The 57,671-nt window shown below is 52.5% G+C and carries 47 protein-coding genes and 10 pseudogenes (1 of these 57 running past the window's edge); 33 read left to right on the plus strand and 24 right to left on the minus strand.

Features of this window, described 5'->3' with window-relative positions; all coding sequences use genetic code 11:
• Positions 1-102: 102 nt before the first annotated feature.
• The 3 genes from ACSYTG_RS12985 to ACSYTG_RS12995 all read right to left on the minus strand — a co-directional run bounded on the left by ACSYTG_RS12985 (position 103) and on the right by ACSYTG_RS12995 (position 2,095).
• Entirely contained in the window at positions 103-567 is a 465-nt protein-coding gene (locus ACSYTG_RS12985) for a DUF3085 domain-containing protein (protein ID WP_165926338.1), read from the minus strand.
• A gap of 87 nt (positions 568-654) precedes the next feature.
• Complete coding sequence (locus ACSYTG_RS12990; RefSeq protein WP_165926337.1) at positions 655-951, minus strand: DUF5983 family protein; 297 nt, start codon at positions 949-951, stop codon at positions 655-657.
• A gap of 86 nt (positions 952-1,037) precedes the next feature.
• Positions 1,038-2,095, minus strand: a protein-coding gene (locus tag ACSYTG_RS12995) for an IS630 family transposase (RefSeq protein WP_148299137.1) whose coding sequence is annotated in 2 segments (ribosomal slippage) — positions 1,038-1,603 and positions 1,603-2,095 — 1,059 coding nt in all. Because the reading frame shifts where the segments join, the coding sequence is not laid out codon by codon here.
• A gap of 112 nt (positions 2,096-2,207) precedes the next feature.
• Between ACSYTG_RS12995 and ACSYTG_RS13000 the strand changes: the two are divergent.
• Positions 2,208-2,534 (plus strand): annotated as a pseudogene (locus tag ACSYTG_RS13000) (nuclear transport factor 2 family protein); the annotation flags it as partial.
• 38 nt (positions 2,535-2,572) lie between these two features.
• Here ACSYTG_RS13000 and ACSYTG_RS13005 read toward each other — a convergent pair.
• Positions 2,573-3,691 carry an MFS transporter gene (locus tag ACSYTG_RS13005; protein WP_198912021.1) on the minus strand — a complete coding sequence of 373 codons (1,119 nt, stop codon included), beginning with the start codon at positions 3,689-3,691 and terminating at the stop codon, positions 2,573-2,575.
• A gap of 72 nt (positions 3,692-3,763) precedes the next feature.
• On the opposite strand from ACSYTG_RS13005, the gene ACSYTG_RS13010 reads away from it, so the two are divergent.
• Positions 3,764-4,375 (plus strand): TetR/AcrR family transcriptional regulator, encoded by a 612-nt coding sequence (locus ACSYTG_RS13010; RefSeq protein WP_077804094.1) that lies wholly within the window; start codon positions 3,764-3,766, stop codon positions 4,373-4,375.
• A 222-nt stretch (positions 4,376-4,597) separates the two neighbouring features.
• Here ACSYTG_RS13010 and ACSYTG_RS13015 read toward each other — a convergent pair.
• Positions 4,598-4,867, minus strand: a pseudogene (locus tag ACSYTG_RS13015) (integrase core domain-containing protein); the annotation flags it as partial.
• A gap of 351 nt (positions 4,868-5,218) precedes the next feature.
• Here ACSYTG_RS13015 and ACSYTG_RS13020 point away from each other — a divergent pair.
• From ACSYTG_RS13020 to fghA, 6 genes and pseudogenes are all read left to right on the plus strand, one after another.
• Positions 5,219-5,707: pseudogene (locus ACSYTG_RS13020) on the plus strand (ParB/RepB/Spo0J family partition protein); the annotation flags it as partial.
• Positions 5,708-5,755: 48 nt separating this feature from the next.
• Positions 5,756-7,135 carry a transposase gene (locus tag ACSYTG_RS13025; RefSeq protein ID WP_489784063.1) on the plus strand — a complete coding sequence of 460 codons (1,380 nt, stop codon included), beginning with the start codon at positions 5,756-5,758 and terminating at the stop codon, positions 7,133-7,135.
• Positions 7,136-7,482: 347 nt separating this feature from the next.
• Positions 7,483-7,758 (plus strand): formaldehyde-responsive transcriptional repressor FrmR, encoded by a 276-nt coding sequence (gene frmR / locus ACSYTG_RS13030; protein ID WP_025829448.1) that lies wholly within the window; start codon positions 7,483-7,485, stop codon positions 7,756-7,758.
• Between the two features lie 41 nt (positions 7,759-7,799).
• A complete protein-coding gene (locus tag ACSYTG_RS13035; protein WP_003618980.1) occupies positions 7,800-8,909 on the plus strand; it encodes an S-(hydroxymethyl)glutathione dehydrogenase/class III alcohol dehydrogenase in 1,110 nt (369 codons plus the stop codon).
• A gap of 59 nt (positions 8,910-8,968) precedes the next feature.
• Positions 8,969-9,370 carry a VOC family protein gene (locus tag ACSYTG_RS13040; protein ID WP_003618982.1) on the plus strand — a complete coding sequence of 134 codons (402 nt, stop codon included), beginning with the start codon at positions 8,969-8,971 and terminating at the stop codon, positions 9,368-9,370.
• 24 nt (positions 9,371-9,394) lie between these two features.
• Positions 9,395-10,222, plus strand: a complete 828-nt coding sequence (fghA, locus tag ACSYTG_RS13045; protein ID WP_003618986.1) for an S-formylglutathione hydrolase — start codon at positions 9,395-9,397, stop codon at positions 10,220-10,222.
• A 149-nt stretch (positions 10,223-10,371) separates the two neighbouring features.
• Here fghA and ACSYTG_RS13050 read toward each other — a convergent pair whose 3' ends face one another.
• Both ACSYTG_RS13050 and ACSYTG_RS13055 read right to left on the minus strand, forming a co-directional pair.
• Complete coding sequence (locus ACSYTG_RS13050; protein WP_194301394.1) at positions 10,372-11,346, minus strand: phosphoadenosine phosphosulfate reductase domain-containing protein; 975 nt, start codon at positions 11,344-11,346, stop codon at positions 10,372-10,374.
• An 83-nt stretch (positions 11,347-11,429) separates the two neighbouring features.
• Positions 11,430-16,559 carry a helicase-like domain-containing protein gene (locus tag ACSYTG_RS13055; protein WP_489784047.1) on the minus strand — a complete coding sequence of 1,710 codons (5,130 nt, stop codon included), beginning with the start codon at positions 16,557-16,559 and terminating at the stop codon, positions 11,430-11,432.
• Here ACSYTG_RS13055 and ACSYTG_RS13060 point away from each other — a divergent pair.
• The 3 genes from ACSYTG_RS13060 (at position 16,558) to ACSYTG_RS13070 (ending at position 18,294) form a co-directional block, all read left to right on the plus strand.
• A complete protein-coding gene (locus ACSYTG_RS13060; RefSeq protein WP_489784048.1) occupies positions 16,558-16,851 on the plus strand; it encodes a hypothetical protein in 294 nt (97 codons plus the stop codon). The genes ACSYTG_RS13055 and ACSYTG_RS13060 overlap by 2 nt on opposite strands.
• A 95-nt stretch (positions 16,852-16,946) precedes the next feature.
• Positions 16,947-17,594 carry a ParA family protein gene (locus ACSYTG_RS13065; RefSeq protein WP_025827921.1) on the plus strand — a complete coding sequence of 216 codons (648 nt, stop codon included), beginning with the start codon at positions 16,947-16,949 and terminating at the stop codon, positions 17,592-17,594.
• A complete protein-coding gene (locus ACSYTG_RS13070; protein ID WP_165926579.1) occupies positions 17,587-18,294 on the plus strand; it encodes a hypothetical protein in 708 nt (235 codons plus the stop codon). Before ACSYTG_RS13065 ends, ACSYTG_RS13070 begins: the two co-directional genes overlap by 8 nt.
• A 47-nt stretch (positions 18,295-18,341) precedes the next feature.
• Here the strand turns inward: ACSYTG_RS13070 and ACSYTG_RS13075 are convergent, their stop codons facing one another.
• On the minus strand, positions 18,342-19,265 hold the full coding sequence (locus ACSYTG_RS13075) for a replication protein RepA (protein ID WP_025827923.1): 924 nt from the start codon (positions 19,263-19,265) through the stop codon (positions 18,342-18,344).
• 464 nt (positions 19,266-19,729) lie between these two features.
• On the minus strand, positions 19,730-21,163 hold the full coding sequence (locus tag ACSYTG_RS13080) for a tyrosine-type recombinase/integrase (protein WP_491706467.1): 1,434 nt from the start codon (positions 21,161-21,163) through the stop codon (positions 19,730-19,732).
• 219 nt (positions 21,164-21,382) lie between these two features.
• On the opposite strand from ACSYTG_RS13080, the gene ACSYTG_RS13085 reads away from it, so the two are divergent.
• Positions 21,383-22,669, plus strand: a complete 1,287-nt coding sequence (locus ACSYTG_RS13085) for a HEPN domain-containing protein (RefSeq protein ID WP_165926581.1) — start codon at positions 21,383-21,385, stop codon at positions 22,667-22,669.
• 225 nt (positions 22,670-22,894) lie between these two features.
• On the opposite strand, the pseudogene ACSYTG_RS13090 reads toward ACSYTG_RS13085, so the two are convergent.
• From ACSYTG_RS13090 to ACSYTG_RS13100, 3 genes and pseudogenes are all read right to left on the minus strand, one after another.
• Positions 22,895-23,392 (minus strand): annotated as a pseudogene (locus ACSYTG_RS13090) (DDE-type integrase/transposase/recombinase); the annotation flags it as partial.
• A 3-nt stretch (positions 23,393-23,395) separates the two neighbouring features.
• Positions 23,396-23,877: pseudogene (locus ACSYTG_RS13095) on the minus strand (IS5 family transposase); the annotation flags it as partial.
• A 412-nt stretch (positions 23,878-24,289) separates the two neighbouring features.
• Positions 24,290-24,652, minus strand: coding sequence for a winged helix-turn-helix transcriptional regulator (locus tag ACSYTG_RS13100; protein ID WP_007284623.1), 363 nt, complete (start codon positions 24,650-24,652; stop codon positions 24,290-24,292).
• 115 nt (positions 24,653-24,767) lie between these two features.
• Here ACSYTG_RS13100 and ACSYTG_RS13105 point away from each other — a divergent pair, with 115 nt between their 5' ends.
• Positions 24,768-25,634, plus strand: a complete 867-nt coding sequence (locus ACSYTG_RS13105) for an NAD(P)H-binding protein (RefSeq protein ID WP_354858974.1) — start codon at positions 24,768-24,770, stop codon at positions 25,632-25,634.
• Positions 25,635-25,923: 289 nt separating this feature from the next.
• Here the strand turns inward: ACSYTG_RS13105 and ACSYTG_RS13110 are convergent, their stop codons facing one another.
• A complete protein-coding gene (locus ACSYTG_RS13110) occupies positions 25,924-26,403 on the minus strand; it encodes a winged helix-turn-helix transcriptional regulator (RefSeq protein WP_489784049.1) in 480 nt (159 codons plus the stop codon).
• Between the two features lie 39 nt (positions 26,404-26,442).
• Between ACSYTG_RS13110 and ACSYTG_RS13115 the strand changes: the two genes are divergently transcribed.
• Positions 26,443-27,369 (plus strand): aromatic alcohol reductase, encoded by a 927-nt coding sequence (locus ACSYTG_RS13115; RefSeq protein ID WP_489784050.1) that lies wholly within the window; start codon positions 26,443-26,445, stop codon positions 27,367-27,369.
• Positions 27,370-27,443: 74 nt separating this feature from the next.
• Here the strand turns inward: ACSYTG_RS13115 and ACSYTG_RS13120 are convergent, their stop codons facing one another.
• Positions 27,444-27,896, minus strand: a complete 453-nt coding sequence (locus ACSYTG_RS13120; RefSeq protein ID WP_003618945.1) for an Rrf2 family transcriptional regulator — start codon at positions 27,894-27,896, stop codon at positions 27,444-27,446.
• Between the two features lie 103 nt (positions 27,897-27,999).
• On the opposite strand from ACSYTG_RS13120, the gene ACSYTG_RS13125 reads away from it, so the two are divergent.
• Positions 28,000-28,482 (plus strand): DUF2938 family protein, encoded by a 483-nt coding sequence (locus ACSYTG_RS13125; RefSeq protein ID WP_489784051.1) that lies wholly within the window; start codon positions 28,000-28,002, stop codon positions 28,480-28,482.
• A gap of 19 nt (positions 28,483-28,501) precedes the next feature.
• Here the strand turns inward: ACSYTG_RS13125 and ACSYTG_RS13130 are convergent, their stop codons facing one another.
• Positions 28,502-29,416, minus strand: coding sequence for a helix-turn-helix domain-containing protein (locus ACSYTG_RS13130; RefSeq protein WP_489784052.1), 915 nt, complete (start codon positions 29,414-29,416; stop codon positions 28,502-28,504).
• Positions 29,417-29,565: 149 nt separating this feature from the next.
• Here ACSYTG_RS13130 and ACSYTG_RS13135 point away from each other — a divergent pair, with 149 nt between their 5' ends.
• Positions 29,566-30,312: an SDR family oxidoreductase gene (locus ACSYTG_RS13135; RefSeq protein WP_489784053.1), complete on the plus strand. Its 747-nt coding sequence runs from the start codon at positions 29,566-29,568 to the stop codon at positions 30,310-30,312.
• Between the two features lie 58 nt (positions 30,313-30,370).
• On the opposite strand, the gene ACSYTG_RS13140 is transcribed toward ACSYTG_RS13135, so the two are convergent.
• Positions 30,371-31,264 carry a LysR substrate-binding domain-containing protein gene (locus ACSYTG_RS13140; protein ID WP_489784054.1) on the minus strand — a complete coding sequence of 298 codons (894 nt, stop codon included), beginning with the start codon at positions 31,262-31,264 and terminating at the stop codon, positions 30,371-30,373.
• 115 nt (positions 31,265-31,379) lie between these two features.
• Here ACSYTG_RS13140 and ACSYTG_RS13145 point away from each other — a divergent pair, with 115 nt between their 5' ends.
• The 10 genes and pseudogenes from ACSYTG_RS13145 to ACSYTG_RS13190 all read left to right on the plus strand — a co-directional run bounded on the left by ACSYTG_RS13145 (position 31,380) and on the right by ACSYTG_RS13190 (position 40,590).
• On the plus strand, positions 31,380-31,709 hold the full coding sequence (locus ACSYTG_RS13145; RefSeq protein WP_489784055.1) for a YciI family protein: 330 nt from the start codon (positions 31,380-31,382) through the stop codon (positions 31,707-31,709).
• Positions 31,710-31,763: 54 nt separating this feature from the next.
• Positions 31,764-32,651, plus strand: a complete 888-nt coding sequence (locus ACSYTG_RS13150; protein ID WP_489784064.1) for an MBL fold metallo-hydrolase — start codon at positions 31,764-31,766, stop codon at positions 32,649-32,651.
• Between the two features lie 193 nt (positions 32,652-32,844).
• Positions 32,845-34,221, plus strand: coding sequence for an IS5/IS1182 family transposase (locus ACSYTG_RS13155; RefSeq protein ID WP_075624071.1), 1,377 nt, complete (start codon positions 32,845-32,847; stop codon positions 34,219-34,221).
• A 222-nt stretch (positions 34,222-34,443) separates the two neighbouring features.
• Positions 34,444-34,686 (plus strand): type II toxin-antitoxin system RelB/DinJ family antitoxin, encoded by a 243-nt coding sequence (locus ACSYTG_RS13160; protein ID WP_253531351.1) that lies wholly within the window; start codon positions 34,444-34,446, stop codon positions 34,684-34,686.
• On the plus strand, positions 34,683-34,973 hold the full coding sequence (locus tag ACSYTG_RS13165; RefSeq protein WP_253531354.1) for a type II toxin-antitoxin system RelE family toxin: 291 nt from the start codon (positions 34,683-34,685) through the stop codon (positions 34,971-34,973). The genes ACSYTG_RS13160 and ACSYTG_RS13165 overlap by 4 nt, the downstream gene beginning before the upstream one ends.
• Before the next feature lie 2 nt (positions 34,974-34,975).
• Entirely contained in the window at positions 34,976-36,058 is a 1,083-nt protein-coding gene (locus ACSYTG_RS13170; RefSeq protein ID WP_489784056.1) for a hypothetical protein, read from the plus strand.
• 103 nt (positions 36,059-36,161) lie between these two features.
• Positions 36,162-36,783: pseudogene (locus ACSYTG_RS13175) on the plus strand (IS5 family transposase).
• Positions 36,784-37,100: 317 nt separating this feature from the next.
• Positions 37,101-38,474, plus strand: coding sequence for a hypothetical protein (locus tag ACSYTG_RS13180; protein ID WP_253531362.1), 1,374 nt, complete (start codon positions 37,101-37,103; stop codon positions 38,472-38,474).
• A 1-nt stretch (position 38,475) separates the two neighbouring features.
• Positions 38,476-39,243, plus strand: a complete 768-nt coding sequence (locus tag ACSYTG_RS13185; protein WP_253531365.1) for a peptidoglycan-binding domain-containing protein — start codon at positions 38,476-38,478, stop codon at positions 39,241-39,243.
• Positions 39,244-39,576: 333 nt separating this feature from the next.
• Positions 39,577-40,590, plus strand: coding sequence for a glycosyltransferase family 87 protein (locus tag ACSYTG_RS13190; protein ID WP_489784065.1), 1,014 nt, complete (start codon positions 39,577-39,579; stop codon positions 40,588-40,590).
• A 39-nt stretch (positions 40,591-40,629) separates the two neighbouring features.
• Here the strand turns inward: ACSYTG_RS13190 and ACSYTG_RS13195 are convergent.
• Both ACSYTG_RS13195 and ACSYTG_RS13200 read right to left on the minus strand, forming a co-directional pair.
• A pseudogene (locus ACSYTG_RS13195) lies at positions 40,630-41,097 on the minus strand (integrase core domain-containing protein); the annotation flags it as partial.
• A 145-nt stretch (positions 41,098-41,242) separates the two neighbouring features.
• Positions 41,243-42,282: pseudogene (locus ACSYTG_RS13200) on the minus strand (transposase).
• A gap of 287 nt (positions 42,283-42,569) precedes the next feature.
• On the opposite strand from ACSYTG_RS13200, the gene ACSYTG_RS13205 reads away from it, so the two are divergent.
• Positions 42,570-43,532, plus strand: a complete 963-nt coding sequence (locus tag ACSYTG_RS13205; RefSeq protein ID WP_489784058.1) for a GNAT family N-acetyltransferase — start codon at positions 42,570-42,572, stop codon at positions 43,530-43,532.
• A 186-nt stretch (positions 43,533-43,718) separates the two neighbouring features.
• A pseudogene (locus tag ACSYTG_RS13210) lies at positions 43,719-44,450 on the plus strand (transposase); the annotation flags it as partial.
• A 135-nt stretch (positions 44,451-44,585) separates the two neighbouring features.
• Here the strand turns inward: ACSYTG_RS13210 and ACSYTG_RS13215 are convergent.
• Genes ACSYTG_RS13215 through ACSYTG_RS13235 form a run of 5 tightly spaced genes read right to left on the minus strand, consistent with a single transcriptional unit; the run spans position 44,586 to position 49,109 of the window.
• Positions 44,586-45,203 carry an HAD-IB family hydrolase gene (locus ACSYTG_RS13215; protein ID WP_489784059.1) on the minus strand — a complete coding sequence of 206 codons (618 nt, stop codon included), beginning with the start codon at positions 45,201-45,203 and terminating at the stop codon, positions 44,586-44,588.
• Positions 45,200-45,946 carry an SDR family oxidoreductase gene (locus ACSYTG_RS13220; protein ID WP_086647307.1) on the minus strand — a complete coding sequence of 249 codons (747 nt, stop codon included), beginning with the start codon at positions 45,944-45,946 and terminating at the stop codon, positions 45,200-45,202. Before ACSYTG_RS13220 ends, ACSYTG_RS13215 begins: the two co-directional genes overlap by 4 nt.
• Before the next feature lie 6 nt (positions 45,947-45,952).
• A complete protein-coding gene (locus tag ACSYTG_RS13225) occupies positions 45,953-47,260 on the minus strand; it encodes an FAD-binding oxidoreductase (RefSeq protein WP_253531394.1) in 1,308 nt (435 codons plus the stop codon).
• The gene (locus tag ACSYTG_RS13230; RefSeq protein WP_253531392.1) at positions 47,257-48,234 is read right to left on the minus strand and encodes a lysylphosphatidylglycerol synthase transmembrane domain-containing protein; all 978 of its coding nucleotides are present in this window, start codon (positions 48,232-48,234) and stop codon (positions 47,257-47,259) included. The genes ACSYTG_RS13225 and ACSYTG_RS13230 overlap by 4 nt, the downstream gene beginning before the upstream one ends.
• On the minus strand, positions 48,222-49,109 hold the full coding sequence (locus tag ACSYTG_RS13235; protein WP_165926527.1) for a decaprenyl-phosphate phosphoribosyltransferase: 888 nt from the start codon (positions 49,107-49,109) through the stop codon (positions 48,222-48,224). Before ACSYTG_RS13235 ends, ACSYTG_RS13230 begins: the two co-directional genes overlap by 13 nt.
• Before the next feature lie 868 nt (positions 49,110-49,977).
• Here ACSYTG_RS13235 and ACSYTG_RS13240 point away from each other — a divergent pair.
• The 4 genes from ACSYTG_RS13240 to ACSYTG_RS13255 all read left to right on the plus strand — a co-directional run bounded on the left by ACSYTG_RS13240 (position 49,978) and on the right by ACSYTG_RS13255 (position 54,440).
• Positions 49,978-50,445, plus strand: a complete 468-nt coding sequence (locus ACSYTG_RS13240) for a MarR family winged helix-turn-helix transcriptional regulator (protein ID WP_415666147.1) — start codon at positions 49,978-49,980, stop codon at positions 50,443-50,445.
• A gap of 197 nt (positions 50,446-50,642) precedes the next feature.
• Positions 50,643-52,169 carry a methyl-accepting chemotaxis protein gene (locus ACSYTG_RS13245; RefSeq protein ID WP_415666146.1) on the plus strand — a complete coding sequence of 509 codons (1,527 nt, stop codon included), beginning with the start codon at positions 50,643-50,645 and terminating at the stop codon, positions 52,167-52,169.
• 8 nt (positions 52,170-52,177) lie between these two features.
• Complete coding sequence (locus ACSYTG_RS13250) at positions 52,178-53,938, plus strand: putative bifunctional diguanylate cyclase/phosphodiesterase (RefSeq protein ID WP_415666145.1); 1,761 nt, start codon at positions 52,178-52,180, stop codon at positions 53,936-53,938.
• Between the two features lie 205 nt (positions 53,939-54,143).
• A complete protein-coding gene (locus ACSYTG_RS13255) occupies positions 54,144-54,440 on the plus strand; it encodes a hypothetical protein (protein ID WP_415666144.1) in 297 nt (98 codons plus the stop codon).
• Positions 54,441-54,547: 107 nt separating this feature from the next.
• On the opposite strand, the pseudogene ACSYTG_RS13260 reads toward ACSYTG_RS13255, so the two are convergent.
• A pseudogene (locus ACSYTG_RS13260) lies at positions 54,548-57,190 on the minus strand (Tn3 family transposase); the annotation flags it as partial.
• 366 nt (positions 57,191-57,556) lie between these two features.
• On the opposite strand from ACSYTG_RS13260, the gene ACSYTG_RS13265 reads away from it, so the two are divergent.
• A protein-coding gene (locus tag ACSYTG_RS13265; protein ID WP_489784060.1) for a hypothetical protein crosses the window boundary here: on the plus strand, positions 57,557-57,671 show its 5' portion. It continues 32 nt past the right edge of the window; 115 of the gene's 147 nt are visible here — the first part of the coding sequence; the start codon lies at positions 57,557-57,559; its stop codon lies off the right edge, out of view.

A 57,671-nucleotide genomic window follows, 5' to 3' on the forward strand; every position in this document is an offset into this window, starting at 1 on the left:
GAGCCTGCGACGAACCCTTAGCCTGCGTGACGGACTATGAGAGGCGATTTTTATTTTGTGTTTTTGTTTTTCTGTTTTTATTTCTTTGTTTTTTTCTGCCTCTTATTTGGCGACTGACAGACAGGGTGCCCTGATGTCGGTTGGACTTACATCAATCCACACAGGCCCATCACCAGTAGCTTCCAGTGCCTGACGGATCGTATCGGCGCTCAGAAACTCCGCACCATCGTCCCCGCCAAACGACGCCAGTTTAACGTCGTACCAGTCATCGGAAGGCCCTCGGGGGTCGGCCTCCTGCGCGTAAACGACAAGATTGGGCGAACCTGCAGGGTCAGGAAGGCAGGGCTTGCCGTTGGACATCAGGTACACGCCCTGATCACCAACCAGCATCAGGCCTGCCGGAATACGTGTGTCATCAATGTCGTCTGCTGTTGGCATCCGCCCAATGACACGCTCTTTCTGGTAAGCGGGCGAGAAAAGCTGATCGAGTGTCGGACTATGAGTCTGAGCGGCTTCAGCATGGGCAAGCAGGCGCTCGACTAGAGCGCGGTCGAAGTGAAGTTTCATTGGGTTTTTCTTTTCTGCTGCGTGAACGGCATAAAAAAAGGCGGGACACCGGAGTGTCCCGCCTTTTGGAATTGAATAAGCACAGGCTTAGAAATCGTAGGTCTGAACGCCATCAATGGGCAGGCCGTCGCGGTCGAACAGGACGTAGGCACAGCCCTGTGCGCGCGCCGCCGCGAGAATGGCCGCAAGGCCAGGCGAGGCGTGCACCGCCGCCCGGAGTTCGGACGAGGCGTAAACAAGCCACCCATAAGGACCAACGAGACAGGACAGACCATTCGCCCCCTCTGTCTCGATATAGAGATCGAGAAGTGCTCGGTCCTCGGGCGAGAGATGGGCGGCACTCACATCGGCAAGGCGCTCAACTGGCAGGTCGGGTATCGGCATGACTGGTAGTCCTCAAAGCAAAAGGACAAAGCCCCGCGTCAGCGGGGCAGGCTGCAGGGCCACCCGCTTATACCAATTTGTTTTTGCTATGACCCATGAGCCCAGTCGCGCAATCCGAGGGACATAATGCGCCATGGCTGCTCGGTGAGCTGGTTCCACGCATGGCAGGCGATATCGACGATATCGTCATAGGTTCTGAAGATTCTGTTTGAGAGCCATGTATTGCGCATAAACTGCCAGACGTTTTCCACAGGATTGAGTTCGGGAGAGCGTGGCGGGAGCGGCATGATGGTGATGTTGGGGGGAACCGTCAGTTTCAGACTGGTATGCCATGCTGCCTGATCCAGGATGAGGACGGCGTGACTTTGCGGTGCAACGACCTGGGCGATTTCCTTGAGATGGAAATTCATCGCATGAATGTTGCACACGGGGAGAACAAGAGCAGCCCCTTTTCCCTGAGCGGGGCAGATTGCCCCGAAAATCCAGGCGGATCGGGTCCTTAGGTCGGCTGTCGCCCGGGGGCGGGTTCCCCGCTTCGCCCAGCGCCGTGTCAGCTTCGTTTTCTGGCCGATCCTTGCTTCATCCGCCCACCACAGTTCGATATTTTCTCCGGGGTGACAGGCGCTGATTGCGGCAAGGGCATCAGGAAAATCTTTTTAAAAATGTCCTGGGCATCCGGGTTCTGGGCATAATGCCGGGGGCGTGGCGTCAGCAGACGAAAATTCTCACTGCGGACAATCCTGCTCAACCAGGAAACAGACAGGCTGACCCCGTGCTCTTCATGAAGCCAGGCGCACAGATCACGCAATCGCCAGCGCACCACGCCATGAGCCGAAGGAATGGGACCGTCTTCAATCCGCTGCGCCAGAGCCTCCATGACGGAAGGTGTGATGCGGCGGGCAGCACCCCCACCATGACGATCAATCAGCCCCGCAGGCCCTTGCGCGTTAAAGCGCAAAACCCAGTCCCGAACGATCTGTCGATCCGTTCCCGCAAGACGGGCCGCCTCGCCACGCGTTGCCCCGTCATAAATCGCGGCAAGCGCCAGAAGGCGCCGCGACTGGGCCGCATGTCTGCTTCGTCGCGCCAGACCTCGCATGCTCGCTGCATCATAATCTTCTCGGAGTGCGACCGCCTTGCTCATCAGGGATACCTTCCTTCAATGACGGTATCCTGTGAATCACAATTCAACGCCTATGTGTACCCCCCCCCCCTGAGTCACAGCCAAAACAAATTGGTATAAACACCTAGGCGGCCTTGCTCATTTTACTGGTCTGCCGCTTATCGATCTGCGGGGTGACGTCGCGATTGTCACATCCTACCTCATGATTATTCATCTTGACCATGAAGGTCATCGACGCGAACTGCCAAATCATGGGGCCTCGACGGGATACCGCATTCACCGCGTGGTCGTGAACCGTTGGGAGCTTGAACGGCACAAAGGTCGCTGGATGATTGCCAGGCGCACCCTTCTGCCCGTCGACGGGTCGGCTGAGCAGCAGGAGCTGCTGCGCAGGGGTTTGAATGGGGTGTATCGCAGATCATTGGGATCTGAAGAGAACGAAGACCCGATCGACGGATAGTTGATGGTGTCGCAAAACGCCGCAGGTTGGTCAGTTTCTTACAACGATGGCCGACCAGAGACAGCAACGCCGCCCAAAGCCAGAATAATGGCGGCTATGAAGGCAGAACTTATATTGCCAGGGAGATATTCCAAAAACGATGACAGGAATTGCCCCATAAAAATGGCAACAGACAGGTAGGCAAGTGCTGAGCCGCGTTCGACAGAGTGGGTGCGTTCGATCGTCAGGTGATTGACGAGGGGAACTGTCAGTCCGAAACCGGTCCCGAGCATGATTGCAGCGCCAATCATCGGGACTGCCGTCATCATGGAAGCAAAAAGTGCATGGGCGGCTGCATAGGCCAGAAAGCCCGCCCGCAAAGTGTTTTGCTCCCCGATACGCCGACAGATTTTTGGGAGAAACCACGCTGCTCCTACAGCGACAAGAGAGACGAATGACAGAAAATACCCTGTTTGCGCCTCGGAGAAGTGCATGCCTTCCAGCCGTCTGGGCAAGGAGATGATCGCTGTGAAGAACACGGTCATGGAGAGGAGAGCGGCTATATATATTCGCGCCAGTTTTCCCAGAACAGAACCTCGATCTGCTTCTGTTTGGGGTGACGCAACGGGTTTGACTGGCGGATACGGTACGAACAGTTCGACGAGGACGAGAAAGACCCAACTCATCAGATAGAGCGAAAACGGCCATTGCCATCCCATACTGGCGAGGAGTCCTCCCAGAGACAGGAAGATGACGCCTCCCAGTTCAATGGCCATGCCCTGGAGTGCGATCATCTTGAGCCGCGCGTGTCCCTCAAAAAAATCGGATAAAAGCCCTGTGCCCGAAGCCATCACGATCGCTGTTGCTCCCCCGAGCAAAAGCCGGTCAGAAAAGATCAATACTGCGTTGCTCAGCCATATACATGCCAGCCCGAGCGCTCCGTACAGAGCGAGGCCAATACGCAAGGCCTGGCGAGAGCCAAGGCGTGTAATCAGGTGGCCGGCAAAGGGGCCAAAGATCACTACGCCGAGTGAGGGCAAGGTGACCAGCCAGCTTGCTTCCTGGGAGAGACCGAGAGCCGTCGCGATGCCGGGCAGGCCAGGTACGATAACGCAGCCGACCATGATCGTCAGACATGCGACACAGAGCAGAGCAAAGACGCCCCTTCGCTTTAACATGGACATTTCCTGTTTGGGCAATCTAAATACGAGACTAAGGTATCATAATATATACGAGACCGGCGTACCGCAATGACGAAAATGACAACCTCTACTCGCTCTCCGGGGCGCCCGCGCGATAATAAAGTTGGGCCAAGCCTGTTGGCGGCAGCCCGGCAGCTCGTCCTGCAACACGGATATTGCGGTGTCAGCATCCAGATGATTGCGACAGAGGCTGGTGTTGGCAGGCAGACGCTCTATCGCCGATGGCCGAGTAAGGCTGAACTCGTTCTGGCCGCGTTCCTGGAAAGCGCTGGTGATGCGGACGTTCTATCGGACGGCCGCGCCGAGAAGCGGTTGCTGCATTTTCTGGTCAACGTGTTCAGGAACTTGCAGCAGGATGGACCTGCGATCAGGAACCTGATTGCGTCCGCGCAGGACGATCCCGAATTTCTAAAGAGTTTCCGGGCCGGTTTTGTTGAGCCAAGAGCGGAAATCGTCGCCACCATTTTTCGTGACGGCATTGCAAACGGAGAAATCCTGGAAGATGCCGATGTGGAAATGGCGGTCGCCGCGTTTCATGGTGCATTTTGGTATCACCTTCTTCTGGGAGGCAAACTTGATGCTGAATTCGCGCAGCGCCTTACGAGGCTCATTATGAAAAGTATTTCAAAAGAGCCTCGTGAAGAGGAACTATTGAAATAGTTCATTCACCATGTGGACAGCGTCCAGATAAAATTATTTGAATTTATTCATCTATGTTTGACCGTATCGCCTGAATGGGAGCCATCGTGCCGAAGACTCTATCCCGGCGGATGAGCGCGTGGAACAAAGCGGCTGCAATATGAGCGAGGATATCTGCTGAAGTTCTGCGGAAGTCGATCAGACCGTTTGCTGATTCAGTCTCTAGGTGTTTAGTCCCGGGATTTAATGGGTTGGATTGATGATGAATCTTTCTGGCTCTGAAGTCCATATTTTGCAGACGTATTCGTAAGGTGTGAGGCCGTTCAGGGTCTTGAGCCTTCGCCCGAAATTATAGGCTGCCATGAAATCGTTGAGGTGTGTCCTTAACTGCTCGTGGCTGTCGTAATGGAAGCGCTTGACGGTTGCTTCCTTGATCGTCCGGTTCATCCGTTCAACCTGACCGTTCGTCCAGGGATGGTTGGGTTTTGTCAGACGGTGTTCAATCCCGTGGGCTTCGCAGATCATGTCAAAGCGCATGGGACACGACCAGGCCGTATTGCGGTTACCCATCATCTGCCGACACTCCTTGACTGATGACGACTGAATCAGGAAGCCATGATTATTTCAAGAGCGACTTTTTCAACAGAATTAGGCGTAAGCAGACATAACCGAAAGATAAAAAGACAGGAACGGCTGCCACAGCTTGGGCGGGCGCGCAAGCGCCAGGCGTTGCGCGCCTGACGGCGCGGCCTTGCCCGCCCGCCCAAGCTGCGACCGCGCGGAAAATATCAGGAGATTGAAAAAAGAGCAGATCAGCTCAGACGCAATCGCCTGCCAGTTTTCCCCATGATCAGGAGCCTCTCCATGGAACTGCGCGTCGTCGATCCGAAAACCCTTCTCGACAATCCCCAAAACCCCCGCACCTCAGCCCCCAATGTCGAGGCCGACCGACGCCTTGCCCATAATATCAAGGTGGTGGGGCTTCTGCATGCCCCGTTGGTGCGCGAACTGCCCGACGGCCAGTTGATGATCGTGGCAGGCCATCGCCGCCGTCGCGCTTGTGTCCTCGCGAAAATGCGTGAAATGCACGTTATTGTTACGTCTGCCGACGAAAAACTGGATGGTCTGGCGGCTGGTTCCGAAAACATCATCCGCGAGGCGATGACGCAGAGTGAACAATGGCGTTTTGTCGATAAGGCCCGCCGCGATAAATCGCATACAGACGCACAGATTGCCCGCGCGCTGATGGTTACACCTGCCTATCTGAAACGGCTGTCGCTTCTGGCGGGTCTGCACGAACCGGTCCTGCACGCGATCGACATGGGCCGTGGCCCAGACTTCAATGATTTGAAGGTGATCGCTGCCGCTCCGCTGGACGAACAGCGCGCAGCATGGGCCGAAATGTTTGAGGATAAGCGAACCGGGGTTCAGGAAACCCTGTTTTATGGGTTCAGCCTGGAGCAGCATGTACCAGACAATCACCTGCTTCGATCTATTGACCGGCTGATTGATCTCTCCGGAATTCGAGAACATCTTCGTCCATTTTACAGCACAATGGGACGCCCCTCGATTGATCCGGAACTCCTCATTCGGATGCTGTTGATTGGCTACTGCATGGGCATCCGTTCCGAACGGCGCCTGTGCGAAGAAGTACATCTGAACCTCGCCTATCGATGGTTCTGCCAGTTGGGTCTGGATGGGACTGTTCCTGATCACTCCACATTTTCAAAGAACCGACATGGTCGTTTCCGTGAGAGCAACCTTCTGCGTGAAGTGTTCGAGTTGACCGTCCGGCGCTGTATCGAGACGGGTCTGGTCGGTGGGGAAGGTTTTGCCGTCGATGCCAGCCTGATCCAGGCCGATGCCAATCGACGACTGGCTGTTCCGGGAGATGAAGGCCTTCCTCCTGATGCGGCAGGGCGTGCCGTAAAAGAATATCTTGCCGTTCTTGACGATGCTGCATTCGGTGCATCGACACCTGTTGTCCCTAAAAGATTATCTCCTACAGATCCTGCAGCACGGTATTCTGCAGCCACGCCCAATCAGGCGTTCTTTTCATACAGCACCAATTATCTGATCGATCTCAGGCATGCTGTTATTGTCGATGTGGAGGCCACGACATCGGTGCGTCAGGCGGAAGTCACAGCACAGCGTCGCATGATTGAACGGGTCCAGCAGACCTTTGGCTTATGGCCTGAACGTCTGGCTGCAGATGGTGCTTATGGAGATGCCGCCAACCTCGCATGGCTGGTAGAGGAGAAAGGGGTCGAACCGCATATTCCTGTGTTTGATAAATCAGCCCGCAACGATGGGACGTTTGCACGGTCTGATTTCACATTCGATCATGAGAATGACTTTTATACCTGCCCGGGCGGTCATCAACTCCGGGCATCCAATCGGAATTTCACAACACCCCGTTCCCGTGTCGATAAGGATGGCTTCATTCGTTATCGAGCCCGTGTGAAGGATTGCAGTGGATGTGAATTCCGGCAGCGCTGCACACCCAATACACCCGCTCGCAAGATCATGCGGTCCGTGCATGAAGGCGCTCGCGATATGGCGCGGGACATCGCCCAGACCGATGCTTACGTGACATCACGAAGACAGAGGAAAAAGGTTGAGATGCTGTTCGCGCATCTCAAACGCATACTCAAACTGGATCGACTGCGATTACGAGGCCCAAATGGCGCCAGAGATGAGTTCCTTCTCGCAGCAACCGCCCAGAACCTGCGTAAAATGGCAAAGCTGATGCCAGTCATCTCCCTCCAGAGGGCCACCTGAAGGAGACAGCCGCATCAAACTTCTCACAAGCCCAGATCCGCCCGACACAGCAAGCGACTTTTTCAACAGAATTGCCTCATGTCGGTCGTTTGGACCACAAGGTTGTTTGCCAAATAGCGGACATCAGCGCTTTAAAGCCTCGTTGCAGAGATTGTCTGGATCTCACTAATTGTACCTCTTGAATGATCCCAAGACACAGACGGGCAACCCATGGACGTTGCGATGAAAATTTCAGCGATACGGAATTGTGATCGGATCATATGACAAGCACGCCCTTATATCCTTGTCATACTGCCCTATAGTATGACAAGGATACTCAAGGGTAGTATATTCGGGAGTAAGCGTTCGTGCCGCACACACCAGCTGAGAAAAAGCGCGTTCTGACCCGCGTGCGCCGTATTCGCGGGCAACTTGATGCGCTGGAACAGGCTTTGGAGAAGGGAACTGATTGCGGTCCGGTGCTGCAACAGGTGGCGGCTATCCGGGGAGCGATCAACGGATTAATGGCCGGTGTCCTCGAAAGCCATCTGCGGGAAGAATTTGTTGAGTGTGCCGGTGATCGTGATGCTGCCAGTGGTTCGATCGAGAATGTGGTGTCACTCGTTCGATCCTATCTCCGGTAATGCCCTCGATGCTGGCTGATAGGTTATTTGGAGAAAAAATCATGAAATCACGGGCCGCAGTTGCTTTCGAGGCGGGTAAGCCCCTTGAGATTGTCGAGATCGATGTAGCGCCTCCTCGTGCTGGTGAGGTGCTCGTGCAGATCACGCATACGGGTGTGTGCCACACTGATGCGTTTACCCTGTCAGGGGATGATCCCGAGGGACTGTTCCCAGCCGTTTTGGGTCACGAAGGCGCGGGAATTGTCATCGAGGTCGGAGAAGGCGTAACCAGCGTTGCCCCCGGCGACCATGTCATTCCGCTTTACACGGCGGAATGCGGTGAATGTCTGTTCTGTAAGTCGGGAAAAACCAATCTCTGCATTTCAGTGCGCGCCACACAGGGTAAAGGTGTGATGCCGGATGGCACGACACGCTTCTCCTACAAAGGTCAGCCGATCCATCATTACATGGGGTGTTCGACGTTCAGCGAATACACGGTTGTCGCCGAGGTTTCTCTGGCAAAAATCAATCCCGCATCCAATCCAGGGCATGTCTGTCTGTTGGGATGTGGCGTCACCACAGGGATTGGTGCGGTACACAACACGGCCAAGGTGCAGCCGGGAGATACGGTTGCCGTCTTCGGTCTGGGCGGGATCGGTCTGGCGGTCATTCAGGGAGCGCGACAGGCAAAGGCTGGCCGGATTTTCGCTATTGATACCAACCCGGAAAAGTTTGAACTTGCCAAAGCATTCGGCGCCACGGAATTCCTCAACCCCAAGGATTATGACAAACCGATTCAGCAGGTTCTTGTGGAAATGACCGGCTGGGGTATTGATCATACATTTGAATGTATCGGAAACGTCAACGTCATGCGCGCGGCGTTAGAAGCCGCGCATCGTGGGTGGGGGCAGTCGATCGTCATCGGGGTGGCAGGGGCCGGTCAGGAAATTTCGACCCGTCCCTTCCAGCTTGTGACGGGGCGTTCGTGGCGCGGCTCGGCTTTCGGTGGGGTCAAGGGACGCAGCCAGCTTCCCGGCATGGTCGAAGATGCCATGCGTGGCGATATCGAACTTGCGCCTTTCGTAACCCACACCATGCCGCTCGAAGACATCAATACGGCCTTCGATCTGATGCATGAAGGAAAATCCATCCGTTCCGTCATTCATTTCTAAGGTCTGCGTCTCACCGCGCAACATCATTTCCAATGGTTGGAAATTACAGGAGAACGATCATGGCAGTTATTTCCGGTGACGGTGTTTTCTCTCACGTTTTTCTTGGGGCAGTGGATACTGCGGTATCCGCGAAATTCTATGACGCCGCGCTTGCGGCTCTGGGCATAAAAAACCTGGGGCCGTTCGGGCATGGGTGGATTCTGTATGGCCGCGAAAAGCCAGCCTTCATCATTGCACGTCCAGGCAACGGTGAAGCGCCCTCAAGCAACGGTGTCACCATCGGTTTTGCAGCAGCGACACCCGCCGAAGTGGAGGCTTTTCATGCCGCAGGTCTTGCCAATGGGGGAACCGATGAAGGCGCACCCGGCCCGCGAAGCCACTTACCGGGCGCTTACGCTGCCTATCTCCGGGATCCGGCAGGGAACAAGATCTGCAGTTATACCTTCACGGACGGTAACTGACATGCGCAAAAGGCAGTGAGAGCCATGGAACGCAAGGAAACACACGCCTCTTTTGGGGGTGTGCAGGAAGTCTGGCGACACAAGTCCGTGTCGTTGGGTGTGGAAGCAAACTTCGCGATCTACCTGCCGCCGCAGGCAAAAACTGAAAAGGTTCCCGTTCTTTACTGGCTCTCCGGTCTGACATGTACGGAGCAGAATTTCATTGGCAAGGCTGGCGCGCAACGCGTGGCCGCAGAACTGGGCATCGCCATTGTCGCGTCGGATACCAGTCCACGGGGCGTGGGTGTGGCTGATGACGATGCGTACGATCTTGGACAGGGTGCCGGATTTTACCTCAATGCGACGCAGGAGCCGTGGGCTGCGCATTATCGGATGTATGATTACGTCGTCACGGAACTTCCTGCGCTGATTGAGGCGAGCTTTCCGGTTACGCAGCAGCGAGGCATTGCGGGACATTCGATGGGTGGATTTGGCGCCATCATGATCGCGCTGCGTAATCCTGGCCGCTATCGTTCTGTGTCAGCCTTTTCACCCATTGTGGCGCCAACGCAGGTACCATGGGGTGAAAAAGCATTCAGTGCTTATCTGGGTCCGGATCGTGCCAGTTGGGCAGCCTATGACCCGCTTGAACTTGTGCGGACAGCGAAGGAAAGACTGCCTGTTCTGATAGATCAGGGTCTGGCGGACCAGTTTCTGAAAGAACAGCTCAGACCAGAACTGTTCCAGGAAGCCGCACAGAATGCAGGGCAGGAACTCATCCTGAATCTTCGTCCTGATTACGATCACAGCTATTATTTTGTAGCCAGTTTTATTGCAGATCATCTTAGATATTTCGTGAGTAAACTACGATGAACAGATTGTCAGATTTTTTGGATCCGCGCTTTTCTGGCTTCGGGTGGAGACGAAATCTGTTAGGGGCGTCTTTGAAACTGTGGAATTAACTGGCGGCTTTCTGCATCTTTTGTCCGGAAGCAGACATTCCGTTTGCCCCCCAAAGCCGCTTATCCCGGCCCCACGCTTTCCCCAAACGCTCCAGCGGGCAACGCCCAGCGTGACGTAACAACCGGCCCGTGCCACTGATTTTCCAGTGCACAGGCGACCAGATCCGGCCTCGCCAGTGTCGCCGCGTAAACCCGTCCCCTGTCTGCAAACTGATGAAGCCCACACTCGCGTTTCATTGTGCATCCAAACGTCTGCTCCAGCACAGCCAGTGCGTCAAAACGCTTGGGCATGATGTGCCGCAAGGTTGCAGCCTGATCCACACTCATAAACACGCAGAGCGCACAGGAGAGCCTCCCAAAACCAAGCTGGTAAGGAAGGGCCGGGATCACGCCATACCTTTGCAGGATGGCCCAGATTTGTGCCTCTCTCCATGCATGTACGGGCCTGTAATGATCGACATGCCTGCACCTGCGCCGACTGTCGCGCGTGTCCGTGCGATGCGCGCCAAACACTGCGTAACGGGCACGGTTCGGACTTTCCTCGGCCCGCTCCCCTGTCACGAACAGCGTGCGGTTCCCGAGAAACCGATCCTGCGCACGCAAGGCCATGTCGGCCACATCGATCTTGGCGGTCGCACTGCAATAGCGCGTGCTGAGGCTGGCACTCACCTGCGGGAACCGCAGGCGGGTACCAACAGGACCTGCACCGCCCCGGCGCACCAGCCCTGCGGGGGTTTCACACTGCACTGCAGCGGTGGGCACACCATTGCGCAGGATCTCGCCTTTCAGGCCACCTTCGCGCCATGACAGGTAACAGGGAATTTCAAAGTGGTTCGCCAAGGCGTGGACATAGGACGTGGTGGACGGCCAGTCCATGAAGGATGGTCCCTGCCCGTCCACATCGTGGTGCCATAGCTCCATACGGTTTACCGGCGCACCGCACTCCAGAAGATGCAGCAAGGCAGCGATACTATCCTTACCACCGCTACAGGCAATAATAATCCGGTCATAGCTGGTGAAGTCGATCCGCTCCATTCTCCGGCTCCTTTGAGGGCTTATGATCCACATCTGTTTCCAGTGTGCCGCCCGACGTTGTGACGCCGGACGGCCCGCGTGGCTCAGGCTGCGTCCCTGAGCGCGTTGGCGGCATCGTCCTCTTCTGTTGTGGGCGGGATGTCATCGTTGGCCGGGGCCTCTTCCTCCCCTTCCCTGCTGGTTGCAGCAAGATCGGCTTCCAGCTCGGCCAGCGCGTTGCGTTTCTCATCGAGCAGCGCCTGATCGCGGAAGGGTGCTCCCAGCCGGGCCTGATAGGCGGGCAGCCGTCGTGTGGCCTCATCACGGGTTTTCTGGGTATCGGCCAGTTCCCCATCAAGACGCAGCACGAGGTTTTCGATCCGCGCGATAAGTCCCAGAGGTTTCGTGTCCTGATCCACGGGAATGTCCACCGTTCCATGCGCGAACGCCACGGACAGCCCCGCCTCGGTCACCACCCTGTCCTCTATGAAGCGCTGTCGGTTGATGGCATCCAGCGTCACGGCAAACCCGCCAATCCGCCCCAGCGTCCACCGACCTTCCTGCGCGTTCCTGACCGCCAGACGGAGCTGGGCCAGCAGGAACGCCCCCGCCTTCTCGCGCTCGGTGATCACACCGCGTTCGGTCTCGAAGCTGAAGGCCTCACCGCGCGTGGCCACACGGGCCGCCAGATCAGCCTCGATCAGCGGGATCCGTGCCTGCGCCCATGCAATCTCGCGCTCGGCCTGCTGGACGGCACGACGCACGGCGAACTGATCATCGTAATGGGCCGCATAGAGGCGTTCGAGCCGCGCGAGTTCCGCCTCCAGACCGGCTTTCTGCATGAGCCGCATATCACCAGAGGCCAGCGCCTTGGCCATGGCGAACTGGTTGCCATCGCTATCCAGATCTTCCACACGCCGGATGGACCGATCACCAGACATGGCCATGGCGATGAAGCGCAGCTTGCGTTCAAGCAGCTGCCAGTTGGTAGCATCCACAGACCCTTCCTGCGCGTAGGCGTAAATCCGTATTTCGGGGTTCTGGTTGCCCTGGCGCTCGATGCGTCCTTCGCGCTGGATGATGTCGGAGACCAGCCACGGCACATCCAGATGGTGCAGGGCCAGAAGCCGCTGCTGGGCATTGACCCCCGTGCCCATGGTCTGGGTGCTGCCAATCAGGATACGCTTGCGGCCGGCATTGAGGTCGCCGAACAGACGCTGCTTGGCTTCCGCCTTCTTGTAGTCCTGCATGAAGGCGATCTGCTCGCGCGGCACCCCCATGCGCACCAGCTCGTCACGCATCCACAGATAGGCGGAGAAGCCCCGCTTGCCATGTGCTCCCACGGTGCCCAGATCCGAGAAAATCATCTGCACCGCACCGGGCAGGGCATAGGGTTGGCCAGTCTCTGGGTTGGTGTACCGGTTCTGCGCACTCTCCTCCCAGATGGCGAAGACGTTGCGGATCATCAGATCGAGCTTGCTGTCCTCCCCCTCCCCTGCCCGGCCCCAGCCGACAAAGCGCAGATCAAGAGCCGCATGACGGGCGTCCCCCATGACGGAGAGCAGGATGTCATCGCCTTTCTGGGGTTTGCCCTTGCGACGTTCGATCGCGGTAATCCGCTCGGCCAGCGTCTTCTGATAGGCGCGGAAGCGGGCATGAACTGGTGCCACCACAATCTGGCGGTGCCCACCGCGCACGGCTGGCAAATTGACATAGCGGCGCAGATCGTCCTGCTGGACCACATCGGCGAAGTCACGATAGAGCGCCATGAGGTCGGCGACATTGACGAACTCGGTAAAGCGCGTGACGGGCTTGTAGAGGCCACTGGGTTGCAATTCGAGTTCGGTCCGGGTCTCTCCGAAATTGGCGGCCCATGCGTCAAACTCATGCAGCCCACGACTACGCAGGGCATCAAGAGCCATGTAGCGCTGGACCGAATACAGCTCGCCCAGTGTGTTGGTGATCGGGCTGCCTGATGCCAGCACCAGCGCGCGACCGGGATTGATCTGCTCCAGATACCGGGCCTTGACGAACAGATCCCACGCGCGTTGCGAGCCTTCTGGGGCCACCCCCTTGAGATCGCCCTGATTGGTGGCAAAGCTCAGTTTGCGGAACTGCTGTGCCTCGTCCACGAGGATCTGATCAATCCCCAGTTCCCCCAGATGCAGCATGTCATCCTTGTGGGTCGCCAGCCCTTCGAGCTTCGCCTCCATGGTTTCCTTCATGTGCTCGATGCGCTTGCGCGACAGCCGGTCGTCTTTATCCATTTCGCAGAGCAGCGTGTCATAGGCCTCGATCTGCTCGTCGATCATCCCGCGCTCAAAGGCGGCCTCCACCGCGATGAATTTGAAGGCGTCATGGGTGATGATGATCGCATCCCAGTTCCCGGTGGCTGCGCGGGCCAGAAACCGCTGACGTTTGGCTTTTGCAAAATTCGTCTCATCCGCGACAAGGATTTTGGCTGTCGGGTAGAGCATCAGGAATTCACGGGCCATCTGGGCCAGACAATGCCCAGGTACCACGATCATCGCCTTGCTGATCAGCCCCAGCCGCTTCTGCTCCATGACGGCGGCGCACATGGAGAAGGTTTTACCCGCCCCCACGGCATGGGCGATGTAGGTGCTGCCCGCGGCAATGATCCGCCAGATCACCCGCTTCTGGTGTTCGCGCAGGGTGATGACCGTGCTTGCACCGGGCAGCCGGAGATGATCACCGTTGAATGTGCGCGGCACGAGATTGTTGTAGGTGTCGTTATACAGCCGCACCAGCCGGTCAGCGCGCTCGGCATCCTGCCAGACCCAGTTCTGGAACGCCTGTCGAATGGCTGCGAGCTTCTCCTTCGCCGCTTCGGTTTCCTGGGTATTCAGCACCCGGCTGTCGTTGCCGTTTGAATCCCTGATCGTGTCCCAGATTTTTGGAGAGGCCTGTGTGAGCGCGTCCTCCAGCAACTCCCCGGCATGACGACGCTCGGTGCCCCAGACTGACGTCGCTTCGGCCCGCCCCAGAAAAGCACGTTTCTCGACGCTCCAGCAGGCCACTTCGGCGGTATGGTGGATGACAGCCTCAACGCCCAACACCTCGCGGGTGAAGGCCATGATGTCGCTCACTGGCAGCCAGGGCGCACCCAGACGGGCCGTAATGTCGGATGGCCTCAGATCCTCGGGCTGGGCCCGTTCCAGAGCTGCCGCCGTGCGGGCAAAACGCGGGTCGCTCTGCGCTGCCTCACGGGCCGCCGCAAGTTTGGTGCGCACGGCCCCTGAGAGCAGCTCGTCCGTCGCCACCCACACATCGCGCCCCGGGCACGAAGCCTCGGGATCGAGATAGACGGCCTCGCCCAGTTCGTTCAGGGCTGCCTCTACGGTGCACCCCGTCAGCTCGGCGATCAGGGGCAGATCAACACGACCCACGTCATGCAGGCAGACCGCCAGCGCGTCATGAGCGGAGTGGATTTCGGGCTCGACCGGTGCATGGATGACGCGCTCGGTAAACAGCGGCCCCGGCCGGGCGGTCTGGGTGGCCTCGTCATACTCTTCAATGGAAGAGACCAGCCAGACATCGGGATCATCATAGAACGGCTGGAGGTTGGGCCTGCGGCGGGTTTCGGTTTCCTCACCGGTGGTGGCGTTAACCCGGACCGTGGTGTTGGTGAGATTGATCGGCCCGAACTGGCGGGTAAAACTCTGCCACGCCTGCCGCAGCCGATGCTGGTGCCGCCCAAAGGGCTGATTGTCCATCTGCGCGCGCAGCACAGCCTTTGCCGCGTCCCGCACCGGGATCAGCGCTTCAATAATGCGCGCATGTTTCTGGAACAGACCTTCTTTTTGGTCACCCTTGCGGATGGGCACTTCCTGGCCTGCGCCACCAATGATCTGATGCAGGATGCGGTTGTGCAGATAGTAGCTGCCTTCCTTCAGGTCAGCGCCTGATGCCGCGGTGCCCACGCGCAGGCCATCCAGTTCTGGACGCGTAATGCGCTGCTCAACAGGTGGAAGAAACCGGCTCTCGGGGGCAATACGGGCCAAAGCTTCCGGCAGAGCAGCGTGAAGGTCCACGCCCGATACCGGCAGGCAGCAGTAATCCAGTCCGAACTGGCTGCTAGCCCAGCCATGCCGCCCCAGAACCTGAGCGGGATTGTCGAGGAAATAGCGGTTAATGCTCAGCGGACCACGACCTTCATCGCTGTCTGGCACGGTCCCGGTTTCCAGCCAGCCCTGATCACCGGGCAGATCGCCGATCATGCGTTTGCGGAACACCAGCAGATCAAGCACAACCTCGGTACCGGCATCCGCACTCATTGCCCCTGCGGGCAGACGCACGGCCCCCAGAAGGTCAGCGTCTTCGGCGATATGCTGACGGGCCTTCTGGTCAGCCTTGTCCAGTGTATGGCGGGACGTGACAAATGCAGCGAAGCCGCCCGGGCGCAGGGCAGCGATTGAGCGGGCGATAAACCAGTCGTGGAGACTGAACCCCCGCAGCTCACGGTGATCCGCTGCATTGACCTGGCGGTTGGAGAAGGGGGGATTGCCGATCGCCAGATCATAGGTGGTCGCCAGAACTGCCTTTGTGAAGTCTTCGTGCCTGATCCACTGTTTAGGGAAGAGCTTGCGGGCAATCCGTGCGGCAATGCTGTCCATCTCAATGCCCGTGAAGGCGATCTGACCTTCGAGACGCTCGGGCCTGAGGGCAATGAACTGGCCAACACCACAGCCGGGTTCCAGGACTGACCCACCCTGAAAGCCACGCTTCATGAGCATGTCCCAGAGGGCGGTGACGATATATTCCGGCGTGTAATGGGCATACTGGGTGGAGCGGGCAAGGGCGGCATGATCCGTCTCGCTGCAGGCAGCCTCCAGAGCCTTGCCGAGACTTTCCCATCCTGCGCGGTAAGGTTCTCCCGCACGGGGGAAAAGGGCGTTGGCCAGTTCACCCGCCCCAAAGCCAATGAAACGGCTCAGCACAGCCTGCTCGTCGGGGGTTGCATTACGGTCTTCGGTTTCAAGCGTTCCCAGCAGCTTGATTGCCGCAATATTGTCCCGCGCACGGTCCTTCCAGCTGGTGGCAAGGCCACGGGTGCCCATCAGGCGGAAATCGGTCTGGGGGATGACCAGTGGGGTTTCTGCGACGGGGGAGGGGAGGGGGCTGTCTTCGCCTTCAAGCTCACCCCAGAACAGGTCTGCGGCACCGCTGAGGGAGGAGGAAGAAAACAGGCTGAGCTGATCATCGAACAGGGACATGGAAGGCTCCGGGCAAACGCCGAACGCCGCCTGCGTCTGGGACGAGGCGGCGTTCGGTAAGGATGGACAACAGCAGGGAAGGGGACTGATCGCTGTGTTGCGTCAGATTTTCTTCTGCATGCTGTCTCCGGAACCGGGCCTGGGTGGCGCGGGCAAAGGCGGCGTCTGCGCCGGGATCGGGCTGGCGTCAGACAGACCGACCCACCCTTTGCGCGCGACGCTCAGGGCTGGTCGGAGTTTTGTTTTTATTTTACGCGTAGCTGAGCATTTTCTGGAAATTAGACATGTCTAATAAAAATTAACAGGTTGATCGGGCAGTCTGGAGGATGTAATCATTGCGCGGTAAACGTAATTAGACATGTCTAATTTATATAAGGCGGTAGCTACATGACAAAAATCGTTTTAGTGTCGTCGCCCAAAGGTGGAAGCGGGAAGTCAGTGGTCACGAGGCACCTTCTTGTCGCAGCGGCACAAGAAGGCCAGAAGGTCATTGGAATAGACTTTGATCGTCAGGGTACCATCGACAAGTGGGGAAAGCGACGGCAGGCGCTCCGGTCTAAAATGCCTGAGTTTATCGACGTTCCGATTGTTGGCGCGCAACTTCAGGATTGGCGAGGCGGTCTCAGTCAAGCAAAAGGTTATGACTTAGCCGTTATTGATACGCCTCCCAGTGTTGAAGATCACATGTCAGCAATCACTGGCTTGGCGCAAGCTGCTGACATCGTAGTTGTTCCTTGCGCCTGCACTCAGGACGATGTCGATAGCATCGCCCCTTGGATCGATGTTTTAAACCAGGTTACCAACAATACCGTTGTCGTGTTGAATAGAGCTAATCGCCGCACCAATTCATTTGCTAGAGTTCGCGGGCGGCTCATCAAAGTGGCCGATGTTATTCCAGTAGAGCTTCCTCAATTAGAGGATGTGCATGTGCCCAGTGGCAAAGGACTGACCCTTCTCGATTTCACAAAAAGTCGAGGTCAGGAGCCATTTGAAGAACTTTGGGCATTCATAAACAGGAAAATCACCAATGTCTAAAACACACCGGGTATCACGCACCTCAATCATGTCCGTAATGGAAGAAGATGATAGCCTGAGTGTTAGTGATAACCGTGCCGAAATGTTAATAGAACGAGTTGTCATTGATGATAACGTCATGACGACAATAGAAGACGTGTTTGCAGGTACTTCTGTAATTTCCGATACTGAAAAAGTCTCACGTATTTTGGCAGTTCGTGCCGAGGTCAATCAGAACTGGAGTCAAGCCCGTGATTCATTCCTCGCCATTGGGCGGGCTCTTCTGGATTTGGAAAATGTCCTGTCAAAAGCAGAATATATTAAATTAAGACAGGGCTCTGATCGTCTGTTCCCCTTTTCTGACGCCACGGCAACTCAATTAAGGAGGATCGCGAAAGCCGTTTCGGATGGGGTAATCCCTTTGGATGCATGTCCTGGGAGTTACGGAACCGCGTATCAAATTACTCTATTGAATGAACATCAGCTTCGGGTAGCCAAAGAGCGCGGCTTAATTCGTCCAGATGTAACTCGGCGGGAGATTGCCAGCCTTCGTAAAGAGACGGTTATTAAACCAGAAATTTCAGGCCGAGTGGACGTCAATGTATTGAAGGAGGAGTATAGAAAACTCCTACGTCATCGAGAAAAGCTGGAATCTGAAATGGCTGCCGTTGATTCCAAAATACAGGATATCAGGGGACTCTTGGGGGATTTAGTAGAGTAACTGGTTGACAACAAAGATACCCCGCTAGAGTTCGCACCATGGGGACTCTAGCGGGGTATTCCATGAATCTTAGGGGCAATAGGCGCCCTAGATGGATGTAAGATAACACCAGTTTTTGTAACTTCAGTTTTAGCCGCAGGATATACAGCTAGCGCTATTTTCAAGTTGTCTATGAACTTCGGTCTGAAATGGTCTAACCGCACGACACCTGCTCCAAACTGGGCTTTCAAAGCAGACCATGTGATTGCTGTTGGTCCTTTCAATGCGTGAAGCCGATAAGCAAGCCAACAATAGATGTCGAGCGCTTGGCTATGTCCGTTTAATGCGCGGATTGCAGCTTCTTCGATCGGAATCGGATGTTTTTGCAGTTGATCGTAAAATAGTTCGGAAAGCTTAGCTCTCTCTAGGAACTGTTGTTTGCCGTTATCTTTATGATCATCCGTAAATATGGCGGCATCCACAATATTTTGATTTATCAACCCGCTAGAGTTCCCGGATTGGAAATGAAATGAGATTCGGCATCTGAAAATGCGCTCGGCTTGCTCTTTAACGTCTTTAATAGATTTTCCACCTTGCGGAATGCCCATTCTCTTGAGCCAATCTCTCAGAGATTTTCCTAGTTCAATTTCTCTATTCTGGGTTTTTATGGCTTCTGTTTGTAGGTAAAGCATGATTAATCGCGCTTTACTTCCGTAGGGTACTCCTACAGATACTGGATTTGCACCACGCACTGCCCGACGACCGGGTTCAACAATCATCACTGCTCTGTCTGTCTCAATTTGCCAGACAAGATCGTCAGCTAAGCGTTTATGTGGCAGTCCTACATGAGCGAACCCACTATATAGAAAGCCGATACCTGTATCTTCATAAGCCATATAGTCAGCGGCAATTTCTATGATCTTTCGATCTTCGTCAAAGGACAGAGCCCCTTGTTTACCGTGTTCTTCTATGAGCTTGTGAATGGTTCCCACTAGAGAACTCCTTTGAGCAGGATCGATGAACACTAGCAGTAATTTTGCGCTTGAGAAGTGGGAACTTTAGCGGGAAGGCACCGTACGAGGCGCGCTAATATTTGAAGTATTATTTAAAATATTAGTTTGTCACGCCAGAGTCCTCGGGGTAACTCCAAAAAATCAGGAATATCCAGCATTTTTATCCGCTAGAGTTCCCAGACAATCCCGCTACAGTTCCCATTTTGCCCCGCTAAAGTTCCCGGGGTTCCGCCAGAGTCCTCGGGATAATCTAAACATTTTTCCCTCTAAAGTTCCCACCTTATTTTTAAAGTGGACGTCACACATCCGAGTCTCTGTGACTGCTACTGTGTCTCAGCCGCTTTGCTGTTTAAAGCCATGAAATCTAAATAACTTTGTTCTGGGAACTCTGGCGGGGCAGTGATCTCTATCGTGATGAATCATTAGACAGATTTATTTTTGAATTAACGGTTTAACGCATGTTCTTCAAAAGGATCACCTAGCTCCAAATAATCGCCCAGCGCTGCATACGTTGCGTGTCGTGCAAGGCGCTTGAGTTTGACTGGGTGCGCTCCCGCATCCATCCCGGTTGTAAGCGCCCCCCGTTTCAGGCTGTGGCCCCCAAAGGTTTTTCCATCCAACCCGGCAGCACTGGCACGGCTCTGGATGATGCGAGCGATCGAGCGATCTGTCAGGGGCTGCTGTCCAATTTCACGGCCATCCCCGTCAGAGGCAGCTGTGCTTTCCTTGCGGACACGGCGGAAGATAGGGCCAGCCTGTATGCCAGACACGGCCAGCCAGGCCCCGTATGCCTTTACCGGGCAATACTGATTCTGGGTGTAGGGGAGGGCGATCTCCACCCCCTTGCCTTGTCTATCACCCTTTGAATGGGGAAGGGTGACAAGCAGGCCTTTACTGACCAAGGTTACGTGGCGAACATCGATGCTGGCCAGTTCAGAACGCCTGAATGCACCGTAGAACCCCATGAGGAGCAAAGCCCGGTCCCGCATCCCGGATAACTTGCTCAAGTCTATCGCATTGATGATTGTTGCCAGAACGTCCTGCGTTGCGGCAGCTTTGCGGCGCGGTGTAAAGCCATCCTTCGCAGCGGTGCGCCTGATTCCGGTCATGGTCTCCCCAATAGCGGCGTCAGCGGTGGGTACGGCGCAACCCGCCAGACGGTGAAGATAGGTGATTGCAGCTCGTCGCAACTCCAATGTCGCGGGCGCAAGGCCCCGACCTCTTTCGTCTGCCAGAAATGCGGCAATGTCGGCCGAACGAGCAGGGAGGCAGGGAAGGGCATGACGATCAGCCCAGGCACACCATGCCCGGACACCAGCACGATAGGCTTTGCGTGTGTTACCTGCCTTGGCCTGCAAAGCGTAGGCTGAGGCACTATCACGCGCGGTTTCAAGAGAGCCATCGCGTTGAGGAACGGCCCTTCCAAGAGAGGCGTCAAACCATCGGATAATGACGCCGGGCGTCTGGCCCGCAGGAGAGGGCAGGGGAGGAGACGCGTCAGACTGTGCGATAGTGTCCCTGTGTGCTTGCCTGTAGCGCGCCAGAAAATACGGAACTGAACTGAGATGCAGGACGAGAGTCAGTGAAGGGTCATCTGGAGGCACACCGATCCGCTCTGCGGCCAGTGCACGGGCACGGGAGACGAACGGCACATCATGAGCAATCAGTAGATCGTCAGTCTTATTCCCTGAAAGGGAGATACCAGACAAGCGCAGTTCCAATCCCGGGGAAAGACGGGCCGCTGCAAGAATTCCAGGTAGAGTTTCAGTTTCTGAACCGGCCTCGGCCAGACGGTGTCGGGTGGTCCGGTCACACCGCTCGAACAGAGCTGCGAAAACTCGATCTTTTCGGCCGTGGACAACAACTTCAACCTGCATGAGTGGTGCCTCGCGCTTTCTACTGCCCTAAATGTCTTACACCCAGTGTAGTAGCTCACGGCGCTAAGCGAGAACCGTATTTTTTATCTCATCATGCCTTTATTGAAGACCGGCATGGAGAGAGAACAGAATGTCTGGTTTTATACGTCAAAGTTTTTATCGGACGGTTCCGTTAATCTCGGGACGCATGGTAGCAAATGCTACCGGGAGGAATAAATCATGATCGCGAAGCTTAGATCGGACAAAATTCTACGAGCGGCACTCGAGACCTTTTTCTCACTCATCGAGGCTGAGGTGCAGCCTAAAGAAACAGCCGGCGAACATATTATATTCGAGCCAGGTGGTCGCTTTGTACGTGGAGTGTGGTTTATTGAGTCTGAAGCTACCAAAAGAGCAGGCTCCGACGTAATCAATCGTTTAACTCACATTATGGGACCGGTGTTCAGTGATGAGGAAGAAAACTACGCGCTTATTTGGAAATTAGCTGCTGAGCGTAGTAAGTCATCAATAACAATGAGCGTCAATGATGTGATTGGAAAAGTGTTTGATGAACTCCTAAAGAACGTTGTCGAACCGAGAACATTCATCAATCAGAACTGTGCTGTCGCATTTAGGGATAGTATCAACGATCTCCGCATTGGACCCGTTCGTGCTGTTAAAAGAACCATTTTAGAAACTGAGTTATCTGCAAAAAAAAAGGAAAGTGAATACTTAAGTATTATCTACACACCACTTTATAATGATGGAAGAACTTCAGATGAACGTATTAAACCTGAACTTTTATGGGAAATAAGTATCATAGCATCAATTAAAAATATTAGGGAGCAGGCTGTCTGGATGATCGATGTAGCACTAGGCCTCATACGCATAGCAGAGATTCAACAGCCTCATTATCATCCATACCTTTCCAGTTTCCCAGAGGCTAATCCATTTTGGAATCGCTCTCATAATGCATACGGTGTCTTACTCGAAGAGGGCTGCCGGCATTTTCTTTCAGATAATGTTAATACTATTTGGATCGATGCAGGTATTCATGCGACTCTAATGACCGATCCCTGCATGAAATATATGGCCATATTTAACGCTAAGAAAGGCAGTGTAGGGGCGCGTATTGCACAAGGACTTGGTTGGATGACCCGTGGACGGCAGGCATCTGATCGTTCCCAACGTCTACTATATTTTTTTACTGCCATGGAATCTTTACTCACGAGCGGTGATAAGGCAGCGCCAGTCATACAAACTATAGCCCGCCATGCCAGCGTCATATTGGCTAAAACACCCGAAACACGGATTGAAATCGCGAATAAGATTAAAAAATTATATGGAGCACGTTCTAGCCTGGTGCATGCGGGGGAACGCTCTGTAACTAGGCACGATGCAGATCTAATACAAAGTATAGTGGAATCAACATATTTGAGTGTGATGTCTAAGCTTGATCCCATGATGAACTTCGACGAACTGAATACTGCTCTGGCAACGGCAAGCTACGGCGGTCCATGGCCATGATGCATATTTGTAGTGTAAGGGCGTTTTAGGTCGAAAGAAAAAATCATGTCTAAAACATGTTTCCTATGAATGCTGTAGAAGGAAACTGAATTTATATTACACGTTTTACGCCGACAAGTTTCGGGTCGTTCCTGTCTTGGGAATATCTCCGACCATGCTGAAAAGTGCTATTATTGCCGTGCTGATCCCTGACACCATCGCAGCGATGAATGGCGCCGCCCAAGCTCGGCCGAAGTTATAGGCCGCTATGAAATCGCTGAGGTTGTGTCCTTAACTGCTCATGGCTGTCGAAATGGAAGCGCTTGACGGTTGCTTCCTTGATAGTCCGGTTCATCCGTTCAACCTGACCATTGGTCCTGGGATGGTTGGGTTTTGTCAGACGGTGTTCAATCCCCTGGGCTTCGCAGATCATGTCGAAGCGCATTGGACGCGACCAAGGTGTATTGCGGTTGCGGGGCTGTTCAGCAAACTGGATCCCATTGTCGGTCAGAATGGTGTGGATCCGGTAAGGAAGGATGCTCAGGAGATGTTCGAGAAATTCCCAGGCCGTCTTCCGATCGGCTTTTTCGACCAGTTGTGTGACAGCGAATTTGCTTGTCCGGTCGATGGCAACTAAGAGGTGCAGCTTACCCTCAGCAGTCTGGACTTCGGCAATATCGATATGAAAAAGCCTCTGAGATAGCGTTTGAAGCGCTGTCGTTTTGGCTTGTCTTCCTCTGTCTCATCGGGGAGGTCTGCCAGAAGCACGTCTGCGCCTCTGAAGTCACTGACCTGTCCAGCAGTCAGATGAAGGCGGACAGGTCGGCCCTGATCATCGCACACGGCATGAAGTTTTGAGTTCAGGCTGCCTTTTGTCCGTCCGATATGGCGGGGAAAAGCCCCTTTTTGAGCAGGGACGCCGATGTCCGGTGTGCCTTGAGATGTGTTGCATCGATCATCAGACGCTTCGAACGGCCAGCCTGTTCTGTCAGGGCGACAAAGATCCTGTCAAAAACACCCAGACGGCTCCACCGGATAAAGCGGTTGTATAAAGTCTTGTGTGGACCATACGCTTGCGGAGCATCCTTCCACTGAAGGCCGTTGCGGATGACATAAACGATACCGCTCAGAACACGCCGGTCATTCACGCGTGGCACTCCGTGCGCCAGAGGAAAAAACGGCTCAATCCGCTCCATCTGGCGCTCAGACAGCATAAACACATCACTCACAGGCCTATCCTCCATCGGTAAGCCTGTGAATCACAACAGTTCGTCCAGTTCAATAAATTAATAGGTCCTGAGCCTAGGCTACAAACCGCGGTCGCGTTTTTATCAACGCACGGGTCTGTTTCCGCCTCATCCTCGACATACAAGGCGCGATAAAGATTTCCAAAACCGGACATGTGCCCGTGGCAAGTCCGACATACTCGCGTATGCCGTCACCGTTGTTCCCGTCTGCCAGTAATTTCCGCTCATGTGCCTCACGATGCTGCGCATATTGGTAATTATACTGTAGCAAAATGAACCGACATCTCTGGACAAACACCTGAGCGAGCGCATGGTTAAGTGGTTCAACTTGATGGAATGATGCCCCGCATGCGCCGCTGATTGACGGCGCGCTTCATCACACCTCAACGCCAGTTCAGTCCTGCGCGGCACGACGATCAAATGCGGCGCGGGCCTGTTCAAGGGCGGGACGGTTCTCGCGTGCCCAACTTGCCAGGGCTGCCAGAGGTCCTGTCAGGCTTTGCCCCAATGGGGTCAGACAGTACTCAACCTTCGGCGGGACGGTAGCATAGGCTTTGCGAGCCACCAGTCCATCGCGTTCGAGCCCGCGCAGAGTGATGGTCAGCATCCGGTGCGAGATGCCGGGAATGCGGTGCTTCAACGCATTGAAACGATGGGTGCCTTCTGAGAGATGGCCACAGACCATGACCGTCCACTTGTCGCCAATGCGTGCAATCACCTCTGCTAGGCCGCGACATTCAGCTTCTACATTTTCCATTGCTACTCCTTGGGGTGACAGGAACCTGGGTGTTCTTGACGCATGAATTCATGCGTACTTGTTGGCTTATAGGAACAAATTTATCCTAAAGAACCATAAATAACCATGGAATCTGATGATGAAAATAGGTGTGAGCGGTGCCAGCGGCCAGCTCGGTAGCGCAGTTGTTCAGGCGTTGGCGGAAACGGTTGCGGCCGAAAACTTGGTGGCGATTTCGCGCACCCCCAAGACCGATCGAACCTACGCAGGTCGCTTAGGCGACTACGACCAATCCGAGACATTGGTGGCGGCCTATCAGGGCCTGGATCGCCTGTTGTTGATTCCGGGGGCTGATCTGCGGCCGGGGATTCGTTCGCGCCAGATGTTGGCGGCCGTGGATGCCGCTGCACAGGCCGAGGTCGGTCACGTCTTCCTGTTGTCGGCAACCGGGACGCAGCGTGAGGGGGAGTCCGCCGTTGGGGCGGCGTATTGGCACAGTGAGCAGGCGTTGATCAAGAGCGCGATCCCCGCATGGACGATACTGCGTATGAGCTATTTTTCCGAGACGCTGGTCGAAGAGGTGCGGATGTCTTTGACGGCAGGCGGGCTTGCGATGCTTGAGGACAGCCGCGTCAGTTTCGTTTCGCGCGGCGACGTGGCCAAAGCTGCCGCCGCCGCATTGATCAGCGAGGGCCACGAGGGCGCCATATATCAGCTGACAGGCTCTGAAGCCCTGCGTGGTGAAGCGGTCTGCAGACTGGTCGCGCAGCAGATCCAGCGGCCCTTTGCCTTGAACGTTATGCCCGCCGAGGTGTTGCGAGCCGGGTTGCTCAAAACGGGTCTGCCTGACGTGGTTGCCGATGCCGTGGTATCGATGAAGGCGCGGCAGGCGCGTGGCGCCTACGACATCGTCAGCGGTGACATCGTGCGTTTGACCGGAGGCACGCCGTGTTCCCTGGCCGAAATTCTGGCGAGTATCGCCGGAGGACTGGGGCAGTCGTAGCACCGCACTTGCTGGGTGCTTTGCTGCGCCATTCGACGGAGGTCCGCGCCACCGGTGCAAGTAGGCTTGGAATTGTGGGTACATGACCACGTTGGAGGCGTAGTTCAGCAGGAGGTCAGGTCCAACTGGATGTCGGCGTTGCCAGGGCACTCGACCAGATGGCTTTCCAGGGCGATGGCGTCCGGGGCGGCTAGCAACTGTGTTTGAGCGGCCTCTCGTCACAATCACCAACGCTATCCTCAAAAGCGGAGTGCCATGGCGCATTAACTCCGCCGCTTAAACACTGTTGCTAATTCAGACCGTCACGAGGCTCAACGAAAGTGCTATTCCTATCACTGTCGAACCGATCGCGTGCCGTTCTGAATGCCGCAGCGTTGTCAATAATCCACCGCCAAAGAGGCATCATTCCTACGAGCAGCCCCTTTCCCAACGGAGTGAGAGTATAATCCACCCGTGGCGGGACCTCACCGTAATCATGGCGAATAATAAGACCGTCGCGTTCTAACTGACGAAGAGAACGCGTCAACATACGCTGCGTAACCCCATCAAGCCGCCGCGCCAGCTCTGCGTGCCGCAGAGTACCAGCAACACCAAGAATATGGACAATACCGAGTGACCATCTGTTGCCGGCATGCGCAAGCACTTCTCGCTTCAACCCGCCATCGTTGTCACTGAGAGCAGCACAGGCTGCCTGCGACTGAGCCATCACGGCATCAAAGTCCAGATTATCGAACGGTATCACTCGTGTGCCTTCTTCGCTTTCCCGCATCGCGTCTTATTTTAACTTTATAACCATAAGGAATTCCTGATGCCAGCGATGAAGACCCCTGTCATTGAAACCCTTGTCATCGGCGCCGGAGAGCTTGGTCAGACCGTCATCACCGGCCTGCTTGAACAGAACCCGGAATGCACTCGGTCAATCAGCGTTCTTCTCAGACCATCAAGCGGAAGCACCAGAACGGATATTGCGCGACAATTAAAGCAAAAAGGCCTGCAGATCGTTTATGCTGATCTTTCGACGGAAACGGTAGAGGACCTCTCCGCCCTCTTCGCCAAGTTCAATACAATTATATGTTGTACCGGGTTTGTTGGTGGCCCCGGTACACAGCGTAAAATTACCAGTGCTGTCCTGAAGGCTGGGGTGGACCGTTATGTGCCGTGGCAGTTTGGTGTCGATTACGATGTTGTTGGACGTGGTAGCGGGCAGCCAGTATTTGATGAGCAATCAGACGTAAGGGACATGCTCCGCGGTCAATCTACGACCCAATGGATAATCATTTCGACAGGAATCTTCACCAGCTTTCTGTTTGAGCCAGCTTTCGGTTTGGTGGATCTTCAAGGCGCCAAGGTTCGCGCACTCGGCAGTTGGGATAACCGTCTGACGGTGACCACTTCCGAAGATATAGGACGACTTACAGCGAGCATCCTCGCCCATAAACCGCCGATCCAGAACGAGGTGGTTTATGTTGCCGGGGATATGTTCTCCTACGCTCAACTCGCCGAAAAGATGGAGCACTACCTTGGCCGTCCTGTCATTCGGGAACTGTGGGATATGGATAGGCTACGCGCAGAAGTCGCCGCACACCCTGATGACGGAATACGGAAATATCGTCTTGCGTTTGCACGCGATACTGGCGTGGCATGGGACAAGAAACAGACTTTCAACGCCTTACAGGGCATTGAAGTAACCGACGCCATGACCTGGCTAAAACACCAGCAACGTCATGTAGCTTAAACCACTCACTGTTTGCGACATCTGAATTCCGGGAGGCACAAGGTCAGCATCAATCCTGGCCATCAGCCCTTGGTCTACTTGCAGAGCGTGGCCGGAGCATGGCGCGCTGCTAGCCTCTGATGGAAGTCGGCATGAAGCGCTGCAAGTGTAATCTGGCCAAAACGCGCGAGAAGTTGGGCCGTAACATCCGCAAGGACGCCACTCATTGCATCGTTAACGGCTTCCTCAACAAGGCATTCAGTCTTTTCACTCCGGTTCCCTATGGCGAATAATCTTGGGGCATCAAGAGCCTCGTAAATATCTCGCAGCGTTACCCGATCCAACTGGCATGAAAGCGTCCACCCCCCGCCATGTCCTTTCTCGGAGTGCACATATCCATGCTCACGCAGACCGCCCATAAGACGTCGCACAACCACGGGGTTGGTGTTAAGGGCGCGAGCCAGGGCTTCTGACGTCATGGGACCACCTGCTTCTGCCATATGCAGGAGTACGTGGAGCACACAGGATAATCTGTTATCTTGTCTCATGTAACTTCATGTATTGCTAGAGTGCGATTTCGTCAGTATATCATGAAACTCGAAAAGTGACATGAAAGTGTGCGCGAACACTCTTACTTCGAGGACATGCTGTATGAATTTGCTCGAAATTCTGACAGTCGGCGTCGTGGCGACTGCTGCATCCGATATCTGGCAACAAGCCCAGAAACCATTGACTGGAATTCCTGCAGCCAACTGGTCTGTCACCGGCCGCTGGGTCATAGGGTGGCGTGACGGCAGGATCTATGACCCAATGATTGGAAAAAGACCCTCCCTGAAAGGAGAGGCCACTGTTGGCTGGGCATTTCATTATCTGATTGGTGCTGTTTATGCCGCACTGTACCTCAGTTTTGTGGTGGTTATAGCAAAGACAGTCCCCACACTGCTAAATGGTCTACTCTTCGGACTTGTTACCCTTTTAGCCCCTTTTCTGTTTATGAAACCTGTTCTGGGCGGCGGTTTTTTCGGGCTTAGGGCTCCCAATCCTGGAAAAGGACTATTTCTCAGTATAAGCGCTCATGCTGTCTTTGGAATGGGACTGTATTTAGGTGAACTTTTTTACCAAGGTTTTTTCTGAAACCTTATTCAGAGAGTGATTACAGTTTTCTATAGTGACGAGGACTGACACCTGTCACTCTGCGGAAGACCTGAGCAAAGTGACTTGGACTGTCGTATCCGATCCCCAAGGCAATCTCGATAATGGAAAGATTGGTCTTACGAAGCATTTCTGATGCTTTCTGGACGCGGTGCTGCATGAACCAACCAGAGGGGGTTTGTCCCGTGGTTGTACGGAATGAGCGACTGAAGTGAAAACGGCTCATGCCACACAAAGCAGCAAGACAATCCAAATCAAATGGCTCAGCCAGATGTGCTTCCATATGATCAAGAACTCTACGCAGTTTCCATGTGGGCAAGAGAGTGGATCGTAGCTTTATCTTAGCTCTGGCATCAGCATACTGTCTTAAAAGATGAACTGTCAGACTTTCCAGAAGGCCATTTACAAATAAGGAATTTGTAATAACGGAAGATTGCATTTCAGCTATCAGACCACTCAAAATGCCTGATATGAAAGCATCCTCCCCGCCCGAAACATCCCGCATTCGAATACGGGATGAAGTCAGATTTAATGACATGGCGGCTCGGTTAACAAGCTCAAGTCCAAGATAGAGATGCAACACTTCAAAACAAGTGTCGTCCTTGCCCTGCCAACGCATCAGATAGGGTGTGTCCGTCTGCGTGAGGTAAAACGTTCCAGCTCTTGCCTTGCTCTGTTCCCAAGGTCCTGTCAGTTCACGCTCTTCAATATTTGCTTCTCCGCTGATAACCCAGACAAGCAAGGGTTCTGCGACGGCAGGCACAAGAATTTCGTCTTCTTGTAACGGGCGAGAGAAGATCTGGACGTCAACGTCGTTCCAGACATCCCCTTCACTTTGTGCAATTTTCTTCCCGGGGAGAAGTTGCTCCAGTGCCAAACTGGCAGCACGCTGAGAAGGAAGGCAGGGCACCCCCATCTGTTACACTCCCTAATTTCCATGCACGACTATCCATAGCGCAAAATCGCAATAGTTTCAGCAAGAAGCCAAGAGAGATATCTTCTGGCATAAATTACACCTCCTTCGACAAACAAGGGCGATTGAAGGCTCGTTGTGTGGAGAAGGTTATGAACATTGCAGGAAAAATTGCTCTGGTGACCGGAGCATCCAGTGGCATTGGTGCGGCAACAGCGCGCAAACTTGCAGCAGAAGGAATGACAGTCGGCCTGGCGGCACGTCGTCATGATCGCCTGAATGCACTTGTCAGTGAGATTACCAAGGCTGGCGGTCGAGCTATTCCTCTGGTGACGGACGTTACTGACCTTGTCTCGTGTCAAGAAGCCGCAAAGAGCTTGATTGCCCAATTTGGAAGGATTGATGTTCTGGTCAACAATGCGGGCCTGATGCCCCTATCTTGCGTTGACAGCCTGAAAGTGGACGAATGGCAGCAGATGGTGGATGTAAATATATCGGGTGTTCTTAATGCAACGGCAGCCGTTCTTCCGCAGATGATCGCACAGCATTCGGGCCATATTTTTAACATGTCCTCGATTGCAGGCCGGAAGGTCTTTACGGGTCTCGCCGTTTATTGTGCCACCAAAGCTGCGGTGACAGCGTTTTCAGACGGCCTCAGAATGGAGATCGGACCAAAGCATAATATCCGCGTTACCTGCATTCAGCCGGGAGCCGTAAAATCGGAGCTTTACGACCACATTACAGATGCTGATTACCGCAAACAGATGGATGATCTTGCAGCATCCATGACCTTTCTCGAAGGCGAGGACATAGCAGACAGCATCCTTTTTGCTCTGAAATCACCTGCACGCATGGATGTTGCAGAACTGTTTGTGCTTCCGACTGAACAGGGATGGTGAACAGAAACTGATTGCTAACCGAGCTTAAGAGACAGACATCCTACCGTCGAAAAGAGGCTTAAGGCTGGAAAGCCTCTTGAAGCTCGGTCACAAAGACCCGCAACTTTGGCGTCATAACTGGACCTGCGTTATAAAGCAGGTGCATGGGCCTGTCCGGAACTTTCCACCTGGGCATAAGCCGGACAAGCCGTTTGCTTTTAATATCTGGAAGCAGAGCCTGCTCATATCCCAGCAGAATGCCATCGCCACCAAGAGCTGCAGAATGCAGAACACTTGAATCATTACTGATTATCTTCCCGGACACGGTGACAGGTCGCGTAACGCTCCCCTGAGAAAGGTGCCACGTGGTTACAGGGCCGCCGGAGTTTTCATATAGGAGACACTCGTGGCGCATCAGATCTTCGGGCTGCCCTGGAAAACCGTGTTTTTCCAGATAGGTTTGAGCCGCGCAGATGACCCGACGATAGGCCGTCAAAGGACGACTGACCGCTGTAAGGTCCGTCCCCAGTTCACCAATTCGGATCACAGCCTCATGACCATCCATTGTGGGGTGAACCAGTTGGTCTGTCAGGGACAAATGAACTTGAATTTCTGGATATTTTTTCTGAAAGTTGTGAACAAATGGCAGCAATACTGTTCGCCCAAAGGTGACGGGAACACTGACAGATAATGTGCCACGCGGTGTGCCAAGCGTATTGGCTGCCAGACTGTCCGCTCGTTCAACTGCTTTCAGGACAAGGCGACACTGCTCGCAATAGAGCCGGCCTGTTTCGGTCAGACTTTGTCGGCGGGTAGTCCGATGCAACAGACGTGCACCAAGGTGGCGTTCCAGAGCCTCTATATGCTTGGCTACCATCTGCGGCGACAAAGTCAGATGCTGGGAGACCGCTGCAAAGGACCCCAATTCCACGACCTTGATAAAAATCTTCATGCTGGTTAACCGGTCAAGCATTCATCATCCTTAGTTGTGACTGATGTCTCGTATCGACAATTTATCCAGCGAAAAAGAGGAATATGCTGAAGGCTTCGAGTGATTGGCAAGCCCAGTTCTGGTGGAGACTTTCGAAATGCCTGTTTATCTTGTTCGCATGGATCACCCTGACGGCGAGGGATGGGAACAGCATGTCGCAGCACACGTGTTGTATCTCAGGCGCCTTATTCAGGAAGGCAGACTGCTGGCCTCCGGTCCGTTGAAAGGGACCCCATTGCGCTCCGGCTTTCTGATTATGAAAGGCGCCAATCGGCAAGAGATCGACGCGATGCTTGCCGGTGATCCCTTTGCATCCGAAGGTTTGATTTGTGATCTGCGGATTGAAGAATGGGATCCTCTGTTCGGTTGCCTTTCAGATCATGCGACAGGGGCTCTCCCACAACAATTGAAGTCTATTTTCCCTTGATGGCGACAGTTCTGTATTTTTTAAGAAATAAAAACGAGAGAGAGCCTTATGCTTCTGAACGATCTTCAGTGGTATACTGTGGGGGATGCCCGTATTCTAAAAATACAGGATCTGATGCTGGCTGCACTCTCTCCAGAACAGTTGCTTCCAGATTGGGACGAAGCAACGGCTCTTCAGATTTATCCCCGACTGCCTGAAACGCTGGATAGTTCAGAAACGAAAGTCCTTTTGAGCGTTCATAGCTGGCTCATCAAGGATCGCGGTCGGAACATTCTTGTGGATACGGGGGCGGGGAATAGCAAGGCTCGACCTGCTGCTCTGTTTTTCGATCACTTGCAGACCGTGTGGCTTGAAAATCTGATGCGCGCTGGTGTCAGTCCAGAAGACATCGATTTTGTTCTTCTTACCCATCTGCATGTCGATCATGTCGGGTGGAATACACGCCTGCAAAATGGGATCTGTGTTCCGACCTTCCCGAATGCCCGATATGTCTTTTCTAGAGCTGAATATGATTTTTTCAGCAATCCGGCTCATGATAGCGTCCGCAATAAAACCAGTTTCATGACACGCATTGATAGCGTTGATCCGATTATCTCGGCGGGTCTTGCAGATCAGATTGACGTGGACGGATCGGATGTTCTCGAAGGAATTTCCTTTCATCCCACACCGGGTCATACGCCACATCACGCATCTATTGTGCTGAGGTTAGGCGTCGAGCACGCCCTCTTCACGGGCGATGTTATGCATCATCCTATTCAGGTGTGTGTTCCGGAGTGGAGTGCCGTTTTTGATGCAGATCCTCAGACAGCCACCATATCGCGAAAATGGGCTTTGAATTACGCTGTCGAACACGGCGCAGCAGTATTCACATCGCATTTTTCGATGACATCCGCTGGAAAAGTGATGACATACGACCAGGGAAGGGGTTGGTCTTTCCTCTAGGGCTGCCATTATGTCCGCTGTTCACCTCGTTCAATTCCATTGCGGACATTCCGCTTTCCCCTCCTGAACTGCCCGTCTGCTCAGTGATGCAGGAGCAGACGGGCGGCAATCGCCTTAATTCTGTTGAAAAAGTCGCTCTTGAAATAATCATGGCTTCCTGATTCAGTCGTCATCAGTCAAGGAGTGTCGGCAGATGATGGGTAAGCGAACCGGGGTTCAGGAAACCCTGTTTTATGGGTTCAGCCTGGAGCAGCATGTACCAGACAATCACCTGCTTCGATCTATTGACCGGCTGATTGATCTCTCCGGAATTCGAGAACATCTTCGTCCATTTTACAGCACAATGGGACGCCCCTCGATTGATCCGGAACTCCTCATTCGGATGCTGTTGATTGGCTACTGCATGGGCATCCGTTCCGAACGGCGCCTGTGCGAAGAAGTACATCTGAACCTCGCCTATCGATGGTTCTGCCAGTTGGGTCTGGATGGGACTGTTCCTGATCACTCCACATTTTCAAAGAACCGACATGGTCGTTTCCGTGAGAGCAACCTTCTGCGTGAAGTGTTCGAGTTGACCGTCCGGCGCTGTATCGAGACGGGTCTGGTCGGTGGGGAAGGTTTTGCCGTCGATGCCAGCCTGATCCAGGCCGATGCCAATCGACGACTGGCTGTTCCGGGAGATGAAGGCCTTCCTCCTGATGCGGCAGGGCGTGCCGTAAAAGAATATCTTGCCGTTCTTGACGATGCTGCATTCGGTGCATCGACACCTGTTGTCCCTAAAAGATTATCTCCTACAGATCCTGCAGCACGGTATTCTGCAGCCACGCCCAATCAGGCGTTCTTTTCATACAGCACCAATTATCTGATCGATCTCAGGCATGCTGTTATTGTCGATGTGGAGGCCACGACATCGGTGCGTCAGGCGGAAGTCACAGCACAGCGTCGCATGATTGAACGGGTCCAGCAGACCTTTGGCTTATGGCCTGAACGTCTGGCTGCAGATGGTGCTTATGGAGATGCCGCCAACCTCGCATGGCTGGTAGAGGAGAAAGGGGTCGAACCGCATATTCCTGTGTTTGATAAATCAGCCCGCAACGATGGGACGTTTGCACGGTCTGATTTCACATTCGATCATGAGAATGACTTTTATACCTGCCCGGGCGGTCATCAACTCCGGGCATCCAATCGGAATTTCACAACACCCCGTTCCCGTGTCGATAAGGATGGCTTCATTCGTTATCGAGCCCGTGTGAAGGATTGCAGTGGATGTGAATTCCGGCAGCGCTGCACACCCAATACACCCGCTCGCAAGATCATGCGGTCCGTGCATGAAGGCGCTCGCGATATGGCGCGGGACATCGCCCAGACCGATGCTTACGTGACATCACGAAGACAGAGGAAAAAGGTTGAGATGCTGTTCGCGCATCTCAAACGCATACTCAAACTGGATCGACTGCGATTACGAGGCCCAAATGGCGCCAGAGATGAGTTCCTTCTCGCAGCAACCGCCCAGAACCTGCGTAAAATGGCAAAGCTGATGCCAGTCATCTCCCTCCAGAGGGCCACCTGAAGGAGACAGCCGCATCAAACTTCTCACAAGCCCAGATCCGCCCGACACAGCAAGCGACTTTTTCAACAGAATTAGAAGTTATCGGACATAAAAACGGGGGAGGGGGCAGAAACTGGAAAATATCGTAGTTTCAAGTTATGAGTAAATTAGATTGAATACGAGATGCTTGCCTTTACGTTTGTAAAGACGTATTTTACGTGTCTCGGGCGAGGAGAAATGAGTATGGCCTCCATCAATTTGCGGATCGATAGTGCACTGAAGGACCAGGCTTACGCCCGTCTGGCGGAGCTGGGCGTGACACCGTCCGATCTGATCCGTCAGACCTTCGAATATGTCGTGGAAACCGGGAAACTGCCGGTTGCGCGGCATGTCCTTTCCCATGAGGACGCTGATCTGTTGCAGGTTGTGCGTGAGCGTCTCGCCGTACCGCAAGTCCCCGTGACGGTGACGCTGGAAGATCTGTGAGCGGCTACACACTCCAGTTTGACCCCCGCGCCCTGCAGGAATGGCGCGGTCTTGATCATACGATTCAGATGCAATTCAAGAAGGTTCTGGCCAAACGGCTGGAAATGCCCCGTATCGAAGCTTCCCGCCTGTCTGGACCACTGAGTGATTGCTACAAAATCAAGCTCAGGACCAGTGGCTACAGGCTGGTCTACCGGGTGATTGATAGCCAGATCGTCGTGCTGGTTCTGGCTATCGGAGAACGTGACAAGTCCCAAGCCTATGAACAGGCCGGGAAACGGCTCTGAGCATGCGGATCGAACGTCTTGCAGCGCGTCCAGACGATGTAATGCCAGCGCTAACCCGTACGGCCCTGACATTCGGCGCACTCGACCAGCTGCTGCGTCGTCACCCTTTGCGTGAGGCTGTGCTGTTCCGGGTACGACTGGAAGCCGCCCGGCAGTGCGCGGCCGTGGATGGCTTTCTGATCGATCCCTGGCAGTTGGCAGCAAACCTTGAGGGCCTGCGCCCGCGCATCCGCGGTCAGGATGTGTATGAGCGGGGCAGCGAGGTTGATGCTTTACGTTATGCCTTTGAGCAGTATCAGTGGCTCGTCAGGGCTTCTACGTTACAGGAAGAGCGTATTGCCGAAGCGCTTAGTAGTATGACCCTGCCGGTTGGGCGCCTGGGTGTATTGTGGGGCAGCGCTCTGGCCTTTCGGGAGTGGATTGAGAGAGGTGACGCGCGCGCGCCCTTTCGGGGAGCGCTGGTGCGTCTGTGGCAGAAGGAAGGGGTTTTTAGCGGCCTGTATCCTGTAACCGGAGCGGCAGCCTTTCGGGGCAGGACGTCCTGGGAGGAGCGGCGCTGGATACCCACATGGCTGGACGCACTGGAGCGCGAAGCGGCCAGGATCAGGGATATGGTGCACACGCTGGAGCGGTCCTGGCGAGACGCGCGGGCGCAGGCCGGCAATCAGCGGCGTCATTCCAAAGCCGCTCTGGCGATCGACGTCATTGCCGCCTATCCGGTGATTTCAGCTACGACACTGGCTGCCAAGCTGTCAGTGTCGGTTCAGGCCGCATACGTGTTGCTGGAGCGGTTCGTCGAACGGGGGCTGGTTGTTGATGTTACCCGACGTTCGGCGCGACGGCTTTTTGCGCTGAAAGATTTCGCGCCGTTGCGCGAGAGTGTCCGGAAACCGCGCAAGCCCCTGCCGGGCCGTAAGCGTGGGCGACCGCGGGCCAACGAGATCATGGATCCGCAAGAAGATGATGTGATAGAGGACGTTATATTACAACCGCTGCCGCGCTGGCAGCCGGATTTCTCGGAGCTGGAAGCGGCTATGAAGGCTGTTGATATTCTAGGCTCAGGACCTATTAATTTATTGAATTGAGCGAGACGTTGTGATTCACAGGCTTACCAATAGAGGTACGGCTATGAGTAACGTGTTTTTGCTGTCTGAGAGCCAGATGGAGCGGATTTAGCCGTTTTTTCCTCTGCCGCCTAGATTGCCACGCGTGGATGACCGACGTGTTTCTGTGCGGGATTGTTTATGTCATCCGTAACGGTCTTCAGTGGAAAGACGCTCCGCAAGCGGATGGTCCACACAAGACTTTGTATAATCGCTTTTTCCGGTGGAGCCGCCTGGGTGTCTTTGACAGGATCTTTGTCGCTCCGACAGAACAGACTGGCCATTCGAAGCGTCTGATGATTGATGCAATACACCTCAAGGCACACCGCACATCGGTGTCCCTGCTCAAAAAGGGGGCTTTTCCCCGCCATATCGGACGGACAAAAGGCGGGCTGAACTCAAAACTTCATGCCGTGTGCGATGATCAGGGCCGACCTGTCCCCTTTCATCTGACTGCTGGACAGGTCAGTGATTACACCGGGGCGGTTGCCTTGGAGGAGAAAGGGCTCAAACTCTGTATTCCTGACGGAAAATCTCTTGGAAAACCGGTCAAATACGACAAACGGGAATACAAAAGACGCAACCGTATCGGAATCATGTTCGGCAGGCTCAAAGACTGGAGACGGGTCGCAACACGCTATGACAGATGCCCAACCGTCTTCTTCTCGGCAATCTGCCTCGCTGCAACCGTCTTGTTCTGGCTATGAGTCCTGAGCCTAGTTTGGACAGTGCATCTGGTAATGACGATCAGGTTGTTGGAATTGTTAACGAGTTGTATCAACCGTTGTTGCGATGAAAGCCTGACTACAAAGCGTTAGACGCGGCGATGATGTTGACAGACAATGTTATTTTTAGCGCAAAAGAAGGAAAAAAAATTCAGCGTTGACCTATAGCAACCTACCGACTTCAAATTTTGTTCCAATTATAAATTTGTATGAATGAATGGAGCCATCTCTCTTGACTTTCCCGTAATGCGGCGGCACCTCACATTAATCGGAACGATCTGGGGATATCGCCATCGCTTATGATGGACTTTATCTATGACGACCAAAACCTACGCGTTGCCATCGAGCGCTTTGTGGAACAAATTCCTTTGGATATATGGCCCCCCAAAAAACTTTCCTCCGCTATTCGCTGTCTTGCAAGCCAGATGCCAACCTTGGTTTTCTGTTTTTTTTTCGTTCTGCTCGCGATAATGAGTTCCAAGAACTACTGGTTTAATCTTACGGACATCTTTGGGTATTGTCTTACGGATTGGGCCATATCCTATGCTGACGGTTTTGTCCGTCGCGGACTTTCTGGAGAAGTGATTCTGTGGATTTGTGAACAGACAGGCTATTCCTTTGCGTCCATAACAGCGATAATCGCTGTTATCTGTAATCTCATATTTACCGCGACTGTTGCCGCATTGGTTTACCCGTTACGAAACAACCATTGGGCTTGGCTCCTTATTTATGGGCCAGGCAGTTTTGCAGTAGGTATGAGTACGAAAAACATGTACGGTCATAAGGACGTCCTGCTACTCGCTCTTGCTGGAGTGCTTTTTTTCGGGACAGTCAGATTTGTAGGCATGGTTCGCACGGTGTGGGTGCTGTCTTGTCTGGCATTGACCATTCCTCTCGTGCTTTCGCACGAGGGATACATGATCTTCCTTCCTATCCTATTCGTATCTCTTTCCTCGTTAAAACTGACGCGTCCTGTAATCGGGGCGTCATTACTGATCATGATCGGCCTCGCGGGGGCAGCACTTATCAGTATTAAGTTTAGCGGAACGTTCGCTCAGCGAGATGCCATAATCGATGCGTTTTTCAACGTCATGCCCTATCAATATTCGATCCGGCCGTTTGATCAATATGTTGCTTTCTGGTATCTGGGCCAAAGTATATCAGATACTCTGGCTTTCGTGACGCCTCGAAATGCAATAAGCATGCCTCAATTGCCGGGAGCTTTAATGCTCAGCTTCGGGCAGCTCATCATTGCAGCAAAAATGTTGCATGTTGGGAAATTCTTCTCTGACCCCAAAGGTAAGATCTGTGCGGGATTAATTTTTCTGTCCTGCCTGCTTCTGGCTTTGCTCATGACGTTCATCATTGATTGGACGCGCTTCTTCGTCATTATGAACATGCTAATTACACTTGCGGTAATTATGCGTATAAGGCTGATAGGCGAGGATACGCTCTCATTACTGCCTGGAGCAAAGTGGTCAGAGCAGAGTGAATCATTACGTTTTACCATTACGGTTACCTTAATTGCCGCATTTTTCCTGCTCAAGCCCGGCAAGGTTTCTCCAGATCTGATACATTTTGGCTGGAAAGATGTCTTGGCCGTTGTACTAATTGCGCTAATCGCGCATTGTCGGCCGACTTCAACGCAGCCTCTTAAGACTAATGAGTCATAACATGAAGCCTTTCTTCAGAGTGCTAGCATGTGTTGTTACTATCGGTGCGTTCAACATTGGTCATACGATCCGGGCGCAGGGCATATCCGACTTTCAGATCAATAATCCGCTTGCCCAACGCATCGTCAAGCGGCTTTTTGGCAAGACACAGTTTGATGCATGGACCGTAGATGTTGCTGGCTCTCGAAAAAATTCTTACGCTATAGCAGCAACCCCATCCTTGCCCGATAGTGATGCAAAAAAGCATGCTCTTCTTGGTGTGAATTGTATCAATAAGACTCCCTCAATCTCGGTAATTTTCGATGGCACCAGGCAGCAGTTTAATGAACCGATGTCTGTTTTCATCACATCCGATAATGGTGCGCCGCAACGAGAGATAGCTATGCCAATGACCGGGCGTGATGCAATTGGAATATTCGGAATGCGAGCGTCTATGACTGTGCAGTCGATACGGAATTCCAACATACTCACTGTTTTTCTGCCGCAAACGGGTAGAGCATGGCGCTTTTCTCTTTCTGGATTAGCGCAAACTATAATTTATACGAAGAATCATTGTATTTTTTCGGCTCAGGATATTATCGATAAATCCGAGATGACATTAATACAAGTGCGCTTACATCAGCTTGGTTACAATGTTCCTACGAACGGAGAGGTCAACAATCATATGAAAGAGACTATTTTCAAAATTCAAAAGAAATATGGTCTCAAGGAGACTGGTCAGATTGACGACTCAACATATGATATGATTTTACGAATAATTTCGGAGTAATGTGTAATTATCAAAAATCTATTTAATCCATATTATAGATTTTTGATATCATATACGGAATGAGAAACAACAAAGTATTAAAATTTAATGGTTAAGGTTTATGTTATGGAACAAAGATACAAAAGATATATTGTTTATGGGATTTTTATAATTTTTGGTACGATTTTCTACCGCCACGCTTCTGGTGATGATCTTTCTTCTTCATATATAGCATGTAAATTGTTTGAATATAAGGAGATTTCCCATCTTTATGATTATGATCCAGTATTATTTCATATAATAAAAAGTGATATATGGGAAAAGACAGCTAGGACTGCTCATTTCCTCGGCACAATGCATCCTTATGTTCAAACTCCTCTGTGGGGTTACAGTTTACAACCTATTTGTGCCAGTATTAATTTTTTCTGGTTCAAGATTATTTTTCTTTTTCTGTCGCTTTTTTCGATTTCTATCATGATGGAAATAACAGCTTTATTGTGGGCCCCGCAATTTTTGTCCCCTAGGTTAATGCTTTGTGCACTCGGGTGCATGCTTTTTACGGAACCTTTGATATATGCCCTTAAATTAGTTCAGACACACAGTATCTTTATGGCATTATCCCTATTAGCTTTTTCTTACAATCAAAAAAGACGGGATTTTTGTGCGGGCGGATTACTATCGTACGCGGCATCTGTTAAAATAACACCTGCTTTTATTATTATTTACTGGATTTTTAGAGGTAAGTTAAAGTCTGTCTTTTGGTTCTTTGTATGGTCAATTTTTATAATCATTTTGACAATTTTATGCGTTGGAATGAATATATTTTTCGATTTTATTAATTCCATGTCCCGTGTGTCGCATGTTCTTTTACATGCCATTAATAACCAGTCATTTTCCGCATGGGCATCCTACTCTACTGAATACAACAAAGAGCTGTTAAATTGGAAAATATTCGAAATAAACAGTGATATAAAAATGCTTTCCACTCTCCTAATGGTTGTATTTTTATCGTTTTTTGGATACATGGGACGAATCTGGAAAGACGGGACCACTGAACTGGCATCTTTAATTTCTATAACTGTATTTAGTCCTATTGCATGGTCACATTATTATATTATTGTTTTTCCGGCTATTCTTGTCATATTAAATAAAGGTGGGTTTGTTAATTACACTATTTGCTTTATTGTATTTATATCAAATACATGTGTGGTTAGCGTTAATTATTGGCATCCGATAATCCATAAACACACTATATTATATGCTGAGTTATATTCAGCCATTCTAACAATAATCGCTCTGATCGGCTGTCGGTTCCCTCTATTCAGGGCACCACTGAATTTACCCCGTCTACCGCTAATGAAGCGATAAAAATATTTCGTCTTAAAAACACATGGAGGTAGCCCAAGTTTAACGGGTTGGATTGAAAATGAATCGTTTTTGCTCTGAAGTCCATATTTTGCAGACATATTCGTAAGGTGTGGGGTCACTCAGCGTCTTGAGCCTTCGCCCGCAGTTGTTGGCTGCCATAAAGTCGTTAAGATGTGTCCTCAGTTGCTCAAGACCGTCGTAATGGAAGCGTTTGACGGTTGCTTCCTTGATCGTCCGGTTCATCCGCTCAACAAGGCCGTTCGTCCATGGGGTAAGTGGGTTTTATCAGGAGATGTTCGATCTCGTGCGCTTCACAGATTATGTCGAAGCGCATGAGACGCGACTAGGTCCGTATTACGATTGCCAGACTGGTCGGAGAACTGGATCCCATTGTCGGTCAGAAGATGTTCGAGGGGATTCCCAAGCCGCTCTTCGGTCGGCTTTCCCGACCGGTTGTGTGACAGCGAATTTGTTTGTCCGGTCAATGACAACACGGAGATACAGCTGGAGACCCGCAAAAACCGGGTAATTTCTGGCGAAGCGGTCTGGCTTGATGACGTCGAGGTTACGGGGCGCACCGGGGGTATCACTCGGACCGATTTCCACGATACCCGGCGTTGATTCCGCCGGGTTTGTCGACTTGCAGACAGTGTCAGCCTGCAGTTTCTAGACGCTCGTGGAAGATCAGCCGATTGAAGTTGTAGGCCAAGTTGCAAAGGGTCAGTTTCGCCTCAGCGCGGGCGAAGCCGATGGTGCGGATGAACAGTTGACCCGGTTTTTCTGCTGCGTGAAGACCTGCTCAGCACGCGCACGGATCAAGGATTTGGCGGCATTGGCCTGCGCGGGCTTGCCCATGGGTTTGCGCCGATGAATACAGAACGTGAGCATCTGGTCCGACAGCCACTTCTCGTTGCTCCTGGATCGATAGGCACTGTCTGCCCAGACCTCGGAACTGGTATTGTTCGTGCTGACGACCTGCCGGAGAAGACGCCCGTCCGCCGCTGAAGCCGAAGCGTCGGTCGATGCGGATGTGGGATTTGTAGCTGAAGGCCGGCAGGGCGATCATGGGGAGCGGCGTCCCATCTGCCCGATACCGGATTTTCCGCCGACCTTGAGTTTCCAGTGAGCGTCGGTATCCTTCTGTGCTGCGTTGTTCGGATCGTCCGGCCAAATGTCGCTGGCGCTCTTCCCTGATTTGACCGCTTCGCGTTCGCCCTCGGTGTTCTGCTGTCTTGGAGTAGGCACCCGCGAGGCGTCCACGATCTGCCCGGACATTGGAATGTAGCCTTTCTTCTGGAGTTGCCAGTCAAAGGTCTTCATCACCCGCCTGAGCGTTCCCGTCTCGGTCAGGCGATTGCGAAAATGCCGGATCGTGTTCTCGTCCGGCGTTCGATCCCCGAGCGACAACCCCAGAAATCGCAGCCAACTCAGCCGATCGCGGATCATGAACTCCATCCGGGCGTCTGACAGATTATGCTGCGCCTGCAGGATCAGGGCTTTGAACATTATCACCGGATCGAATGGTGGGCGGTCGCCTTTACTACTATAGCCATAGCCCAGCCCTTCGACCAGCCACGTCCGGAAATACTCGAAATCCACCATCTCCTGCAAAACCACGAGCGGATACCCCTCTTTACCCAATGCATCAAGGTGATCGCTCAAATTGAACAGGGACTGGGGATTCCATAGCAGGCCTCCGTGATCGCGTAACTTCAATGAATCACCATAGCCGTCCAAACACTACCGGTTTTTGCTGGTCTCCAGTTCGTCACGATATTACCTACTGGTTTCATAAACAGCGATTCGGATTCTGGTTGCGCGCCCCTTCATCTCAATCTGGATCTGGCGGCGATGCGCTTAATCCGCTAATAAACGAAACCGCCCAGCCGGTGGAGGAAGATCACTATATTCTAGGAAAATGCAGTACGTTCATGGAATTAAACTGGAAACGCTCAATTTTGGAGGAGTGATTGAATGCAATGAGTAATAATAAACAATTAAATGAACAAAATATTTTTTCAATTTTTCATCAAGATTGGTGGCTTAATGCTGCAACAGATGGGAATTACGATCTGATTGAAGTCAAAAAAGATGGTTTTGTTATTGGTAGCCTAGCTATCTTTATGAAAAATCATTTTGGTATGAAAATAATAACACGCCCGCCATACACACGAACCCTTGGACCACGCTTATTTTTGCCCCCATCCAAGCCATTTCGCCGCGCGCAGAATATTCGCAATACCATTGCCGAATTAGTAAAAAAAATACCACCTTACGATAGCCTGCTTATAAGTCTTGATCCGGAAGATGAAACTGCATTTGCTTTTTCTTTATGCAAGTTCACAATTGGTCAGGCTTTCACATTTCGTGTTCCATTGGATATCCCTCTTAAAGACGTATGGGATAATTGCGATCAAAAAACACGCAATCTGATTAGAACAGCAGATAAAAAACTCTCTGTCGTCTGTAATACTAATTTGGACGATTTTATTCGTATCTCTCTCATTGATAAGCCTCGCGCCCAAAATAGCCACGATTTTGCGCGCATGAAAAAAATTTTTGACGCATGCTGTCAGAGAGAACAAGCCTGTGTCATGAGCGCGTGGGATGAGCATAATCAGTTGATTGCGGCTGTCGTGTTAATCTGGGACCAGAACAACCTGTACTTCTGGCAATCAGCCAGAGATCGTGGAGCCACTATTGCCGGCTCTAACATGCTCCTGATCTGGCAAAGTATGGAATATGCCCATAACAAAGGTCTTACATTCGATTTTGACAGTTTTGCCTCCGCAAAATCTGCAAAAATGATTGCCAGCTTTGGACTTCCCCCTATTGTCCGTCCGCAAGTTTTAGGCACATCGATACTGCGGCAATGGGAAAGATCTGCGAATGGCACGCTGAAAATTTTTAAAAATAAGATTTTAGGTCGTACTGTCAGTTAACGCGTGATGTGGACAAGAGCTTGTTCCCACTCGCAATATGTGTCTTTTGAAACTCTCTTGATGATAAGTTCATTGAGCGCTCAGCCATTATGGATTTAGAGGTTAAGATTTCAGTCAGAATCCTTCATCCATTATCTGGACGGATTGAAGAACTTGCAGCTGGATGGTTCGGAAACCCCTCTGCCTCTGAACAATTTGTCAGACGAGCGGACGGCATACCTGATCAACGAGCGTCTGGCACAGGTGGGTGCGATTGAAAGACTGTTTGACCGATTTGACGTGATCCTGCACCACACCGGGTATTTGCCGATGTCGGCTCAGATCCTGGACGCGACGCTGGTGGCTGCTCCAAAGCAGCGCAATACGAACGCTGAGAAAGCGGATCTCCGGGCAGGACGTATTCCCGAAGACTGGTAGGCTAGGCCCGCAAAGCTGTCGCACAAAGATCGTCATGCACGCTGGACGCTGAAGTTCATGAAAGCAAAGCGGCAGGGTGATGGAGCCATGCCATCCAGCGCTCTCACCATCGCGTTCTTTGGCTACAAGTCCCACCTCTCCATCGACCGGAAGTTCCGGTTCATCCGGAAATGGAAGACGATGGATGCCACCGCCAGTGATGGCGCGCGATTGAGAGAGGGACTACTGGATAAAACCAATACGGCCTCAAGCGTTTAGGCTGATACGGCCTATCGCTTAAAAGCCAATGAGGACTTCATGGAGAAGCAGGGCTTTGTCTCAAAGGTTCACAGGAAAAAGTCGCATCTCAAGCCTATGTCCCGGCATATCCAGAAATCACAGATCGGGCTGTTCGTCCGAACAGTCGGTATCACCCGGGCCACAATAAGGATCGGTCTGGCCAATATCGTCTATAACATGTGCCGCTTTCTCTTCCCGGAACGGATCAGCGCGAGCGCGTAGCCATCCAGCGACAGACAACCCACGATCTGCTCAAAACGCAGATCAAATGCTACCCTAGGAACCGTCAATCAAATCGCCAAAAGCCTGAAATTACGAGTCAAGCGTATCAACCAACAGTTCTTCGATCCCTCTAGGTTAAAGCAGATCGATGGTTCTCTTCACCATATACCCATGATCTGCGAATTTGAGTAGTGGAAGATCGCCAGATGAGTCGCCATAAGCTGTAATGGATTGGTAATGGCGTCCTGAATTTGCAATATATTCCTTTATGCGCCGTACTTTTTCAGTGCCATAACAGTTATTTCCCTTTAACTGCCCGGTTGCCCGGTGCTTTTGATCTTCTTCTAAAGAAGAGCAAAGCACATCATGAAATCCTTCCGCGCGGGCCCAGGGCACAAGATAGAGGTCGAGGGACGCACTGAGCAGGATACAGTCTTCCCCCCGTGCCTGATGCGCATGCAGGCGTGCCATCATATCTGCCCGAAGCATGGTGGGAATGTTGTCCTGTGCAAACGCGCGCCCTGCGGCCCGCAAGCTGTCAAGGGGAAGGCCGCCCAGCGTATAACGTAGCAGGCGTTGTTTGGCTGTATCATTCGGGATGCATTTCAAGGCGTAGCCAGCCAACCACGGCAGGCTTTTCGTCATGCCCCAGCCTAAACCCCAATAGCCTCTGACGGCGCGAAGGAAAGGAATAAGAGAGTCATGCCGCGTGAGTGTGCTGTCAAAATCAAACAGAGCCAGCTTACGTGTCACAGGGAAAGCTTTTTGAAGATTGCTTCGGGAATGGACCTAATTATCAGCATGATAATCCGCCAGAACCAAGGCAGATAAACAACATTCCGTTTCCGTTTAACGGCCTGGATAATTCCCTGACCAATCTGGCCCGGTGTTGCCCACAACGCGCCTTTTGTGGGGATATGTGCTGTCATCGGGGTATCAACAAAGCCGGGTTTGATGGTCAGCACCGTAACGGAAGCCTTGGCCATACGATTGCGCAGCCCTTGCAGAAAAATATCCACCATGCCTTTGGCTGCCCCATAGACATAATTGCTCTGCCGCCCGCGATCACCCGCCACGGAGCCAATGACAGCGATTGTTCCTTCACGCCGGGGTTCAAACAGGTTGGCTGCCAGCGTGGTGAGCGAGATAACGCTGAGCGCATTTGTCCGGATTTCCTGCATTGTCAGCTCAACCGAAGCTTCGCAGGCTTTCTGGTCAGGGAGGGATCCGTGTGCGACCAGCACAATATCCGGCGCGCCAAGGGCCTGAGCTGCCTGAGCGTATAGTGCCTCATGCGTAGAAAAATCATTAAGGTCGGCCGTGGCCGTGGCGACTGTCTGCCTCTGTGTGCTCCGGGCCAGCAGGTCGGTGCGCATGATCTCCAGTTTGTCCGCACTGCGACCAACCAGAAAAAGATTATGGCCTGCCGCAATCCACTCCCGCGCGCATGCAGTTGCAATAGCCGATGTGGCGCCGAATATAACGATATTGCTCATTCAGGGTTATCCCTCAGGTTCATTTACACGGCGCCAGAACCCCGAGGAAAATCGAGGGTCAATAAAAGGCAGCATTTTTTCCCATTGAGGGAAGCCACGGCGGAACATGGCTCCCGACATGCGGGCGTCTTTGGCTGGATACAAGGCCCCCCCGGCTGATGCAACAATGCTGTCCAGGCGGTTCAGCAGTTGCAAGGTCTTCTCACCCATATTGGGGAAGTCCAGCGCCAGCGTGGCTCCGGGGCGCGGGAAGGAAAGGGTGCCCATGGCGGGGCGGGTACCGAAAGTTTTGAGCACGGCCAGAAACGACCCCATGCCAGAACGTGCAATCTGGCGCATGAGCTCCGCGACCCCATCGGCCGAGACGTGTGGTGGCAGAACACACTGATACTGGTAAAACCCCTTGGTGCCGTAGATACGGTTCCAGTTTTCTATTGCGTCCAGAGGGTAAAAATAAGGCGCGTAGTGTGCCACGTACCGGTCACGGGGCAGTTTCTGCCGGTAATAGACCTCATTAAACGCTTTGAGCGAAAGGCTGTTGATGCATGAGAACGGCAGGTCCACCGGCACAGTGCGGTGGCGGCTTTTCCATACGGGCAATTCAGCCTGCGGCGGCGCATGCTGTCCCGCAAACAGGATACCCCGCCCGCTCTGGCGGGTGCAGTCTATCCAGGCGACGGTGTAGGGCCATTCGCGCTCGGCGCGCGCATTGAGGTGCCAGAACTCATCCAGTGTCGAAAATCGGTAGGCCTGCGTCACCATAAATGGGTTGGCAACAGGTAGCAGGTCAAAAGTAACCTGGGTGATCAGACCAGTCAGACCCAGCCCACCAATTGTAGCGGCGAACCAATCCGCATTCTGCTCCGCCGAGCAGGTCAGGCGCTGCCCATCGGAACGCAGGAGTTCAAACGAGCGAACATGATTGCCGAAACTCCCGGTATCATGGTGGTTCTTGCCATGCACATCGTTTGCAACGCAGCCGCCCACCGTTACAAAACGCGTGCCAGGGGTTACGGGGGGGAACCAGCCCTGAGGGGTAACCAGTTCAAGTATATCCGCAAGGATTACCCCGCCTTCGCAGGTAATGCGGCCATGCTCCCGATCGAAGGCAATCATATGGTCCAGCGCGCGGGTGCGGATTACGGCCGCATCCGGGTTCAGGCAGACATCACCATAACTGCGGCCGTTACCAAACGGAATGCAGGTTTCCGCACCCGGCGGTAAAGGCAGGTGAGCAGTGCGTGCCGGTATATCAAGAACATGCTGATGCCCTACAGCAGGCAGGCGGTTCCAGGATTTGATGTCGTCTCTCATGACGCAAGCTGCTGCGTTGGTAGCATCAGTTGTCTGCGCCCGACGAGCAGAACGACAAGGCCAAGAAACACGGCAAACCACAGTGTTGTAAGACGGATGATGATGGTTGCCGCGACGGAATCTGCACTAGAGACGCCTGTTATCACCAGCAGCGCCGTCATGACCGCTTCCGTGCTACCGAGCCCCCCGGGCATGAAGCTTATGCCGCCGACCAGCATGCCCAACGCATATATGGACATTGACGTCCACAACCCGACATCCGCCCCCATGCGCTCGAGTACGAGATGAAAGGCAAAAGCCTCGGCTGACCATGCCGCGAGCGAAAGGGGCAGCATCATCAAGATAACATCGGTCGTATAGCACTTCCTAGTCGCAATTAACATATCAAGCAGATGCCGTAGCGCCCTGACGGTTTTGGACCGGCTGGCAGAAATCCATGTCGTGATAGTTTCCAGTATGCGCCCGTACAGCACGACAAACCCGAAAATGAAGATCATGACAAGACAGAGAACTGCTACGGGGCGGGCGGGGGGATATAGCGACAGACCAGGCAGCCCGATCACTATGATGGCTATCATGTCAGAGAGGCGCTCGCTCAGTAAAGCTGCAATACTGCTTGAAAACGGCATACCGCGTCTTTCAAGGAAGACGCCACGCAGCAATTCCCCCGCCTTGCCGGGTGTGGTGGTGAGGGCGAAGCCGGAAAAATAAATCAGAGCGCTATCGACATTCCCCATCCTGTGGCCCAACCTAGATAGGTAGATCTGCCAGCGTACGAAGCGTAGTCCGTAATTGATCAGCGACAGGGCAACGGCCAGAACAACACCCCCCGCACCGACCATACCGAGGGCATGAAGGACCTCACTCCAGCCTGCCCAGAGGGAAAACCCCAGATACCCGACCGCTGCCAGCACACCGGATAGGACAATGCCGCGACTGAGCGCCTGCCGAGATGGAATTTTTATACTGGCCATGCAATGACACCTATCGTGACCATAAGCCAGAGCAACCCAGTTATCAGTAGGTGCGGATCGCGCAGCATGTCACGCGCGGTATCATTGCCGCCAGTCCCCCGATGCAGGAGAAAAAGATAGCGGAAAATGCCATAAACCACGAAGGGAACCGTATAGATCAGATTTGTCGTGTGATGCCGTGCCACGGTTTCAGGTGAGACAGTATACAAGCTATAGCAAATGATGGTGCAGGCGGCACTGATAGCCGTAAACTGCTCAATCATTTCAGGAGAATAGTCATCCAGCACGCGACGGATGGAAGCGGGGTTGAGATCGTCGCTGTTTTCAAGTGCCAACAGTTCAGCTCGCCGCTTCGCAAACCCAAGGAAAAGAGTCAGCATGAGGCCACAGAGCAGTATCCACGATGTGGCATGAATACCTAGCCCTACCGTACCGATCAAGATGCGCAGCATGAATCCTGAAGAAATCAAGAACACATCAATGACGGGAACATGTTTCCAACGCAGCGAGTATCCAATATTAATAATCATATAGAGAACTAAAAATGCCAAAGCCCAAAGACTGATAACAAAGCCTAAAAACAATGCAAATGCGGTAAGGATAATATTCAGAGCAATAGCTTCCCTTACGGATACTTTCCCGCATGCTATTGGCCTACTACACTTTACTGGGTGTTTCCTATCAGAATTTACATCAATTATGTCATTAAAAATATATATTGAACTCGCCATCGCCGAAAAAGCGATGAACGCCAGAAAATCTTTTTGAAGAAGATCGTATTCCCGGATATTGTAGAATAAGGGACCAGCAAAAACAAAAAAGTTTTTTATATATTGATGTGGTCGGCATAGGCGCGCAACGTATAGGATTTTCATTGGTATATCTAATTGTAAATGACTGCTTGTTAAGAAGCCGATATTGATCCGCAAGTCAAGACTGCTGAGCGTAAGAAACTCTCCATTTTTGTTGGCATAAGATATATTATGCAATCCATCTCTGAGAGACCGACTAAATTATCCGTATTAACCAGAATAGAAATGTCTTCCCTGCCGACTTAGACGCTAATTGTCCAGCACCACAGTAGTGCGGTTTATAGGACGCCGGATATGGGATTATTGCTGAGGAATTGCACCGGATTGGCGTGTTGCCCGAGCTGTTGTGCGGAACAAGGACGACTATCCCGGCTTCAAATGTTTCGGTCTCACGCCGCATCATCAGGAAGCTGACAGTCTAGCACATGGAGCACACGGCCAACCGTTCAATCACCGCAGCCGGAAAAGTATTCGAGCACGAGTTCTGGCACTTATCCGCCGAAATCGAACAGACCTTCTACGCAGATTAGGGCAGACTTGATATCGCAGCCTGAGCGCGGAACAAATCACTCTCCGGCAAAACTGGGGCAGTTCAACAGGGGGGGTGAGGAAACGCCGAGTTCCCCTACCCCGCCATTCGAAGAGCCGGATCCCATCAAACAGCTTAATTCTATGAATAGCAATTTCCCGGCACTCGAGGGCATGAAACTGGCGTCAAGAAACTTAACGTGAGCAAGATAGCACATTGCTTGCAATATAATTGCTAATTGATATATATCCGATTAGGCATTGATTTAGATAAAGAAAGACTAATGAAGCCCGTTTGCGCCAAGCCATTTGATCCGCCCAGCAGGCACGACAAGGCCGACAAACTGGGAGTCATAAATTGCAGTGCCAATATCAAACAAGCGCCAATGACGCTTATTAGATCATGACGCAGAGCAAAGACACATGGCTTGCGCTCGATCAACAGGTTTGTTTTCCATTATACGCAGCTACCAACATGCTGCAGAAACTCTATCAGCCACTGCTGCAACCCTTAGGTCTCACTTATACTAAATACCTAGTCATGATGGTGCTCTGGGAAGCCGAAAGACAAAGCACCGAAGTGACCGTGGGAGATCTGCAGACTTGTCTTTATCTTGATGTAGCCACAATGTCCCCACTGCTCAAACGCATGGAAAAACTGGGTTTCATCGTTAGAAAAAGAAGCCGTAGTGACGAGCGCAAAGTAATGATCACTCTCACTGTCATGGGTATCGAGTTGCGTGAACGCGCATGCACCATTCCCGAACAACTCGTAACCAAACTAGAAGTCAATCTTGAGTTTCTTATCAGCTTCAGACAAGACGCCCAGTCTCTTGTAGAGACGCTGGCCACAAAACTACGAGAGACTTAATTTTACCGTAAAATCTAAATGTTTTCCGACAACGTCTAATTATCGACCATAAACAAGATCCCATAATATGAATTAGGAATAAGGGGGAACAGGGACTTACTCCAACCATCTAAAGATGGAAAATGTATAGTTAGGTAAAAATTAACATTTCCCACCTAAGATGAAAACAACTCCTGAAAATAAAAGAGAAGTGAAAAATGGGAAGAGATAATCACAGTGCAGAGAGCATCCAGAATCGTCACGATTTCATCGGAATGGATGAAGGTGATTTTCAGACTATACAGGGCCTTCGTGAAATTCTCATCAACGCATTGCCTGAAGCCCTCGATGCTCTATATGGGAGAATTCGGAAAACTCCTGAGGTTAATCGTTTTTTTTCTTCTGAATCGAAAATTAATCAAGCAAAAAAGGCGCAATCTTCTCATTGGCAAGCACTTCTGGACGCCCGCTTTGATAGCTCTTACGTAAAGCAAGTGCGTCGGATAGGAGAAGTTCATGCACATATTGGCTTAACCCCCCGTTGGTACATCGGCGGATACACAATCATTCTTGAACGCCTCATTCACTCCATTATAGAAGACGGTAAAGATCGTATCGGGTTATTTTCACAGGCATCCGGGCGGAAGCGTTTGGCCGAGAAAGTAACAAGCCTATGCAAGGCTGTTCTAACAGAAATCGATCTAACAGTCTCATATTACCTGGATGCAATGGAAACGGAGAGATCCGAGTTGCGTGCAGAACAGGAACGACGAACGCAAGAAGATCACAAAGTTATCACAGCAATTAATGAGGCTTTGACTTCTTTGGCAGATGGAGACCTCAACTATCGCGTAACAGAAATCCTGCCAGAACGCTCTGAGGTATTAAAACAACATTTCAATGCTTCAGCAGAACAGCTTGCACAGAGTATGGGTAGAATATCACTGTCCACAAAAGATGTTATGACAAATGCTGAAAGCATTCATCACGGGGCAGATAATCTCTCTTTAGCAACAGAACAACAGGCCGCTGCGCAAGAGGAAATGTCAGCAGCAGTGACGCAAATTGCACTAAGCGCTTCTGAGACAGCTAAAGAGACTACGAAAGCCCGACATATGGCTGGATTAGCACAATCAGAAGCAGAGCAAGCTAGTCAGGTCGCGACTGATGCAATAGAAGCGATTAGTAGGATGGAACAATCCTCACAAGAAATCTCAAATATTATTGGTTTAATCAATAAAATTTCCATGCAGACAAATATTTTGTCACTCAATGCTGGTGTTGAAGCGGCAAGAGCCGGTGAGTTCGGGCGTGGTTTTGCAGTCGTCGCAAGTGAGATTCGCGCACTAGCTGAGCGTTCTGCAAACGCCAGCAAGGAAATAGCCGCGTTAATCACAAAAGCTGCTGCTGATGTCATCTCTGGTGCCACACAGGTACATAACGCCAGAGAAGCTTTGGAACGTATCACAAGCCAGGTCATCGAAATCAACGAAGTTATTACCAAAATTGCAACTGAATCCCAATCACAATCTGCCGGGTTGAACGAAGTGAAAGTCGCGATTAGAAGCTTGGAACAAACAACATTAAAAAATGCTGCCATAGCTGAAGAAAGTGCCGCTACAGCACAAAAATTAGTCATGATGTCAAATGAACTATCTCGTGACGTTTCAATATTCAAAATGGATTCTAATGCAAGAAATATAGCCTCTAATCCACTTCTTAATGTCAACAATGTTGATTATTGAGCTCAGAAATGAACGACAAATTTATTCGTTATGCTTTGGATAACTCTGCAATTGTAGCAATGACAGATTGCAAAGGCACCATAACCTTTGTAAATCAAAAATTTTGTGAAATTAGTGGTTATGGTGAAAAGGAATTAATTGGGTTTAATCATAGAATATTACGCTCTGGAATTCATCATAAAGAATTTTTCCTGCAGATGTATCGTACAATCTCAGCTGGCCACATCTGGCACGGAGAAATATGTAACCGAAAGAAAGATGGCTCCCTCTATTGGGTTGATACCACAATTGTTCCTCACTTCGCTGAATCAGGAACTGGCATGGTTGATGGTTATGTAGCAATACGTTTCGATATTTCTACAAGAAAAGATCTTGAAAAAGAACTTCAGATAAATATTAGCAATCTTGAGTTAACAGCAAATACGGATTTCCTTACAGACCTGCCTAACCGGCGATTGTTTTGCAAGCACATTGAAGAGTTGATAAAGCAGAGCAGAAAAAAGTCAGAAACATTTCATATTGCCATATTAGATATAGATATGTTTAAAGAAATAAATGATTCTTTTGGCCATGAAATAGGTGACTATCTTCTGAAAATAATTGCATCTCGCCTAAAGAGCATTGTAAGTGATCGTGTTTTTATTGCCAGATTAGGTGGTGATGAATTTGGTATAATATTAAATAAAAAAACAAGCATCAAAAATCTAGAATTTTGTGAAAAAATTCTTGAAACAGTTAGAGAACCTATCAAAATTGATTCAATAATTCGTTATTGTTCAGCAAGTATGGGGTGTGCAATTTTTCCTCAACATGGTCAGAATCGGCCTACGTTACTTCAGGCAGCAGATATAGCACTTTACCGTGCCAAAGAGTTGGGACGCAATAGATTTAAAGTATTCAACAATCAAACGATGGATGTAATCAAGAACAAATCTCAAATTTTATCAGACTTCAATCTTGCTTTAAAAAATAAAGAAGTGAAATTTTTCTACCAGCCAATATTATATCCTTCCTCCCTCCATAACGTGTCGTTCGAAGCTCTCGTAAGATGGGATCATCCAACACTCGGCCTTTTAAATCCCGGTTCTTTTCATACTGTTTTTACTGATCCGGCCACATGTGCTGTCTTTGGAATTTACATGCTGGAAAGCATATTCGAGGACATGTCGATTATGCTTGATCATGGTATTCAATTTAGTAGAGTTGGCATTAATCTGACTGATGCAGATTTTCGTTCTGATGCTTTTATTGATCTCTTTTCCCGTAGTTGTGTCGAAACAGGAATTGGTCCTGAGCGTTTTTGCGTCGAAGTGACAGAAAGTATACTGTTGGGCCAGGAGCAAAAACGAATTGAACAGAGATTACGACAATTACATACCATGGGTGTAGAAATAGCATTGGATGATTTTGGCACAGGATACGCGTCTTTAACTCACCTGCGTGAGTTCCCGATTGATCGATTAAAAATTGACCAACGTTTTGTTTCTAATATTGAAACCTCAACTGATGATCAGGTCATCGTTCACGGTATCATTGATATTGCTCATGGATTAGGTAAGACTGTTACTGCTGAAGGCGTAGAGACTATTCAACAAGCCAAAACTCTTCTTAGTATGCAATGTGATTCTCTACAAGGTTGGCTTTTCAGCAAAGCATATCCTGTCGTAAATCTTGCTTCAGTATTAAAAATAATACCAGACGTTTTTAATAAATTTGATCACATGTCACATAAAAAACACAAAAACAAACACAATCATGATAAGAATTAAATAAAATTCAGAATGTAGAACAATTATATTATTAGACGGTGATATATTTTACCGAAAATCGCCGTCTATACCATCACAAACCAGGAAAAACACTCTATCGACAATTAAGGATATCTGGCAGCAGCAGATAGAAACAGACTCTCTGACAAGAGAGGCTGGCACTCTCATCATGCGCTAGAATTTCATTCTTTCTCTTGCTCAGAAAATGAACGCGGATATTTATGTCCTGATCCGTCTGCGTGATGAAAAAGAATTTGTCTCCTGTCTGGAGTTAGCCATGTGCGGTCATCTCATCATTCTGGGGACGCGATGGGAAAAAGGCACCCGGTTCCTTGAGGAGATGGCACACCATATTAACCGGCAAAGCGACATCTCGGTCCTCGCTGCTTTCAAACGCATGCTCAAAGCCGTGATAGAGGTCCAACCAAAAGCGGCGGAAGACCTAAACCCCAGAAAAACCATCGTGCGCAGGATACAGCTGAACACTCAACCTGATACCTGAGAGCATCGAGGCACTCTGTCGCTTCCCCTCTGCTTGCGCAAAGGGGAAGCCCAGCATGCGAAGAGCCTCAACAGGGGGACGTCACATAAAACGGGCACAGATATACGCTAAGCATTTTGGGCATCGGAAACGCCGATCTTTTGGCGCAGCGGCCGCAGCGTTCCGCCCGTTGTGCTGGCGTCCGTCCAGAGGTAGTCGCCCGTAAGATTGATGTGCTGCCAACCCAGCGGCGACAAGTGCTGGAGCAAGTCGGGCGGGATTTGTTTCCCATGTCGCTCCAGATGGCGCAGTACCGCCTCCATGTAGGTCGTGTTCCACAGGACAATGGCTCCGGCGACCAGATTGAGGGCGCTTGCCCGGTGTCCCTGGGCCTGAATCCCATGGTCGCGAATCCGGCCGGTGCGGTGAAAGAAGATCGCCCGCTTGAGGGCGTTCTGCGCCTCGCCCTTGTTCAGCTCACGTGTGGCGCGGCGCCGTTCTTCCGGCTTTTCGATCCAATCGAGGGTGAAAAGCGTCCGTTCGACCCGACCGACCTCGCGCAGCGCCAGGGCCAGACCGTTGGCGCGCGGATAGGAGCCGAGGCGCTCGAGCATCGTGGACGCACTCGTGACGCCGGTCCGGATCGACGTCGCAAGGCGGACAATATCTTCCCAGTGACTGGCAATAAGCTGCTCATCGATGGCTTGCGCGGCCAGCGGGGCGATGGCCGGACCGGGCCGCGCATCACGAAAGAGATGGAGCCGCCGCGCGGCGATGTTCGGAATCCGCGGTGCGAACTGAAAGCCCAGCAGATGGCACAGCGCGAAAACGTGATCGGACACGCCGCCGCCGTCGGTGTGATGACGTTCGATCGCCAGTTCGGCACCGTGATGCAACAGGCCGTCAAGGACGTGCGCAGCCTCACTCGCGCCGGCGGAAATCACCTTGGCGTGAAATGGCGCATAGCGATCCGAAACATGGGTGTAGAAGGAAACTGATGGTTCGCTGCCCTTGTGCGGATTGACGGCACCGGTCGCCTGGGCGCGGCGATCGAGCGGAAAATTTTGGCCATCGGAACTCGACGCATTGCCGGCGCCGAACGCGTTTGAAAGTGGCAGGCGATGCTGGGCATCGACCAACATCGCCAAGGCAGCGCCGTAGCTATCTTCGCGCAAATGCCAGGCTGCAAGCCAACCGAGTTGGCGCTGGCTCACCAGATCGCAGGCCTCGGCCATGCGGGCGTGCCCAAGATTGGTGGCATCGGCAAGCACTGCGGTCAGGACGGCACGGGGATCATCGTGCATTCGGCCGGTTGTGAGATGGGTGAAGCATTTCGAAAAACCGGTCCAGCGGTCAACCTCCGCCAACAGGTCAGTAATGCGGATAGTCGGCAGATGGCTATACAAGGGCGCAAGGGCCATTTCAGCTTCGTCTGGCGTGACGGCCCGAAGCGGCGATATCCGCAGCTTGCCGCCCGAGAGACGTACATCTTCGAGTGCATCGGCCGCTGCCTTTGCATCGACCTCGGCCAGTCTCTGGGTGAGCAGGGCCTTGCGTTCCGCTAGCCAAGTCGCGGCGGTTTCGGCGACCGGGATGGGCAGTGGCCCCGCCGCCCGCATGGCAGCGAACACAGGCGCGGAAATAAGCTGCTGCTCAACCGCTCTATATCGCCGGCTGCCCTCGACCCACATGTCGCCGGCGCGCAGCCGGTCTCGCAATTCGGTAAGAACACAGAATTCGAAGATGCGACGGTCAAGACCGGCTCGGTCGATCCGCCGACGCCAGGCGGGGCGCACGAAGCCGAGCGGGACACCCACGGGCAATTTGCGCAGCCGCCCACTGCCCAGATCGCGCATCGTAGCGATGTCACGAGCAAGGCCCGAGCAGGCAGGAACTGCGCCGAAGGTGAAGCTGGCGACAAAGGCCGGACCGATCTGACGGAGGATCGGAAGGTTGGATCGCGCAAGCTCGACAGGATCGAGCGGATCGGGACGCACAAGTTGCCTAGCCTCCGCGATTTCGGAGCCGAGGTCATCCCACCCGATTATCTCTGCAATGGCGCCGAAAGGATCCGAGCCGTTTGCCCTTGCGTCGATGATCGCGGTTCCGAGGCGGGCCAGCAGGCGGATTTTGCCGTTGATGGTGCGCTTGTCGCGTTTCAACGCCGCCTCTTCCCGGCGTTCGGCGCGCCGGAACATCTGTCCGATCAGTCGTTCGAACATTACCACGGCATCGTCGGTCAGGGCCACCTGCATTTCGATGACGGTGGCGACCAGAACAGCCCGACGACGGATCGGGTTCAGGACGGAAAGATGTTGCGCGGTAAGCCGGACGCCCTGCTGGTTGAGAAGGCGCAGCCGCTCGGGATGGACCGGGGCCACGACTTCAGGGGCCAGGCCAATTGCGCGGATTACGGACAACCGCTCAAGAATCGCCGCGAAGGAACGGCGCCCAGGCCTGCCGGGCGGTTGGCGAATCCACGCAAGAGTGCTGATCCGGCCTTCATCGTACTGCAGCAACAGCGAATCCAGCAGGCCGCATTGTGCCGAGGTCAGATGGCCCGTCAGCAAGTCGCCCACTTTCCGCTCGGCATCGAGCAGGGCCTTGCTCACCATAGGTTCCAGGGATGTGATGCCGGGCACGATTATCCGCCGTCTCCGGAATTCCTCCATCAAGATCCGCGCCAGATCGATTCCGCCGGTCATGGTGAGGGCGATCGGCAGGAGCCAGGCCTGCAGTTCAGCCTGGATCGGACGGCTCAATTGGCGGAACGGTCTGAAAACGTGGTTAAAACGAAACCTGACACTTAGGGTCACGGTCGCGACCAACGGCTTTATCGCAGAGCAGGTCATTTGCGGTCTTGCGCGGCAAACAGGTGTTTTCCGACGCCTTCAAGCCTTAGCGTATATCTGTGCCCCTTTTATGTGACGCCCCCAACAGGCAGCGGAGATCTTCGCCGCAATGACATGGTTTGTGCCAGACACTCTTAGTCTTGCATTGAAACAGAAATCAATGAGACACATCTCTATAGAACAACAAAGTGGGTACGCCCGACTGGGATGCAGTTCGCACTTTTCCCTGTAAGCCTGTACTTGCAACGCTTCTGCGCAGAAAAGAATGAATGGCGATATTATGCCATGAGCATTCAGCCTGACTTTATTGGAAGCGCATTCTTAATGCGCCACTGGGGCAGGAACGGAACAGGCGCTCATTTACGCCTGGACCAGTATGGAGAGAAGGTGCTGCGACTAA

This window comes from Acetobacter sp. ESL1128, assembly GCF_058505085.1.

Coding starts and splice junctions, on each gene's coding strand:
- ACSYTG_RS13040 (WP_003618982.1), top strand. CDS start 8,969: ATGGCAGTTATTTCCGGTGACGGTGTTTTCTCTCACGTTTTTCTTGGG.
- ACSYTG_RS13070 (WP_165926579.1), top strand. CDS start 17,587: ATGTCTAAAACACACCGGGTATCACGCACCTCAATCATGTCCGTAATG.
- ACSYTG_RS13250 (WP_415666145.1), top strand. CDS start 52,178: ATGAACGACAAATTTATTCGTTATGCTTTGGATAACTCTGCAATTGTA.
- ACSYTG_RS13055 (WP_489784047.1), bottom strand. CDS start 16,559: ATGTCCCTGTTCGATGATCAGCTCAGCCTGTTTTCTTCCTCCTCCCTC.
- ACSYTG_RS12990 (WP_165926337.1), bottom strand. CDS start 951: ATGCCGATACCCGACCTGCCAGTTGAGCGCCTTGCCGATGTGAGTGCC.
- ACSYTG_RS13255 (WP_415666144.1), top strand. CDS start 54,144: ATGAACGCGGATATTTATGTCCTGATCCGTCTGCGTGATGAAAAAGAA.
- ACSYTG_RS13060 (WP_489784048.1), top strand. CDS start 16,558: ATGGAAGGCTCCGGGCAAACGCCGAACGCCGCCTGCGTCTGGGACGAG.
- ACSYTG_RS13120 (WP_003618945.1), bottom strand. CDS start 27,896: ATGAGACAAGATAACAGATTATCCTGTGTGCTCCACGTACTCCTGCAT.
- ACSYTG_RS13010 (WP_077804094.1), top strand. CDS start 3,764: ATGACGAAAATGACAACCTCTACTCGCTCTCCGGGGCGCCCGCGCGAT.
- ACSYTG_RS13240 (WP_415666147.1), top strand. CDS start 49,978: ATGACGCAGAGCAAAGACACATGGCTTGCGCTCGATCAACAGGTTTGT.
- ACSYTG_RS13130 (WP_489784052.1), bottom strand. CDS start 29,416: ATGGGGGTGCCCTGCCTTCCTTCTCAGCGTGCTGCCAGTTTGGCACTG.
- ACSYTG_RS13190 (WP_489784065.1), top strand. CDS start 39,577: ATGCATCCTTATGTTCAAACTCCTCTGTGGGGTTACAGTTTACAACCT.
- ACSYTG_RS13235 (WP_165926527.1), bottom strand. CDS start 49,109: ATGAAAATCCTATACGTTGCGCGCCTATGCCGACCACATCAATATATA.
- ACSYTG_RS13220 (WP_086647307.1), bottom strand. CDS start 45,946: ATGAGCAATATCGTTATATTCGGCGCCACATCGGCTATTGCAACTGCA.
- ACSYTG_RS13180 (WP_253531362.1), top strand. CDS start 37,101: ATGATGGACTTTATCTATGACGACCAAAACCTACGCGTTGCCATCGAG.
- ACSYTG_RS13205 (WP_489784058.1), top strand. CDS start 42,570: ATGAGTAATAATAAACAATTAAATGAACAAAATATTTTTTCAATTTTT.
- ACSYTG_RS13155 (WP_075624071.1), top strand. CDS start 32,845: ATGATGGGTAAGCGAACCGGGGTTCAGGAAACCCTGTTTTATGGGTTC.
- fghA (WP_003618986.1), top strand. CDS start 9,395: ATGGAACGCAAGGAAACACACGCCTCTTTTGGGGGTGTGCAGGAAGTC.
- ACSYTG_RS13100 (WP_007284623.1), bottom strand. CDS start 24,652: ATGGAAAATGTAGAAGCTGAATGTCGCGGCCTAGCAGAGGTGATTGCA.
- ACSYTG_RS13025 (WP_489784063.1), top strand. CDS start 5,756: ATGTTTGAGGATAAGCGAACCGGGGTTCAGGAAACCCTGTTTTATGGG.
- ACSYTG_RS13170 (WP_489784056.1), top strand. CDS start 34,976: ATGCGGATCGAACGTCTTGCAGCGCGTCCAGACGATGTAATGCCAGCG.
- ACSYTG_RS12985 (WP_165926338.1), bottom strand. CDS start 567: ATGAAACTTCACTTCGACCGCGCTCTAGTCGAGCGCCTGCTTGCCCAT.
- ACSYTG_RS13035 (WP_003618980.1), top strand. CDS start 7,800: ATGAAATCACGGGCCGCAGTTGCTTTCGAGGCGGGTAAGCCCCTTGAG.
- ACSYTG_RS13105 (WP_354858974.1), top strand. CDS start 24,768: ATGATGAAAATAGGTGTGAGCGGTGCCAGCGGCCAGCTCGGTAGCGCA.
- ACSYTG_RS13080 (WP_491706467.1), bottom strand. CDS start 21,163: ATGCAGGTTGAAGTTGTTGTCCACGGCCGAAAAGATCGAGTTTTCGCA.
- ACSYTG_RS13140 (WP_489784054.1), bottom strand. CDS start 31,264: ATGCTTGACCGGTTAACCAGCATGAAGATTTTTATCAAGGTCGTGGAA.
- ACSYTG_RS13125 (WP_489784051.1), top strand. CDS start 28,000: ATGAATTTGCTCGAAATTCTGACAGTCGGCGTCGTGGCGACTGCTGCA.
- ACSYTG_RS13085 (WP_165926581.1), top strand. CDS start 21,383: ATGATCGCGAAGCTTAGATCGGACAAAATTCTACGAGCGGCACTCGAG.
- ACSYTG_RS13230 (WP_253531392.1), bottom strand. CDS start 48,234: ATGGCCAGTATAAAAATTCCATCTCGGCAGGCGCTCAGTCGCGGCATT.
- ACSYTG_RS13245 (WP_415666146.1), top strand. CDS start 50,643: ATGGGAAGAGATAATCACAGTGCAGAGAGCATCCAGAATCGTCACGAT.
- ACSYTG_RS13065 (WP_025827921.1), top strand. CDS start 16,947: ATGACAAAAATCGTTTTAGTGTCGTCGCCCAAAGGTGGAAGCGGGAAG.
- ACSYTG_RS13185 (WP_253531365.1), top strand. CDS start 38,476: ATGAAGCCTTTCTTCAGAGTGCTAGCATGTGTTGTTACTATCGGTGCG.
- ACSYTG_RS13225 (WP_253531394.1), bottom strand. CDS start 47,260: ATGAGAGACGACATCAAATCCTGGAACCGCCTGCCTGCTGTAGGGCAT.
- ACSYTG_RS13160 (WP_253531351.1), top strand. CDS start 34,444: ATGGCCTCCATCAATTTGCGGATCGATAGTGCACTGAAGGACCAGGCT.
- ACSYTG_RS13005 (WP_198912021.1), bottom strand. CDS start 3,691: ATGTTAAAGCGAAGGGGCGTCTTTGCTCTGCTCTGTGTCGCATGTCTG.
- ACSYTG_RS13135 (WP_489784053.1), top strand. CDS start 29,566: ATGAACATTGCAGGAAAAATTGCTCTGGTGACCGGAGCATCCAGTGGC.
- ACSYTG_RS13145 (WP_489784055.1), top strand. CDS start 31,380: ATGCCTGTTTATCTTGTTCGCATGGATCACCCTGACGGCGAGGGATGG.
- ACSYTG_RS13110 (WP_489784049.1), bottom strand. CDS start 26,403: ATGCGGGAAAGCGAAGAAGGCACACGAGTGATACCGTTCGATAATCTG.
- ACSYTG_RS13115 (WP_489784050.1), top strand. CDS start 26,443: ATGCCAGCGATGAAGACCCCTGTCATTGAAACCCTTGTCATCGGCGCC.
- ACSYTG_RS13050 (WP_194301394.1), bottom strand. CDS start 11,346: ATGGAGCGGATCGACTTCACCAGCTATGACCGGATTATTATTGCCTGT.